49 protein-coding genes (2 of these 49 only partly in view) are annotated in these 57,671 nt (G+C 38.2%); 1 reads left to right on the top strand and 48 read right to left on the bottom strand.

Annotated features, from left to right (window positions below):
- From mutS to C7J88_RS01320, 9 genes are all read right to left on the bottom strand, one after another.
- On the bottom strand, positions 1 to 2,121 hold the 5' portion of the coding sequence (gene mutS, locus C7J88_RS01360) for a DNA mismatch repair protein MutS (protein WP_095116460.1). Its footprint begins 474 nt before the window's first position; 2,121 of the gene's 2,595 nt are visible here — the first part of the coding sequence; the start codon lies at positions 2,119 to 2,121; its stop codon lies beyond the left edge, outside the window.
- An 89-nt stretch (positions 2,122 to 2,210) separates the two neighbouring features.
- A complete protein-coding gene (gene thiW / locus C7J88_RS01355; protein WP_095116458.1) occupies positions 2,211 to 2,723 on the bottom strand; it encodes an energy coupling factor transporter S component ThiW in 513 nt (170 codons plus the stop codon).
- A gap of 35 nt (positions 2,724 to 2,758) precedes the next feature.
- A complete protein-coding gene (locus tag C7J88_RS01350) occupies positions 2,759 to 3,130 on the bottom strand; it encodes a YlbF family regulator (protein ID WP_095116456.1) in 372 nt (123 codons plus the stop codon).
- Positions 3,130 to 4,674, bottom strand: a complete 1,545-nt coding sequence (gene miaB, locus C7J88_RS01345; RefSeq protein WP_095116454.1) for a tRNA (N6-isopentenyl adenosine(37)-C2)-methylthiotransferase MiaB — start codon at positions 4,672 to 4,674, stop codon at positions 3,130 to 3,132. The genes C7J88_RS01350 and miaB overlap by 1 nt, the downstream gene beginning before the upstream one ends.
- Before the next feature lie 145 nt (positions 4,675 to 4,819).
- Positions 4,820 to 5,686 (bottom strand): 2-oxoacid:ferredoxin oxidoreductase subunit beta, encoded by an 867-nt coding sequence (locus C7J88_RS01340; protein ID WP_095116452.1) that lies wholly within the window; start codon positions 5,684 to 5,686, stop codon positions 4,820 to 4,822.
- The gene (locus C7J88_RS01335; protein ID WP_095116450.1) at positions 5,687 to 7,447 is read right to left on the bottom strand and encodes a 2-oxoacid:acceptor oxidoreductase subunit alpha; all 1,761 of its coding nucleotides are present in this window, start codon (positions 7,445 to 7,447) and stop codon (positions 5,687 to 5,689) included.
- A 121-nt stretch (positions 7,448 to 7,568) separates the two neighbouring features.
- Positions 7,569 to 8,363, bottom strand: coding sequence for a TIGR00282 family metallophosphoesterase (locus C7J88_RS01330; RefSeq protein WP_095116448.1), 795 nt, complete (start codon positions 8,361 to 8,363; stop codon positions 7,569 to 7,571).
- Positions 8,364 to 8,498: 135 nt separating this feature from the next.
- Positions 8,499 to 10,649 carry a heavy metal translocating P-type ATPase gene (locus tag C7J88_RS01325; RefSeq protein WP_095116446.1) on the bottom strand — a complete coding sequence of 717 codons (2,151 nt, stop codon included), beginning with the start codon at positions 10,647 to 10,649 and terminating at the stop codon, positions 8,499 to 8,501.
- On the bottom strand, positions 10,636 to 11,013 hold the full coding sequence (locus tag C7J88_RS01320; RefSeq protein ID WP_095116444.1) for an ArsR/SmtB family transcription factor: 378 nt from the start codon (positions 11,011 to 11,013) through the stop codon (positions 10,636 to 10,638). The genes C7J88_RS01325 and C7J88_RS01320 overlap by 14 nt, the downstream gene beginning before the upstream one ends.
- Positions 11,014 to 11,159: 146 nt before the next feature.
- Between C7J88_RS01320 and pcp the strand changes: the two genes are divergently transcribed.
- Positions 11,160 to 11,801, top strand: a complete 642-nt coding sequence (gene pcp, locus C7J88_RS01315) for a pyroglutamyl-peptidase I (RefSeq protein WP_095116442.1) — start codon at positions 11,160 to 11,162, stop codon at positions 11,799 to 11,801.
- A 42-nt stretch (positions 11,802 to 11,843) separates the two neighbouring features.
- Here the strand turns inward: pcp and rny are convergent, their stop codons facing one another.
- The 39 genes from rny to topA form a co-directional block, all read right to left on the bottom strand.
- Positions 11,844 to 13,403, bottom strand: a complete 1,560-nt coding sequence (gene rny, locus C7J88_RS01310) for a ribonuclease Y (protein ID WP_095116440.1) — start codon at positions 13,401 to 13,403, stop codon at positions 11,844 to 11,846.
- Between the two features lie 280 nt (positions 13,404 to 13,683).
- Positions 13,684 to 14,739 carry a recombinase RecA gene (gene recA / locus C7J88_RS01305; protein ID WP_095116438.1) on the bottom strand — a complete coding sequence of 352 codons (1,056 nt, stop codon included), beginning with the start codon at positions 14,737 to 14,739 and terminating at the stop codon, positions 13,684 to 13,686.
- Between the two features lie 207 nt (positions 14,740 to 14,946).
- Positions 14,947 to 16,098 (bottom strand): CinA family nicotinamide mononucleotide deamidase-related protein, encoded by a 1,152-nt coding sequence (locus C7J88_RS01300; RefSeq protein WP_095116436.1) that lies wholly within the window; start codon positions 16,096 to 16,098, stop codon positions 14,947 to 14,949.
- Positions 16,099 to 16,465: 367 nt separating this feature from the next.
- Entirely contained in the window at positions 16,466 to 17,050 is a 585-nt protein-coding gene (gene pgsA, locus C7J88_RS01295; RefSeq protein WP_095116434.1) for a CDP-diacylglycerol--glycerol-3-phosphate 3-phosphatidyltransferase, read from the bottom strand.
- Between the two features lie 39 nt (positions 17,051 to 17,089).
- Positions 17,090 to 17,485, bottom strand: coding sequence for a helix-turn-helix domain-containing protein (locus C7J88_RS10680; protein ID WP_095116432.1), 396 nt, complete (start codon positions 17,483 to 17,485; stop codon positions 17,090 to 17,092).
- A gap of 16 nt (positions 17,486 to 17,501) precedes the next feature.
- A complete protein-coding gene (locus tag C7J88_RS01285; RefSeq protein WP_095116430.1) occupies positions 17,502 to 18,335 on the bottom strand; it encodes a YmfK family protein in 834 nt (277 codons plus the stop codon).
- 48 nt (positions 18,336 to 18,383) lie between these two features.
- Positions 18,384 to 19,085: an elongation factor P 5-aminopentanone reductase gene (gene ymfI / locus C7J88_RS01280; protein WP_095116428.1), complete on the bottom strand. Its 702-nt coding sequence runs from the start codon at positions 19,083 to 19,085 to the stop codon at positions 18,384 to 18,386.
- The gene (yfmH, locus tag C7J88_RS01275) at positions 19,082 to 20,371 is read right to left on the bottom strand and encodes an EF-P 5-aminopentanol modification-associated protein YfmH (RefSeq protein ID WP_095116426.1); all 1,290 of its coding nucleotides are present in this window, start codon (positions 20,369 to 20,371) and stop codon (positions 19,082 to 19,084) included. The genes ymfI and yfmH overlap by 4 nt, the downstream gene beginning before the upstream one ends.
- Entirely contained in the window at positions 20,364 to 21,629 is a 1,266-nt protein-coding gene (yfmF, locus tag C7J88_RS01270) for an EF-P 5-aminopentanol modification-associated protein YfmF (RefSeq protein WP_095116424.1), read from the bottom strand. Before yfmF ends, yfmH begins: the two co-directional genes overlap by 8 nt.
- Positions 21,630 to 21,653: 24 nt before the next feature.
- Positions 21,654 to 22,370 (bottom strand): GntR family transcriptional regulator, encoded by a 717-nt coding sequence (locus tag C7J88_RS01265; protein WP_095116422.1) that lies wholly within the window; start codon positions 22,368 to 22,370, stop codon positions 21,654 to 21,656.
- Between the two features lie 3 nt (positions 22,371 to 22,373).
- On the bottom strand, positions 22,374 to 24,716 hold the full coding sequence (locus tag C7J88_RS01260) for a DNA translocase FtsK (RefSeq protein ID WP_095116420.1): 2,343 nt from the start codon (positions 24,714 to 24,716) through the stop codon (positions 22,374 to 22,376).
- 135 nt (positions 24,717 to 24,851) lie between these two features.
- Complete coding sequence (gene rnjB, locus C7J88_RS01255; RefSeq protein WP_095116418.1) at positions 24,852 to 26,525, bottom strand: ribonuclease J2; 1,674 nt, start codon at positions 26,523 to 26,525, stop codon at positions 24,852 to 24,854.
- Positions 26,526 to 26,844: 319 nt separating this feature from the next.
- Positions 26,845 to 28,938, bottom strand: a complete 2,094-nt coding sequence (gene pnp, locus C7J88_RS01250) for a polyribonucleotide nucleotidyltransferase (protein ID WP_095116416.1) — start codon at positions 28,936 to 28,938, stop codon at positions 26,845 to 26,847.
- A 159-nt stretch (positions 28,939 to 29,097) separates the two neighbouring features.
- On the bottom strand, positions 29,098 to 29,367 hold the full coding sequence (gene rpsO / locus C7J88_RS01245; RefSeq protein WP_095116414.1) for a 30S ribosomal protein S15: 270 nt from the start codon (positions 29,365 to 29,367) through the stop codon (positions 29,098 to 29,100).
- A gap of 105 nt (positions 29,368 to 29,472) precedes the next feature.
- A complete protein-coding gene (locus C7J88_RS01240; protein ID WP_095116412.1) occupies positions 29,473 to 30,444 on the bottom strand; it encodes a bifunctional riboflavin kinase/FAD synthetase in 972 nt (323 codons plus the stop codon).
- Positions 30,445 to 30,462: 18 nt separating this feature from the next.
- Positions 30,463 to 31,380: a tRNA pseudouridine(55) synthase TruB gene (gene truB, locus C7J88_RS01235; RefSeq protein WP_095116410.1), complete on the bottom strand. Its 918-nt coding sequence runs from the start codon at positions 31,378 to 31,380 to the stop codon at positions 30,463 to 30,465.
- Positions 31,381 to 31,487: 107 nt separating this feature from the next.
- Complete coding sequence (rbfA, locus tag C7J88_RS01230) at positions 31,488 to 31,832, bottom strand: 30S ribosome-binding factor RbfA (protein ID WP_095116408.1); 345 nt, start codon at positions 31,830 to 31,832, stop codon at positions 31,488 to 31,490.
- A 117-nt stretch (positions 31,833 to 31,949) separates the two neighbouring features.
- A complete protein-coding gene (locus C7J88_RS10385) occupies positions 31,950 to 32,105 on the bottom strand; it encodes a hypothetical protein (protein ID WP_157728681.1) in 156 nt (51 codons plus the stop codon).
- 604 nt (positions 32,106 to 32,709) lie between these two features.
- Positions 32,710 to 34,821: a translation initiation factor IF-2 gene (gene infB / locus C7J88_RS01225; protein WP_095116406.1), complete on the bottom strand. Its 2,112-nt coding sequence runs from the start codon at positions 34,819 to 34,821 to the stop codon at positions 32,710 to 32,712.
- Positions 34,822 to 34,832: 11 nt separating this feature from the next.
- On the bottom strand, positions 34,833 to 35,144 hold the full coding sequence (locus C7J88_RS01220) for a YlxQ family RNA-binding protein (RefSeq protein ID WP_095116404.1): 312 nt from the start codon (positions 35,142 to 35,144) through the stop codon (positions 34,833 to 34,835).
- Complete coding sequence (gene rnpM, locus C7J88_RS01215) at positions 35,141 to 35,428, bottom strand: RNase P modulator RnpM (protein ID WP_095116402.1); 288 nt, start codon at positions 35,426 to 35,428, stop codon at positions 35,141 to 35,143. The genes C7J88_RS01220 and rnpM overlap by 4 nt, the downstream gene beginning before the upstream one ends.
- 11 nt (positions 35,429 to 35,439) lie before the next feature.
- Positions 35,440 to 36,621 carry a transcription termination factor NusA gene (nusA, locus tag C7J88_RS01210; protein ID WP_095116399.1) on the bottom strand — a complete coding sequence of 394 codons (1,182 nt, stop codon included), beginning with the start codon at positions 36,619 to 36,621 and terminating at the stop codon, positions 35,440 to 35,442.
- Between the two features lie 20 nt (positions 36,622 to 36,641).
- Entirely contained in the window at positions 36,642 to 37,109 is a 468-nt protein-coding gene (rimP, locus tag C7J88_RS01205) for a ribosome maturation factor RimP (RefSeq protein ID WP_095116397.1), read from the bottom strand.
- Between the two features lie 123 nt (positions 37,110 to 37,232).
- Positions 37,233 to 41,543 (bottom strand): PolC-type DNA polymerase III, encoded by a 4,311-nt coding sequence (locus C7J88_RS01200; protein ID WP_095116395.1) that lies wholly within the window; start codon positions 41,541 to 41,543, stop codon positions 37,233 to 37,235.
- Positions 41,544 to 41,763: 220 nt separating this feature from the next.
- Positions 41,764 to 43,467 (bottom strand): proline--tRNA ligase, encoded by a 1,704-nt coding sequence (locus C7J88_RS01195; protein WP_095116393.1) that lies wholly within the window; start codon positions 43,465 to 43,467, stop codon positions 41,764 to 41,766.
- A 27-nt stretch (positions 43,468 to 43,494) separates the two neighbouring features.
- On the bottom strand, positions 43,495 to 44,775 hold the full coding sequence (gene rseP / locus C7J88_RS01190; RefSeq protein ID WP_095116392.1) for an RIP metalloprotease RseP: 1,281 nt from the start codon (positions 44,773 to 44,775) through the stop codon (positions 43,495 to 43,497).
- A 6-nt stretch (positions 44,776 to 44,781) separates the two neighbouring features.
- Positions 44,782 to 45,912 (bottom strand): 1-deoxy-D-xylulose-5-phosphate reductoisomerase, encoded by a 1,131-nt coding sequence (locus C7J88_RS01185; protein ID WP_095116390.1) that lies wholly within the window; start codon positions 45,910 to 45,912, stop codon positions 44,782 to 44,784.
- Between the two features lie 15 nt (positions 45,913 to 45,927).
- On the bottom strand, positions 45,928 to 46,710 hold the full coding sequence (locus C7J88_RS01180) for a phosphatidate cytidylyltransferase (RefSeq protein ID WP_095116388.1): 783 nt from the start codon (positions 46,708 to 46,710) through the stop codon (positions 45,928 to 45,930).
- A 14-nt stretch (positions 46,711 to 46,724) separates the two neighbouring features.
- On the bottom strand, positions 46,725 to 47,486 hold the full coding sequence (gene uppS, locus C7J88_RS01175) for an undecaprenyl pyrophosphate synthase (protein ID WP_095116386.1): 762 nt from the start codon (positions 47,484 to 47,486) through the stop codon (positions 46,725 to 46,727).
- A 289-nt stretch (positions 47,487 to 47,775) separates the two neighbouring features.
- Complete coding sequence (frr, locus tag C7J88_RS01170) at positions 47,776 to 48,330, bottom strand: ribosome recycling factor (RefSeq protein ID WP_095116384.1); 555 nt, start codon at positions 48,328 to 48,330, stop codon at positions 47,776 to 47,778.
- Between the two features lie 18 nt (positions 48,331 to 48,348).
- Positions 48,349 to 49,071, bottom strand: coding sequence for a UMP kinase (gene pyrH / locus C7J88_RS01165; RefSeq protein WP_095116382.1), 723 nt, complete (start codon positions 49,069 to 49,071; stop codon positions 48,349 to 48,351).
- A 155-nt stretch (positions 49,072 to 49,226) separates the two neighbouring features.
- Positions 49,227 to 50,105, bottom strand: a complete 879-nt coding sequence (gene tsf / locus C7J88_RS01160; protein WP_095116380.1) for a translation elongation factor Ts — start codon at positions 50,103 to 50,105, stop codon at positions 49,227 to 49,229.
- 87 nt (positions 50,106 to 50,192) lie between these two features.
- Entirely contained in the window at positions 50,193 to 50,981 is a 789-nt protein-coding gene (gene rpsB / locus C7J88_RS01155) for a 30S ribosomal protein S2 (protein WP_095116378.1), read from the bottom strand.
- Between the two features lie 164 nt (positions 50,982 to 51,145).
- Complete coding sequence (gene codY, locus C7J88_RS01150) at positions 51,146 to 51,919, bottom strand: GTP-sensing pleiotropic transcriptional regulator CodY (RefSeq protein WP_095116376.1); 774 nt, start codon at positions 51,917 to 51,919, stop codon at positions 51,146 to 51,148.
- A 14-nt stretch (positions 51,920 to 51,933) separates the two neighbouring features.
- The gene (hslU, locus tag C7J88_RS01145; RefSeq protein ID WP_095116374.1) at positions 51,934 to 53,343 is read right to left on the bottom strand and encodes an ATP-dependent protease ATPase subunit HslU; all 1,410 of its coding nucleotides are present in this window, start codon (positions 53,341 to 53,343) and stop codon (positions 51,934 to 51,936) included.
- Positions 53,344 to 53,359: 16 nt separating this feature from the next.
- On the bottom strand, positions 53,360 to 53,902 hold the full coding sequence (hslV, locus tag C7J88_RS01140; protein WP_095116373.1) for an ATP-dependent protease subunit HslV: 543 nt from the start codon (positions 53,900 to 53,902) through the stop codon (positions 53,360 to 53,362).
- A 3-nt stretch (positions 53,903 to 53,905) separates the two neighbouring features.
- Positions 53,906 to 54,799, bottom strand: a complete 894-nt coding sequence (locus C7J88_RS01135) for a tyrosine recombinase XerC (RefSeq protein WP_169712256.1) — start codon at positions 54,797 to 54,799, stop codon at positions 53,906 to 53,908.
- Positions 54,800 to 55,044: 245 nt separating this feature from the next.
- Complete coding sequence (gene trmFO, locus C7J88_RS01130; RefSeq protein WP_095116369.1) at positions 55,045 to 56,352, bottom strand: FADH(2)-oxidizing methylenetetrahydrofolate--tRNA-(uracil(54)-C(5))-methyltransferase TrmFO; 1,308 nt, start codon at positions 56,350 to 56,352, stop codon at positions 55,045 to 55,047.
- A gap of 22 nt (positions 56,353 to 56,374) precedes the next feature.
- A protein-coding gene (gene topA / locus C7J88_RS01125) for a type I DNA topoisomerase (protein WP_095116367.1) crosses the window boundary here: on the bottom strand, positions 56,375 to 57,671 show its 3' portion. It continues 773 nt past the right edge of the window; 1,297 of the gene's 2,070 nt are visible here — the last part of the coding sequence; the start codon falls outside the window, past its right edge; its stop codon occupies positions 56,375 to 56,377.

The raw sequence follows: 57,671 nt of genomic DNA, 5'->3' as shown, positions 1-57,671 counted from the left end.
CTGTGATGTTTGTGCGACATATTCAATCATCGCTTGTGCGAGTGACAAACCATCATAAGTAGATGTGCCACGTCCAATCTCATCAAAAATAATCAAACTGTCTTTCGTCGCATAACGCAAAGCTTTTTGCGCTTCCAACATCTCAACCATAAAGGTACTCTTACCAGACACTAGATCGTCTGCTGCGCCAATTCGTGTGAAAATCTGATCGAAAATTGGCAATTGCGCCGACTTACAAGGAACAAACGCTCCCATCTGTGCCATAATACTAATAATCGCTACTTGTCTCATATACGTGGACTTACCTGACATATTGGGTCCAGTAATCAGATAAATATATGTGTCATCATCTAAATGGCAGTCATTCGGTACATAGTCATTGTAATCCATCACACGTTCTACCACTGGGTGACGAGAATCCACTAAAGATAATGTACGATCATCACTAAAAGTTGGGCGGACATAGTTATATTGTTGCGCAATCTCTGCAAAGCTTTGTAAACAATCTAATTCCGAAATGATCTTCGCTTGTTGTTGCAAACGCTCAGTAAATTGTTTCACATATTGGCGGAGTTCAGTAAACAGGCGATACTCTAACTCGATTGCTTTGTCTTGCGCACCAAGAATCATACTTTCTTTCTCTTTTAATTCATCTGTAATAAAACGTTCTGCATTAGAAAGTGTTTGTTTACGTTCATATCCATATGCCTCTGGATCAAATTGCGTAAGATTTGCACGAGTGATTTCGATATAGTAACCGAACACTTTGTTGAAACTAATCTTCAATGACTTGATGCCTGTACGCTCACGTTCACGTGCTTGCAGTTCTGCGAGCCATTGTTTTCCATTTCGAGAAGCATCTAAATAACTATCTAATTCTTCATTGTAACCTGTCTTGAAAAGCCCACCTTCTTTTACTGATAATGGTGGTTCATCAACTAAACTTTTTTCTAACACAGCTAATAAGTCTTCCAACGGTTCTAACGCATTAAAATGTGCGATTGCTTCATGATCAATCGTCTGTAATAAGTCTTTAATTGCTGGTATTTGAGCGATAGAATGTTTCAATTGAACAAGGTCTTTCGCATTGACATTTCCGAAGCTAACACGCCCGACTAAGCGCTCAATGTCATACACTTCTGTTAAATAATCTCTTAGCGTTGAACGTTCAATGAAATAATTTAAAAATTGGGTCACTGCTTCATGACGTTTTTCAATTTCTGATTGCTGAATCAACGGGCGATCAATCCACTGTTTCAGACGTCTTGCACCCATCGGCGTTTTTGTTTTATCCATCAACCACAACAATGTTCCCTTTTTCGACTTGAGACGAATACTCTCCGTCAACTCAAGGTTACGTTTCGCGTAAAAATCCATTTTCATGTAGTCTAGTGCACGATAAACAGCTGCCGGTTCAATATGAGACATATCACGTTTTTGCGTATCATAGACATAATCCAATAATATTTGAACAGCCTTATACATCAAAGAATGATCCAACTGATTCACCTGATACGTCGTGTCCGATACTGATTCACATACCGTGATTGTCTCTGTAATCATGCTGAATTGGCGTTTCAATTGGTCTGGAAGCGGTTGTGTCACAACAATTTCATTCGGCTTGATAGTTGTCACTTCATTGATCAATGTACTCTCATCTTCAAAATGTGTCACTTTGAGTTCGCCAGTTGAGATATCACAATAACTCAATGCATAATCGCCTTCATGCACAAAACTTAATATATAGTTATTCTGTGTTTCATCTACGCCACCTTGTTCCATCACTGTACCCGGCGTTACGATTCGAACAACTTCTCGTTTTACCATCCCTTTCACTTGTCTCGGGTCTTCCATTTGTTCACAAATTGCAACCTTATAGCCATTTTGAATCAATGTTTCGATATAACCATCTGCAGAATGAAACGGCACTCCTGCCATCGGAATAGGATTTGCCTTTTTCGCATCACGCTTCGTTAATGTTATCTCGAGAACACGTGCTGCTGTTACAGCATCTTCATAAAACAATTCATAAAAATCACCTAATCTAAAAAACAGTAATGCATCTTGATGTTGTGCTTTGATTGAGAGATACTGTTTCATCATCGGTGTAACATTTGTCATTTATATCACAATCCTTTAACTCTCTATTTAACTTCTAATATGTATAAAGGCTAGACGATACGCAACATTCGATTCGTCTAGCCTATTCGTCATTTTAACTTGTGTTTCGTATATTTTTCCATCTTCGTTAATAGACCACGTCGTTTCAACACGATAAGTAAGGCGTAGCTAACCGCTGCACCGATCATGCTAGAAACGATAAATGCCGCCATCAATGGCTTAATAAGGAAGCCATCCATGTGTAAAATCCATGCTAGCGGAATACAAATGAGACTTCCGATAATACCCGTCCCGATCACTTCTCCAATTGCCGCAACGAACAAGTGGCGGTTCACATAATAGAACAAGCTTGCCAGTAGCACACCAATCATGCTACCTGGAAAAGCAAAAGCTGTACCTGTTCCAAACATCACACGAATACATGATGACAAGAATGCTTGGGCTAACCCATACCATGGTCCTAACAATACAGCGCTCAACACATTGACAAAGTGTTGTACAGGTGCCGCTTTGATAGGTCCGACAGGTATGACTATCATTGTACTTAATACGACATTGAGCGCGATTAATAACGCAGTTAACGTCAACTTTTTATGGTTCATCGTGTATCCCCTTTTCATGAATTTTACAGACAGCGCTATACATCATCTTGTTGCGAATCAAGTTGATTGATATCAATCCCGTCTGCTAAGGTCTCAACAATAAATTGAATCGTATCATTCGCTTCTCGTTGCGCTTGGCGAAATTCTGAGACGATTGGCATATCATCAATTTCTGTTTGAATGGCTTGAATCGTTGCTTCAGATCGTTGATACGCAATAGGTTTATCATAGTTTTGTAAGTTTACAGATTGCTTTTGTTGCTGTTTCAATATTTTCATTTGTTCAGCAATATGCTCATTTTGATGAATTTGTGCTTCTACTTGCTTGTAGTATTGGATTGTTTCCAAACCTTGAATCGACTGTTGCAATTCACGTGCTTTTCGCAACACATCTTCTTTATTGGTCATTATTGATTCACCAAAGAAGCATCGCTCACACCAACAAATTCACCATTTAATGAGTATTGCTTTGCTTCCACAATCTTCACATCAACAATTTTACCGATCATTGATTGCGGTGCATGGAAGTTCACAAGTTTGTTACGCTCTGTATATCCTGCTAATACTTGATCATCTTTTTTACTTGCACCTTCACACAATACTTTGACCGTTTTTCCTTCATAAGCTTTCAATGCTTCAGATGAGTATTTGCCAACGAGTTGATTCAAACGTTGTAAGCGTGCTTTTTTAACATCTGTCGGTACGTTATCTTTCATTTTTGCTGCTGGTGTACCGTCACGTTGTGAATAGAGATACGTATATGCATGTTCAAAGCCAACTTCTTCATATAGAGTAAGCGTTTCTTCAAACTGTTCTTCCGTTTCATTTGGATATCCAACAATTATATCTGTCGTCAATGCAACATTTGGAATCGCTGCTTTAATACGACTCACAAGATCTAAATATGCTTCTCTCGTGTACTTACGCCCCATAATTTTAAGTACTTGGTTATTCCCAGATTGAACTGGCAAATGAATATGTGGCACAATATTTCCACCTTGTGCTATCACTTCTATCATACGATCTGTGAAGTCCCAAGGGTGGCTGGTCGTAAAGCGTACACGTGGAATATCAATTTTTGCGATGTCTTCTAACAAATCACCGAGACCATATTCTATGTCATCTAAGTCTTTTCCGTATGAATTGACGTTTTGACCGAGTAAAGTAATCTCTTGATAACCTTGGCGTGCAAGATCTCGCACTTCGTCGATAATATCTTGTGGGCGACGACTACGTTCTTTACCACGTGTAAATGGTACAATACAGTACGTACAGAACTTGTCACAACCGTACATGATATTCACCCAAGCTTTAATACGTCCTTCACGTACTTTTGGTAAGTTCTCAATAACATCGCCTTCTTTAGACCAAACTTCGACTACCATCGCCTTAGAAAGATATGCTTCTTCTAAAATTTGTGGTAAACGATGAATATTATGTGTTCCAAAAATCATATCGACATTTTGGTATGATTTTAAGATTTTATTGACAACGGATTCTTCTTGTGACATACAACCACATACGCCGATTAAACAATCCGGGCGCTCTTGTTTAATATGCTTTAAGTTCCCAATCTCACCGAATACTTTGTTTTCGGCGTTTTCACGAATTGCACACGTATTCAGTAAGATAACATCCGCTACATTGACATCTTCCGTCGGCGTATAGCCAAGCGCTGACAAAACACCTGCCATGACTTCTGTATCATGTGCATTCATTTGGCAACCGTACGTTTTAATTAAAAATGTGCGCCCTTTCCCCATACCACGATATTTTTCATCGATTTGGAAATCACGATTATAAACTGTTTCTTCTTTGCCACGCTTTTTCGCCTCTTTCAAACTTGGCGGTTGGTATACGTGATCAAAATATTTACTGTAATCTTTTTCTTCTTTATCTTTACGATTCGCTAGAACATCTAACGTCCCAGCTTTTCTTTGTTCTTCATTCACATGCAAAACCCTTTCTGCCCTTATATCATCTCTTCATTATATTAAAAAAAATGTCAAAGTGCAATTTGTCATCGGTTATAATCTCACTCCAAATATATGAAAAGCTGAAACCCTGCGTTAGGACTTCAGCTTTTGTTTCTTGAATTTATACAAATTGTTTTGTTAATGATTCAAATTGTTCAGATGTCAATTGAATATCTTTATGCGCTAATGGCGTCTCACCTAAAGATTCAATTTGAGATTCATATGATGGTGTTTCTGTATCTTGATACACAATACCTTTTATGAGTGAGTTGTGCTCAACAACCGTTTGAATCGCTCGTTGTTTATCAGAAGTATCGTAGTCTTCGATATCATTCAAGTCAGTTAAATGTTCCTTGAACCAGTCATACGTATTCACTTTGTTATATGTGACACATGGTGAGAAGACGTTCACGAATGAGAAACCATCGTGGTTAATCGCATCTTCAATCATTTTTGTTAATGCTTTAATGTCACTTGAGAATCCTTGTGCCACGAATGTTGCACCTGATGATAATGCCAATTCTAAAGGCGCAACATTTTGTTCAATGTTCCCTTTTGGCGTAGTTTTTGTAATAAAGCCTGGTGCTGATGAAGGTGATGTTTGACCTTTTGTTAAACCATAAATTTGGTTATCCATAACGATATATGTGATGTTCATGTTACGTCTCAACGCATGAATTGTATGTCCCATACCAATCGCATAACCATCTCCATCTCCACCTGAAGCAATAACAGTTAAATCACGGTTTGCCATTTTTACCCCTTGTGCAAGTGGCAATGCACGCCCATGAATTGAGTGAACACCATATGAATTCACATAACCTGATAGACGTCCAGAACAACCAATCCCTGTAATTAATGCCACTTCATCTGGTTCTAAACCAACATTTGCAGCCGCTTTTTGAATGGCAGCTTGTACTGAGAAGTCACCACATCCTGGGCACCAGTTCGGTTTGACGTTATTTCTAAAATCTTTGAATGTAGCCAATTAGATTCTCTCCTTTTGTGAATTTAAAAGTGATAAACCTTTCGTGTCGATTTCATGCGGTAAGAATGGTGTGCCGTCATATTTTGTTTGGTTTACTAATTTGTCACCTAAATTCACATTCATTTTGATGATGTTTGCAAGTTGTCCTTGATAGTTGTGTTCTACCACGACTACTTTTTTCGCACGATCAACTGCTTCTTGAATGATATCTGTTGGGAACGGGTGTAATTGACGAATTTGCAAATGTTCCACTTTGTGTCCAGCAGCTTCTAAACGTTCTGTACCTTCTTGAATGGCACCTTTTGTTGAGATAAAACCAAGATAAAGTATATCTGATTCTTCATATTTTAAAGAGCCTTCAACTGGTTTTTCAATGCGTAAGTTTGCTGTTTTACGCATACGTTTATCCATTTGGTCTTGACGGTTTTGTGCCGCTTCACTTGGTTTACCTTGTTCATTATGTTCAACACCTGTGACATGGTGAATACCACCTTTGACACCTGGAATTGGTCTTGGAGATACACCTGATTCTGTCACTGCATAGCGTTTGTAGTAATCTTTATCTTCAGGATCACGTTCGATATCTTCTGTAACTGTTGCACCACGGTTGATTTGAACTTTATTGAAGTCTAAATTTTTAACCGTTTGTTTACCAAGTGATAATTGTAAGTCACTTAACAAAATAACTGGGCATTGATACATTTCAGCTAAGTTAAATGCCTCAACTGTTAAGTAAAATGCATCTTCTGCATCAGTTGGTGCTAAGACAATTTTCGGAATATCACCATGTGTTCCGTAAATCATTTGCATTAAGTCTGACTGTTCTTGTTTTGTTGGAAGACCTGTTGATGGACCTCCACGTTGTGTATTCATAATCACAAGTGGTGTTTCTGTCATACCTGATAAACCGATTGCTTCCATCATCAATGATAGACCGGGACCTGCCGATGCTGTGAATGCTCTGACACCACCATAGTTTGCACCAATCGCCATCGTCGCAGCGGCAATCTCATCTTCTGTTTGAATGACTGTGCCTCCTACTTCTGGTAAATGATCAATCATGTATTCCATAATTTCAGATGCTGGCGTAATTGGATAAGCTGCCATAAAGCGTGAGCCACCTGCAATCGCACCTAAACCAATGGCTTCGTTGCCAATCATATATAAATGCGGCACGTTTTCACTTTCAGCTAGGTCAAAGTCTCCTTCAATATTGCCGAGTTCTTCATTCATCAAGCGATGGCCTTCGTGCAATGCTTGAATATTGAGGTCAACAACTTTGTCACCTTTTTTCTCAAACATACCTGTAATAAGTGCTTCAAATGGCTTAATATCTAATGACATTAACGCAGCTGTTGCACCGATTGCTACCATGTTTTTCATCAATGTTGTACCTAATTCTTTCGCTGTTTCTGTAAAAGGCATCACAATTAATTGCGCTTTACAATCTTCTGGCTTTTCTGGTTTTGCTTTTGCATCTGCTAAAATCACACTATCTTTACGCATTTCATGATGGTTCAATTCAATTGTTTCTTGATCGAACGCAATTAATATATCTAAATCGTCACTAATCGCATGTACAGGTGTTGTCGATACACGAATTTTATTATTCGTATGACCGCCCTTGATGCGGCTAGAGAAGTGACGGTATCCGTATAAATAATAGCCTTTGCGGTTCATCGCAGTCGCAAAGATTTCACCCGTAGATTCAATCCCTTCACCTTGCTGACCTCCGACTTTCCACGATACTTGAGATTTCATTCATTTAGCCTCCTAGACGTTTATCTTCTTTGTTTATCATATCAAAAGAACCCACTATATGTGCAGAAAAATAGTGGGTTTTATCAAAATTCATACTAATGGACGATACATCCATCATCGTTTAATACTTCATCGGATGATCGTCATTGATAAGCACACGTTCAATATGTTTTGCTGACCCATCTGAGTTCAGTTCAATAAAGACACCGGATAACACACTGCGACCTTCATCAGGTACGACATGGCGTTGTGGCAAGCTCGTAATAAAACGCTCAATCACTTCATCACGATTAATACCTAAAATACCATCATAATAACCTGTCATACCGACATCTGTAATATACGCTGTGCCTTTCGGTAATATACGCTCATCTGATGTTTGAATATGTGTATGCGTACCTACAACTGCACCTACACGTCCATCTAAATACCAGCCCATCGCATTTTTCTCCGATGTTGTTTCAGCGTGAAAGTCGACGAAAATATAATCTGTTTCTTGACGTGCTTCCGCAATAAGTTGATCTGCTTTTTTGAATGGATCATCAATGTCTTGCATAAATGCACGCCCTTGTAAGTTGATGATTGCCAGCTTTTTATCATTCAATTTTATTGTACGCATACCGATACCTGGCGCTTCATCTGGAAAGTTCGCAGGTCTCACCATGCGTGTTGCATCTTCAATAAATTCGTATATTTGACGTTGACCATATGTATGGTTTCCCATCGTCATAAAATCGACACCTTCACGTAAAAGTTCTTTGTATATTTTTTCAGTAATACCTTTTCCGTGCGCCGCATTTTCTGCGTTGACAATCGTAACAGTGGGACGATAATGTTGCTTCAATTGTGATAAATAATCACTGATTGCTTGTCGGCCAATTTTGCCAACGATATCTCCTATAAACAAAATTCTCATTCGATACGTCCTCTCTTCATTAATACAAAGAATCATCATACTGATTCATCTACAAAGCAATACTTTGAAAATCAATGTGACAATAACCTTGATTAAAATACTCACTTATCTATTTTAACGTCCCACTATCCGATGTCAATGCGATGTTACATCTTTCACATATAAAAGTCGCATCGCATTCAATGTAACGAGAAGTGTTGCACCCATATCAGACATAATTGCAATCCATAATGTTAGCCAACCAGGAATAACTAACAATAACGCTAAGAACTTCAATCCAAGTGCAATACCAACATTCCACTTAATCGTGCGCATCGTGAGACGACTTAAACGCACCGCATAAGGTAATTTCGACATATCATCACTCAACAGTGCAATATCTGCCGTCTCAAGTGCTGTATCTGCACTCGCACCGCCCATTGCAATACCAACATTTGCATATGCCAGTGCAGGCGCATCATTGACACCATCTCCAACCATTCCAACAGGTTGTACTTCGGCTAATTGTTCAATATACTTCAGCTTATCTTCTGGCATTAAGTTGGCATATATATCTGTAATCCCAACTTCATCACCGATAGTTTTCGCTGTAAACGCGTGATCTCCTGTTAACATGACACGTTTTGTGATACCAAGTTTTGATAATTGCGCAATCACCTTTTTGGATTGTGGACGAACTTGATCTTGCAATGCTATCAACAAGCATAATGTATCATCTTGCTTTACTAACACAACAGTTCTTCCTAGCTGTTGTTGCATTTCTATTTGTTTATGAACATCTTGTGTCAGTTCGGATTCAAACAATTGAGGCTGTCCAATCGTCATCTTATGTTGTCTGAATATACCATGGATGCCTTGACCAGTGAGTGTTTGAACTTGCTCAACAGTTTGGTTCATTGTGATACCAGCATCTTCTACATATGCAACAATTGCACGTGCAAGTGGATGTTGCGTCGTTTGTTCCAATGCCGCAACACGTGCCATCACTGACTCAAAGTCAGAACGCTCTGTTAGCGGGACAACATTGACGACATTCGGCGAACCTTGCGTCAACGTCCCCGTTTTATCGAATGCCATTGTTTTAATCTTGCTCAACGTTTCTAAATGGATGCCCCCTTTGATAAGCACACCATTTTTAGCTGCTGTACTAATTCCAGACACGATGGAAACAGGGGTTGAAATAATCAACGCACACGGGCAACCAACAACGAGTACAGAAAGCCCTTGATAGATCCAATCATACCAGTTCATCCCCGTCACAAGTGGCGGTATAATAGCAACGCCTAACGCAATCAACATAATCAATGGGGTATAATAACGTGCAAAACGCTCGATAAACGCTTGCGCAGGCGCTTTATTAATCTGCGCCTCTTCTACTAAAGCAATGACCTTAGCAATAGTCGTCTCGTCAGAAGCTTTTGTCACTTCTATTTCTAAGTGTCCATCTTGATTTAAAGTCCCCGCAAACACTTCATCACCTGTCGTTTTTTCAACAGGGATGGATTCTCCAGTAATCGCTGCTTGATTGATTGTCGCTTGACCTGAACGTACAATACCATCCAACGCAATCTTTTGTCCTGCTTTTACGAATAAAAGATCGCCAACATTCACATCTTCCACAGGTATGTCGATGAGTTGTTCTTGACGTAAGATTGTAGCAGTGTCAGGTGCCATTTTCATTAATGACGCCATTGATTCTCTTGCTTTATCCATTGAAAAGCGTTCTAAAGATTCACTTAATGCAAATAAAATAACAACAACTGCCACTTCTCCCCATTCACCGATTAGCACTCCACCAATTGCTGCTATTGTCATCAGAGTTCGCATATCAAAATCGAAATGCAAGAGGTTACGAAGACCTTCTTTTATGAGCGACCAGCCACTGATCACAACCGCTGTCACGAATAATAAAGGGCTCATTAATGTATCTGCAGGATGTAGCCATTGTGACAAGTAACCGAATAATATGAGTATTGTTGAAAACCATAATGTCTGATTATTTATGAAAAATTGTTTCACCTTTTCAAATAAAGTCAGATTTTTAGGTGTTTCATACTGTTGTGTTTTTTGGTGCGACTGATCATCATAAACCGCAATATTTTCAAATGCACCAGCATTTTCAAGTTCTTCAATCGTCGGCGTCCCTTGTACATAAATTTTTGACGCACCAAAATTCACTGTCGCAGATGTTACGGAAGGGAGTGCTGCCACATTCCGCTCAAACTTCGCCGCACAATTGGCACATGTCATTCCCTCTACACGATATGTTTTGTCATTCGTTGTCATCAGTCATCACTTCTTCCTTATGTGCGATTGAAATCATCATAATTTGTCGAATATGTTCATCATATATACGATAAAACGCCCGTTTGCCTTCCTTACGATAAGTCACAACACCATTTTTATACAATAAACGTAAATGATGTGACGTATTCGCCACTGTTAAATTTAATACTTCAGCTAAATCACAGACGCATAACTCATCATGTACACACAAAAGATACGTTATCTTTGCACGGTTGATATCAGCAATACTTTTAAACATAAGACTTACACTCTCGATGTTCGTTTTCGATAACGTATTCTTCGCTTCTTGGACATGTAGCTCATCTATGATAAATGCATCGCATCCCATTTTATTCTCAGCCATTTGACATTCCACCTTTATTCAAATACTTACTTGAATATAATATATCGAATTGTAATTTTTTATTCAAGTATTCGCTTGAATGTTGATTTTAAGTTTATTTGGTAGAATACATTCATAACACTATTCAGAAGGAGATAGTCTATTAGATGAAAATTCTTGTCACAGCTTTCGATCCGTTCAATCATGAAAAGATCAATCCCGCTTTAGAAGCCGTTCAACGGTTACCAGACATTGTCGGTGAACATACCATTACTAAAATGGGTATCCCAACTGTTTTTCATGAATGTCTCACCGTAATAAAACAGCAACTGAAACTTGAAACATATGATGCCATTTTAGCAATCGGACAAGCTGGTGGTAGATATGAAATATCACCTGAACGTATTGGCATTAATGTGGATGATGCTAGAATTCCTGATAATCAAGGGAATCAACCTATCGATCAAGTGATTCAAGAGAATGGTGCACCTGCTTATTTTTCAAATATGCCAGTCAAGCGTCTCACACAGGCGATGAAAGACGCAGGTATTCCTGCTTCACTGTCAAACTCTGCTGGTACTTTTGTATGTAATCATCTGTTGTATCAGCTTGGTTATTTACACGCCACATCCTATCCAAATATCCAGTTCGGTTTTATACACGTCCCATTTATCCCTGAACAAGTAATAAATAAGCCGGATACACCTTCTATGTCATTAGATACAATTGTAAAAGGATTAACAGTAGCAATTGCTGCCATATCAACTAATTCTCATGACGATTCGATCGCATTAGGCCAAACGCATTAAAGCCCAAAATAAAACAACCCTACGCTATGTAGGGTTGCTTCTTTATTTTGCATATTCGACCGCTCTCGTCTCACGAACAACTGTCACTTTGATATGACCTGGATATTGAAGTTCTCCCTCAATTTGGTCTTTAATATCTCTTGCTAAGCGATGTGATTGTAAATCATCAATTTCTTCTGGAGATACGATTACGCGTATTTCACGACCAGCTTGAATAGCAAATGCCTTCTCAACGCCATCGTAATTCTCTGAAATTGCTTCTAAACGTTCTAATCGCTTGATATAGTTTTCTAATGTCTCTTTTCTAGCACCTGGACGTGCGGCTGACAATGCATCAGCTGCCGCTACTAGTATTGAAATAATCGAAGTTGGCTCTACATCACCATGATGTGAATGAATCGCATTAATAACGGTTGAAGATTCGCCATATTTCTTCGCAAGTTCTACACCAATTTCAACATGACTACCTTCGACTTCATGATCAATAGCTTTACCAATATCATGTAAAAGCCCTGCACGTTTTGCAATTGTCACATCTTCATTCAACTCTGCTGCTAACATACCTGAAAGGTGTGCAACCTCAATGGAATGTTTCAAGACGTTTTGACCATAACTTGTACGATAGTGCATGCGACCTAATATTTTAACAAGATCTGGATGCATATTATGTACATTCAGTTCGAAAGTCGCTTGTTCACCCGCTTCACGAATAATTTCATCGACTTCACGACGTGCTTTATCAACCATGTCTTCAATACGTCCTGGATGAATGCGACCATCTGATACTAAGTTAATCAATGCTGTTTTAGCAATTTCACGACGTATCGGATCGAAACCTGATAAGATAACTGCTTCAGGTGTATCATCGATGATTAAATCGATACCTGTTAACGTCTCAAGTGTGCGAATATTACGTCCTTCACGTCCAATGATACGTCCTTTCATCTCATCATTTGGCAAGTTGACAACGGAAACTGTTGACTCTGATGTGTGTTCAGCTGCAAATCTTTGCACCGTTGTCGCTAGCAATTCTTTCGCAGTTTGGTTCACTTTTTCTTTTGCTTCACGTTCTTTTTCTTTAACAAGCACTGCAATATCTTGTGACAATTCATTTTCAACACGTTGTAATTGCTCATTACGTGCTTCTTCTTGTGTGAGACCGGAGATGCGTTCTAATTCTTGTTCGTGTTTCATTATTATTGATTGAACACTACTCTCTTTTGCATCTACTTGTTGTTGTCTTTCTTCAAGTTTAGATTCTTTTTGCTCTAAAATCTCATCCTTCTTATCGAGTAAATCAGATTTTCGCTCCAAGTTTTCCTCTTTTTGAAGAAGTCGGGATTCTTGTCGTTGAAGTTCACCACGACGTTCTCTAAGTTCGCTTTCAACTTGCTCACGAATTTTTTGATTCTCTTCTTTCGCTTCAAGCAACTTCTCTTTTTTGAGATTTTCAGCGTCTTTTTTCCCCTGTTGAACAATATCTTCAGCAGTATTTTTCGCTTGTATCTGCTTCTGATATATTAAATTTTGAGCGATAAAATACCCCGCAACAACTCCTAGAATAATACCCAGCAAAATGAGTAAGAGGGTTAATAAATTCACACAAACACCTCCTTTTTCTAGGATTTGATTCTGTATATAAACACTTCTATATGATTATATGAATATCACTAAAAATCATACATACATAATTGTACGTTTTAAAATCGGAAAAATCAAGACTTGAGTCCGTATAACCTATGCAATTATTCAGTTATTAGATAGGTGATATTATCAATTATTCAATTTTCATTAAAAATGAGTAAGGCCCGATATTTTGTTTAATTAAGACAGTAAAAGATGGAGTAGCCAAAGCCACTCCATCTTTTAGTTCTATATCATATTATGCATCAAACAATGTATCTGCATCTTCTGAATGTTCTTCAGCTTCAGCTTCAGCATCAACATCACCAGCAATGCCAAGTTTTTCACGCAATTTTTGATTGATTTCTGCTTCTAATTGTGGGTTCTCTTTCAAGAAAAGTTTAACATTTTCTTTACCTTGACCCATGCGTTCACCATTGTAAGAATACCATGCACCTGACTTATCAACGATATCATGTGCGACACCTAAGTCGATTAATTCACCTTGTCGAGAGATACCTTGACCGTACATAATATCAACTTCTGCCACTTTGAACGGTGGTGCTACTTTGTTTTTTACAACTTTTATCTTTGTTCGGTTACCAACAATATCTTGACCTTGTTTCAACTGCTCAGCACGTCTTACTTCTAAACGAACAGAGCTATAAAACTTTAATGCACGACCGCCCGGTGTTGTTTCAGGGTTGCCGAACATAACGCCAACTTTTTCACGAATTTGGTTGATAAAGATAGCAGTCGTTTTTGACTTTGAAATCGCAGCTGAAAGTTTGCGCAATGCTTGTGACATCAAACGTGCTTGTAAACCAACATGCGTGTCACCCATTTCCCCTTCAATCTCTGCCTTTGGTGTTAATGCTGCAACGGAGTCAACGACCACGATATCCACAGCACCACTGCGAACAAATGCTTCAGCAATCTCTAGGCCTTGCTCCCCATGATCCGGTTGAGAAAGATATAGATTATTAATATCTACGCCTAGTGCTTCTGCATACACTGGGTCTAGCGCATGTTCAGCATCAATAAATGCAGCTACACCACCATTTTTTTGCACTTCTGCAATCGCATGTAGTGCAACAGTTGTTTTACCAGAACTCTCAGGTCCGTATACTTCGATAATACGTCCTTTCGGGTAACCACCTACCCCTAATGCGTTATCTAATGTCACAGATCCTGTTGAGATTGTTGAAACATTGCGGTCTTTGTTATCACCAAGCTTCATTACCGCACCTTTACCGAATGATTTCTCCATATTTTTGATTACTGTATCTAATGCTTTCTGACGTTCATTATCCAATGATTGTACCTCCTAGAATGAGTTGATTTATACGCATGCGTTATCTTCATATGTGTTTTATCTTTTTAGTAGATTGTTTGTGCTTTTTCGATTTATATATACTATACAAGCTTCAACATAAAATTACAAGTGGTTTAGCGAATATTTGTTCGCTTTTTTACAGTTTTATAACACCTATACGAACAAACGTACTTTCTATTTTTTTACTTACTTCTGTTTCTCTAACCATCGCAACCATTCAATCAGTACATAATTTTGACTGCGATCACGTATCAAGTTACGATATGTAGCCATTTTAAAACTTTTCATTTCAAACGACTGCCCATCTAAAAATCCTATATAGACTGTTTCGTCTTCTGAAAATAGACTCACCGCTTGTGTCGTGTCAAATAACGATTGGACGAACAGTGCGCTTGTGCGTACCTTGTCTTCATTAGATGCATTCATATCTATATACGTCGGATGATGTAACATATAACCTTGTATACAATTCTGCTGATCCGCTTGTTTTAATCGTACATTCAAATAACCATCTGTCACTGCATCGTACACGGCTACTGTTTCATGTTGCGCGTTCATTACTGCTTCTTCGGGTTTAATATCATCTGAACCATAATAATATGCGCCAATTCTAGACAGAATTTCTGTTTTAATAGGTGCAATAAGCTGTTGACAAATTTCTTTATTTTCACCGCTTGCTGTTAAGCGAATCGTCACTTCATGTTTCCCAGCTAAAGGCGCAATGGTAGGATTTGTTTGTGCATCGATTAAGTCCAATAGTTCTGTTTCAGCTTGTGATTCACCAATTCCACAAAAACGGAGCACTTCTGAGAATATTGTTTGATCCGATTGGGTGAAGAATGGCATCATTTCATTGTCTACCATCGGCTTCATCTCACTTGGTGGTCCGGGTAACATAACAATATGTGTATTGTCATAAACAATATACATGCCTGGTGCCATACCAACACGATTCACCAACACATCTGATCCTTCAATGACGAGTGCTTGTTGTTTATTGTTCGGTGTCATTACTTTATCTTGTGAAGCAAAATAAGATTCGATAAATGCCAAGGCTTCTTTATCCATGACTAATTGTTTATTCATTACTTCTGCCACAGTTTGTTTCGTTAAGTCATCTTTTGTCGGTCCGAGACCACCAGTGTAAATCACTGCATCATATTGTGCAATTGCACGTTCTGTAACACGTCTTAACCGATCTGGATTATCCCCTACTACGATATGTTCTAATACGTGATGACCCGCTTCGTTTAATACACGTGATATATACTGTGCGTTCGTGTTTGCAATCTGACCGAGTAACAGCTCAGATCCAACACCAATAATACAAACCTTCATTCCCATTTCCTCCTTGTTCAAATACAAATCCCTCTCTATGATAAAGTTGTGCTCTGAGAGTCTGACAATCAGTTCCCAATAACTTGGCTTGTTTATTATACCTTACACTGGGATTGTACGACTCATATCTGCTTGCATATAACACTTGTTATTTCCCAAATGAAAAACGGGCTGAGACATAGTGCTCACCCCGTTCCTTTTGAATATAGAAATCAGTATATTGGCAGTAGGTGTCTGAAGTGAAACTACGTTTTTAAAAACTTTTTCACTTCTATTCACCCTTGCCGGGGTGGGACGACGAAATCTTTTATAGTGATAAAGATTTCTGTCCCACTCCCAAACACGGTATATCGTTTTTAAGACGCAATTATTGTTTATCTTGTAAAAAAACATCTCGGCCTTTATAGAAATATTCTACACCAGATAAAATTGTGAAAAATACACCGATATACAATAGCACTTGACCAAGTGAGAAACCAATCCATTGACTCAATGGTTCGCCTAATAAAATGAAAACAAGTGCAACCATTGTTACTGCTGTTTTAATCTTACCTAATTGTCCTGCTGCACTCACAAAACCTTGTTCAATTTGAAGTAAACGTAAGCCTGTTACTGCAAATTCACGTGCAATAATAATAATCGCAACGACTGAATTTGTTAATCCAAGCTCAACGAGAACAATAAGTGCAGCAGAAACGAGCAATTTGTCAGCAAGTGGATCTAAAAATTTACCCATATTCGTCACAAGTTGCCATTTACGTGCTAAGTATCCATCTACAAAGTCACTGATTGATGCCACAATAAAAATCAATCCACTGATTAAAAATTCAATTCGTACCTCTTGTCCACCTAAAAATGTCATCTGTCCCATGCCAAAATCAACAAGCGCAAACAACATAAAGAGAGGAATTAATATCACTCGAAATAATGTGATCTGATTCGGTATGTTCATGATTCATCCTCTTTTCAATAATCTATTTATATCGCTACATTATAACACAAGTGCTAAAACAGCCCAAAAAACTGCAGATACTGCCATAAAACTTGCAATAATCATCGCAACTTGCTTTGTTTCTCGATCCCGGTTTGGAACTGTACCAAGATGAGTAGAAGTAGAAAGTTGTCGCAGTGCTTTCGTTGCAAATCGGTTTGTTTCAGGCAGTTCATCTTGATGTCTCTCAAGGAGTTGAACACTGTCGATATTTACCGCTTGTGCGTACTTGCGAATAAATCCAGCTACATATGCAGGTTGTTGTAAAGCATCAAATTGATTTTTTTCTATTGCAATCAATGTTTCACGTTGGATGTGTGTGCGTGTTTCTAACTCAGATAAAGTCATCCCTAAACGCTCTCTCTTACTCTGTAACACCTCACCAATCAATTTCAATCATTCAACCTCCTACTTAAAAACCACCGAAACCATCTCCGAATCCACCGAATGGATCGCCAAAGTCTAGATTGTTTTTACTTTTCACTGTTTTTTTCTTCATTTCTTCATATGCAATTTTTTGATTTTCTTCTGCACGTAACTCGATGATATAGTCAAAATCATCCATTTGATAGTCACTCGCTTCAACGAACAAGTCTGGATGTTCAACCACTTTGACGGATGGCAATGTCATCACTTCTCTCACTAACTCTTGATGCTTAGGGTTTTGCTCTCTTGCTGTAACTGCACCATCGATAATATAAACATGATCTTTATCATATTCCCCTTTGATCAATGAACTGCGCACGGTTTGTTTGATCAATGTTGAACTGATGAACAACCAGCGCTTATGTGCAGATACACTTCCTGCTACAATTGACTCAGTTTTACCAACACGTGGCATTCCACGAATACCAATCAACTTGTGTCCTTCTTCTTTGAACAATTCTGCCATAAAGTCTACAAGTAAACCAAGATCATCTCGTTCAAAGCGAAATATCTTTTTATCCTGTTCATCTTGTTTTAAATAACGTCCGTGTCGAACCGCTAATCTATCTTTCAATTCAGGTGGTCGCAACACATTTAAAGAAATATCATCGATTTCTTTTAACAAAGTTTCAAAACGCTTCACTTTTTCTTCACTATCCGACTTGATAATGAATGCACGTGTTGACGTCTGAATCCCATTGATCGAACCGATGTTAATTCCCATCATACCGAGCAAACTTGAAACATCCCCAAGCAAACCCGCACGGTTCTTATTGATATCATATTCCAAGTACCATTCTTTTTTTTCAGTCATCGACATCCCTGCTCACCCCTTTAAGCAATCATCTCTTTTCTCATATTATAGCAATTATGTGTACCAGCCACCATTAATACGTTGAACCGTTCCTGTCACACTTTGTGCACGTGGAGATAACAAATAATTAACCGCATGTGCTACTTCTTCTGCTGTAACGAAACGATTCTGTGGCAATTCTTCTAACAACGCTGTGCGTGTCTCATCATCAAGCTGATTGGTCATATCTCCTGACACAACACCCGGCGCAATCGCATTGACTGTAACAGATGTCAGTGCTAACTCTTGACTCAATGCCTTTACAAAACCAATCTGCGCCGCTTTCATCGCTGAGTAGATTGTTTCAAAGCTTGCTCCTGCCTCACCCCATATCGATGACACGACGATAATACGTCCATGTGGCTGCGTCATCAGTTGACTCACAAAGTGCTGGCAGAGCTTAATAAAGTTAAAGACATGCATGCGATAGGTTTCGTCTATTTGTTCGTCCGACATATCTTGTAACATACCAAATAGACTACGGCCACTCACGTAAACGAGTGCATCTAAGTTGTGAATAAATGCCAATTGTTCAAAATCAATCATTTGAGACACATCAAGTTGAACGAGTTGAACGGGTTGCCCTTCATATTGTTCTTGCAAATGTGCATAGGAAGCCGAATAATACGTAAGAATGACTTCATAACCTTGTGATAATAGATCTTGTACAATCGCTGTACCAATCGTACCGGAGCCACCTACAACGAGTGCCTTCATGACGGTTTAATCTCCAAACGACTGTCCACAACGTTCTCTATATCAAGACGTTCTCGCACTGTTTCATTCATTGAATCCAATGTAATCTCATCAATGATATCTAACAGTTCAAACAATGCGACACCGTCAAAATAGTATTTCGTTGCTTGATTGGCTATGTGTTCTGGCGAATTCAGACTTGAGATATACTCACCGATAAATTGACGTTTTAACAATTCGAAAGCGGTTTGATCGTCAACACATCCAAATTTATCATGTAACTCAGCTAATAATTTTGCTTTTAACTTGTCTGGTTCTTCGGTTGTAGATGTAACAAGTGAAAAACTATACGTTGGTTCAATAACAGTTTGATAACTAAACGTCGCATCAATCAAATGTTCATTCAATAATGTTTGATAAAATACTGTTTCTTCACCAAATACTAATTCAAAGAAAAATGACATCTCAATATCTTCTTGTACACGTCGTCTTTGTGACACGTCTAATTGTTTGTTTTTAAACCCTAACATCAGTCTTGGTGATTGTACTTGTAACGTTTCTCGCATTTCTCGTTCAAGTACATCATGCGTCTCATGTAATGGATCGCGTACAATCTCAGGTTGTGCTTCAATATGTCGTGCATCTTCATGTGTTTTCACAAGTTGATAAATATGTTCAGGGTCAACGTCTCCTACGACGAACAACACCATATTCGATGGATGGTAAAAAGTTTCATAGCATAAATATAAATCATCTTTTGTAATATCATAGATACTTTCAACACTACCTGCAATATCGACTTTTACAGGATGGTCATGATACATCCCACGCAACGTGTTAAACATGAGACGATATCCTGGTTGCTCTTGATACATTTTGATTTCTTCAGCGATGATTCCTTTTTCTTTTTCGACTGTTTCTTCTGTAAAATAAGGTGATTCTACCATTTTTAATAGACGAATAATATTTTCATCTATATAATTCGTCGCACTGAATAAATAACTTGTGCGGTCAAAACTTGTAAATGCATTGACTTGTGCATCATATTCTGCGAAGTCTGTAAACAAATCGCCATCTTCTTTTTCAAATAATTTATGTTCTAAAAAGTGTGCGACACCATCGGGCACTGTCACAAATTCATCTGACTGATGTGGCTTAAATCGTGAATCTAATGAACCAAAGTTTGTCGTATAAGTGACAAATGTTTTTTGGAATCCTCTTTTTGGAATGACAAATAACGTAAGACCATTATCCAACTGCGCTTGGTAAACTGTCTCATCAATCTGTTCATAATACGTTTTATTCACCTTGATCCACCGCCTTTGTCATAATATAAATCGTATCGAGTTGTGCTTTCTGACATAGCTGTTGAATATCTTCTTTCGTCACTGCTTGAATACGCTCAACAAAAGATGCTTCAGGTTCTGGCTTGTCTACTAATATTTTGTTATGTGTGAGTTCGATCATCTGTTTAGGACGATCTTTTAATTCTTTCCGATGTGATAAAATGATTTTCTTCGCAAGTGCCATCTTCTCTTCAGTAAAATCACCTTGTTTGAATTGTTCAAATGCTTCAATAATCGTATTTTTCGCATCTTGGAAGGCGTCACTAGAGACACCACTTAACACGAAAAGAAAACCATTCTTACCATCAATTTGTGAATGAATAGAATACGCTAAACTTTTCTTTTCACGCACTTCATTAAATAAGACAGACGATGGATCCCCACCGAACATCATATTAAAAACAACCAAAGCTGGATAATCTGACTCACCATATTGTGTCGGAAAACGGAACCCCATATTTAACTTCGCTTGATCAATATCAGCCGTTTCAATCACTTCATTAATCGTTTGTTGTGGATTCACAGATTGTAGTGAGTTATCCCGTTCATAAGTAAATGGCTTGAGCTCAAATGCTGCTTGAAGCTTATTCTTTGTTGCTGTTTCATCTACATGTCCTACAACATATACAGCACAACTATCCTGTTCAATCATTTGACGATATGTATCATAAAGTACTTCCGGTGTAATCTCTTCAATATGCTCTAGTTGACCAACTGCTGGATAACTATACGGATGATCTCCAAACATATTTTTCAGTAAATGCAAATAAGATAATTGCGTTTTATTATCTTCAATTGCAATTAATTTATTTTGTAAAAGACGTTTTTCTTGCTGTAAAAACGTCTCATCGAAAGCCCCTTCATTAACAAGTGGATTCAAAATAACTTCTTTAAGGAGTTGAATCCCTTCATCCAACAAAGGCAGTGAATCTTGTAAAAAACGTTCGTTAGTAATTTCCAAACTCATTGTAATAACATGATGATCTTTAAATTTTGATACGTGACTATTCAAATAAGCGCCGTACAAATAAGATAGATGCTGATTAAATGCTTTATCTGTTGGATATTTCTTCGTCGCACGTACGAGCATCTTGCTGAGTAACGATCTCGCTGTCATCGTCTCAACATCTAGTGGTGCCATAAATTTAAATGTTATCGTTGTTGTTTTAAATTTGTCTGTCGGTAACACTTTTATCGGTATACTTTCATATAAACTCATATTCTGCCTCCTTCTGTCATAACATTATTGTCGTTTTCTCACAGTTTTAAACTTCACCAAGCTACTTTTAAAGTAATTCAATGAATAGAGTATCGGTTTACCTGCCGCTGTATAATGCACTTGTTTTAAAAGCATCAAACCATCTTGTGGATGCGCATCAAGTGCTTCAGAGATATACGGTTCATAACTGATTGCTTCAATTTCCGTTTCAGCGTATGCGATTGTTTGTTGCGTTGCCTGTTCAATCGCTTTAAAAATAGAAGTTTGTTGATCGTGAGAGCCAAAATATTCCAAAACATTCTCCGCAACCTTGTCCAAACAATACACGACCGGTTGATCATCAGCAGTTCGGATGCGTTCGATAACTGTGACCGTTGCATCATCTTCCAAATTCATTACACGTCGATCATCACGAGAAGCAGGCTCTTCATCTAAACTAATAAAAACCGTTCCTTCTCGGTAGCCTTTATCCGTAATCATTCGACCAACACTCATCAATTCATCCAGCGGATAGAAGAAAGGCTGCGTCTTTTTAACGCGCGCGCCTTCTTCAAAGTTTTCGGTCACAATTTGTTCAGTGACGAGCTCATGTATCGCACCTTGAACATCATCTGTTTTGACATCACAAGTACGTGCCATTGTTAATAAACTTGGTAACATGTCACTCGGTTTCAACTGTCCGCTTTCTATTTCTGCTAAGATCCATTCTTTTACCCTATTCACGTTAGGATTAATAGACATGTATTACACCTCTTTATCATTTAAATCTACTAATATTTGTCTCGGTTTGCTTCCTTTTTGTGGTCCGATAACTTGATTACGCTCTAAATCATCCATAATACGAGATGCACGATTGTAGCCAATTCTAAATTGACGTTGTAAAAGAGACGTACTTGCTTTCTGCTGTTCAATCACAAACATGTACGCATCGTTATAAAGTGGATCGTCACTCTCTGATGCAGCTGATTCAGCCTGTGCATCCGGTGTCATTTCTTTTACATAGTTAGCACGCTGTTGTGCAACGACATAGTCAACTACTTTTTGAACTTCACCATCACTTAAAAATGCCCCTTGCACACGTGTTCTTGTTGAACCACCATTTTTAATAAATAACATATCTCCTTTTCCTAACAGCTTCTCCGCACCACCACTATCAATAATTGTACGTGAATCCGTTTGAGAACTTACTGCAAACGCAATACGTGACGGAATATTATTTTTGATAAGTCCTGTGATGACATCCACAGAAGGCCTTTGTGTCGCTATGATTAAGTGAATTCCCGCCGCACGTGCCATCTGCGTAATACGAGTAATCGCGGTTTCAACATCTTTGCCGGCTACCATCATCAAGTCTGCCAATTCATCGACAATGACTACGATATATGGAAGCAATGGGTGTTTTTCGCCCAACTCCTTATTTTGCCTTTCGATATATGTGTTGTAGCCTTTAATATTTCGAGTACCTGAATGTTGGAACAAGTCATAACGACGTTCCATTTCACCCACTACTTTTTCGAGTGCTTGCGCAGCTTTATGTGGATTGGTGACAACCGGTGTTAACAAATGTGGAATGCCATTATAAACATTCAACTCTACCATTTTTGGATCGATCATCATCAACTTCACTTCATGTGGCTTCGCATTTAGTAAAATACTTGTAATCATGCCATTAATACAGACAGACTTACCGCTACCCGTTGATCCCGCAACGAGCAAGTGCGGCATTTTGTCTAACTCAGCCGTAATCGGTTCACCTGAAATATCTCGACCGAGTGCAACTTCTAACTTATTTTTAGCCGGGAATTTCTCGTCTAAAACTTCTTTTAGCGTCACAAGTGAAATATGTTCGTTTGGCACCTCGATTCCGACTGCTGACTTACCAGGAATTGGTGCTTCTATTCGAATATCCTTCGCCGCAAGTGCAAGTGCCAAGTCACTGTGTAGGTTGACAATACGACTTACCTTAACACCTTGCGCAGGTTGGATTTCATATTGTGTGACAGCGGGTCCGATGCGAATCTGCGTTACCTTCGCATTAACGCCAAAGTTTTTCAATGTTGTTTCGAGCAACTTTCCTTTACGTTGAACTTCTGACTTTGCAACGGCCTGCTGTTTCGTCGGTGCATTGAGTAACGAAATCGGTGGTAATTTGTATGCCTGATTCTCAATTTCACCTGCTTCAGATATTGATCCTTCTGCTTCTTCGGTGTCAGATGGTTCAGCTTGTACTGCAGATTGTTTTGTAGGTTCTTCACGAGTTGGACGGGCTGGTGTTTTCTCTTCATCATTCATATGTTGTAATTGATTCGATGACTGATGTCTCAATATCGGAATAGAAGGTACATCCTCTTCTTCATCTTCTTGTACTTCTACAAAGTCAGAAACATCTTTCGGTGCATCTTTTCGTGCAGCTCGCTGCTGTTGCTTCTCAGCTCTTCGCTCAGAACGCTTCATACGCCCTTGTTCTATTTGTTTTGTCAATTTGAAATACACATTTACAACAAACTGCTTTGTATTTTCAAACCATACTTTCAATACATCACGGTGACGTTTTTTCATCATCAAGATACCCGTCGATACTAAAAGCATCAAAGTTAATAAAACGACGCCAGCCATAGAAATCAATGGTGCAAATAACTCTATTAAATAATACCCGAACACACCACCACCAAAGTTAGGAAATACATCTGTTTCATATTGTTGAAAAACATGTGACAGCACAGGTTCACGTCTTGCCTTCATACCCTCGGCGATGCGATAGCTAATTTGTGCAACTAATAACAATCCGACTTGTCCTGTGATAGAACCAGATAAACGTCTCGTTTTTGGTAACTTCCCATTATAAGCTAAAAAACCGGTAGCTAAGAGCATTAAGATATAAGTTAAATATCGTGTCCAACCAAATAAGTAATTAAAAAAACTGTCTATTCCTACACCGATAATACCGAGTTGAAAAACCCCTAACATGATAATTACAACAGCTACTATTGCGAGGACAAAGCGAATGGGCGAATCTTTTTGTTTTTTCTTTGGTGTTCGTTTCTTACTGCGCGACGTTTGTGTTTTACGCTTCTTTGTTTGCGCCATACATCGTCACCTACTACTTTCTTTCAAATTATGTATTATGCAAAAAAGCGAACCTGCTCTTTAAAACGGGTGAACGTTTCAAAGAGTAAGATTCGTTTTTTGAGTCGTTTCCATCGTATTTAACCCATGGTTACTTTAAATTTCAGAAATAACCGGAATAATCATTGGACGTCTGCGAGTACTTTCAAAAAGTAACTTACTAATTTGATCACGCATATTTTGTTTCATTTCTGACCATTCAATACGTTTTTCTTGTAATCCTGCTTCAACAATTTCACGTACTTTTTCTTCAGCTTCTTTTAGTAGTGCTTCACTTTCACGAACATAAACGAAACCACGTGATTGAATTTCAGGACCTGCCACAATACGACGGTTTTTCGGGTCTAATGTGACAACTGCAATAAAAATACCATCTTCGGCTAATAAATGACGATCACGTAGCACAATATTTCCTACGTCACCAACACCAATACCGTCAATCAATACATTGCCTGCATTCACTTTTTCATTTAACGTCATATCGTTACCATCAAAGTTGATGACATCACCTGACTCGACTAAGAAAATCTTTTCCGCATCTACACCCGCTTCGCTAGCTAACTTCGCATGGGCAATTTGCATTTTAAATTCACCTTGTACTGGAATAAAATATTCAGGTTTCATCATATTCAACATTAATTTAAGTTCTTCCATACAACCATGACTAGATGCATGAATCTTTTTATTGTTCGGAATGACAATCGCACCTGCACGCGCAAGTTCGTTTAATGTGTCTCCGATAATCACTTCCATATTTGCTGATGCTGTAATTGCTAAGAATACAGAATCGCCGCGTTGGATATTCATAATTTTATGTTTGTTTTGTGCCATTTGACTCAATGCTTCTACGGGTTCACCTTGCATGCCTGTCGCAATAATAATGACTTCGTTCTTTGGATAATTTTCAACTTCATTAATTGGAATAAGCAAATCTTTCGGAATATCGAAATAGCCCATTTTACGTGCAATACTAAATGAACTTTCAAGTGATCGTCCCAAGAATGATACTTTGCGGTTCAGTCGACTTGCGATGTTTAACACTTGTTGAATACGAATAAAGTTAGACGCATAACAAGATACGATAATGCGACCTTGTGCCTTCGTAAAAGCATCAAACATATGACTTTCGATCACATTCTCAGGTGTATTATAACCTGGCTTTTCCGCTTCCGTTGAATCACTCAACAATGCGAAGACGCCTTCGTCACCAATTTCAGCCATTTTCTTCAAGTCAGGCGCATAATGACCGTGTAAACTTTGGTCAAACTTGAACTCACCTGTGTACACAATTGCACCATATGATGTGTGAATGCATACACCTAAACTATCAGGGATACTGTGTGTTGTGTTGAAGAACGTAATATTCACACTCTTGAAGCGCATAACAGATTCATTATTGACAACATAATAGCGCACTTTTTTATCAACTTGACGTGCACGCATATTTTCTTTAATCAAGCCAATTGTTAATTTAGAACCATATACGGGTGCATCTACTTGCTCTAACACGTATGAAACCGCACCAATCGCATGTTCATGACCGTGTGTTAAAAAGATCCCTTTTAATTTGTGCTTATTTTCAATCACATATTGGATGTCTGGGATAACGATATCAATACCGAGCATCTCATCTTCTGGGAACTTTAACCCCGCATCCAACATAAACATTTCATCGTCTACTTCTACGATATACATATTTTTGGCAATTTCACCGACACCACCAAGTGGAATAATACGTATATTTTTATTTTTCTTTTTTACTAAATTCAAAATGTTACCTCCTAATAAATATAACCCGTCCATATTACAGTCATACTTCATTATAGTAGATATTCAGCATCGTGTACACTGTTTAAGGAATATATAGATGATAAAACTTTTTGTGCAAGTCAACAGACTGAATGACTTATTACATCAACCTCATCAAATGTTACGCTTTCTTTATATTTTATTAATTCAAATATAATAAGTCACTTTTACTCATTCAATAACAAAATTCTCTTCATACAAATATATCCAATGTAAAAAAGCAGATGATTAAGGTCTGTCCCTTAATACATCTGCTTCTTTTATAATTTATTAATTGTGGTTAAAGTAAAACTTTATGAGATGCGTTGACACGCCCTTGTTTGTCAATTTCTGTAACTTTAACTTTAATCGTGTCACCCATCGCTAATTTATCTTCTACTTTATCGATGCGTTCTTTTGAAATTTGTGAGATGTGCACTAAGGCATCTTTACCTGGGAACAACTCGACAAATGCACCGAATTTTTCAATGCGTTTCACTTTGGCATCATATACTTGACCTACTTCTGCTTCACGAACGATACTTTCAATCCAAGCACGTGCTTGATTAATCATCGCTTGATCCACTGAACCAATATATACTGTACCGTCTTGTTCGATGTCTAATTTGACACCAGTCGCATCAATAATTTCATTGATTTGTTTACCACCCGGTCCAATGACATCACGAATTTTTTCAGGTTTGATCGTCATGATTTCAACTTTTGGCGCATATGCACTTAATTCAGCACGTGGTTGATCAATAGTTGAAAGCATATGGTCTAAAATAGCAAGACGGCCTTTACGTGCTTGTTCTAAAGCTTCTTCAATGACTTCTTTTGTTAAGCCATCGATTTTGATATCCATTTGAATTGCTGTAATACCATCTTTTGTACCAGCAACTTTGAAGTCCATGTCACCTAAAGCATCTTCCATACCTTGAATATCCGTTAAGATTGTATAGCTTTCTTCACGTGTCACTAATCCCATCGCAATCCCAGCGACAGGTGCTTTGATTGGTACACCAGCATCCATTAACGCAAGTGTTGATCCACAGATTGATGCTTGTGATGAAGAACCATTTGATTCTAATACTTCACTTACAATACGCACTGTGTATGGGAAATTTTTCTCATCTGGAATAATATATTTCAATGCACGTTCACCTAATGCACCGTGACCAATTTCACGACGACCTGGCGCACGAACTGGTCCCGTTTCACCGACTGAGAAGTTCGGGAAGTTGTAGTGATGCATAAAGCGTTTTTGCTCTTCTTCACCTAAACCATCAATCAATTGATATTCTGAAATTGAGCCAAGTGTTAATACTGATAACGCTTGTGTTTGTCCACGTGTAAATAAACCTGAACCGTGTGCACGTGGTAATAAACCAACTTCAGATGATAATGGACGAATTTCATCCGGTTTACGGCCATCTGGACGAATCTTTTCATCCGCAATAAGACGACGTACTTCTTCTTTGATTAATTTATTAATTGTCGAGTTAACTTCTTTAAGAACCGCTTCGTTTTCAGGATCATTTTCATCTTCAAATTGACCAAGTACGCGTTCTTTGATTGCATCTAAGTTTGCTTCTCTCTCTTGTTTGTCGAAAGTCAAGATTGCTTGATTCAATCCTTCTTGTTGCGTTAATTCAACAACACGATCAATAAGTGCTTGATCTTTTTCTTCTGGTACAAATTCACGCTTCTCAGGTTGTAACGTATCAATGATTTGTTGTTGGAAATCACATAAACGTTTGATTTCTTCATGTCCGAATAAAATTGCTTCAAGCATTTCTGCTTCAGTGATTTCACTTGCACCCGCTTCTACCATGTTCACTGCATCTTTATGACCAGCTACCTCTAAGTCTAAGCGTGATACTTCTTTTTGCTCAAGGTTCGGATTGATTACATATGCCCCATCAACATAACCTACATTAACTCCAGCAATCGGACCTTGGAACGGGATATCTGAAACACTTAAAGCCATTGATGATCCGATCATCGCTGCCATTTCAGGTGAGCAGTTTGGATCTGCACTTAATACCGTATTGATAATTTGCACATCGTGTCGATAACCGTCTGGGAATAATGGACGAATTGGTCGGTCAATGAGACGTGCTGTTAATGTTGCTTCGTCCCCAGGACGTCCTTCACGTTTTTTGAAACCTCCTGGAATTTTCCCTGCAGCATACATTTTTTCTTCATAATTCACTGTTAATGGGAAAAAGTCACCGTCACGTGGTTCTTTCGATGCTGTTGCTGTTGATAAAACAACCGTGTCACCATAGCGAACAAGTACAGCACCATTCGCTTGTTTTGCGAGTTGTCCCGTTTCTATTGTTAACGGTCGGTTTGCCCATTCCGTTTTAAAAACCTTTTTTTCTTGAGACATGATGAATCTCCTCTCCTACTGTTTAAACATTACGTACATTTTTTATACATATAAACATTATAGCTTACATTTTCTCTATTTAATAGTTAAAAAAAGAAAGAAACCAAATCATTGGTCTCTTTCGATTTAACTTTATCTCTAAAGATATTTTGCGTAAAATTAACGACGAATACCTAAAGACTTAATAAGTTCACGGTAACGTTGAACATCTTTGTCACGTAAGTAGTTTAATAAGTGACGACGACGTCCTACCATTTTTAATAAACCACGACGTGAATGGTGGTCTTTTTTGTGAGTACGTAAGTGCTCGTTTAATGCAGTAATTTCTGCAGTTAAAACAGCGATTTGTACTTCAGGTGAACCTGTGTCTGTTTCGTGTGTGCGGTATTCTTTGATTAATTCGTTTTTGCGTTCTTGTGAAATTGCCATGTGTCAATTTCCTCCTTTAAATTTGTAATATGCCTTAATCTGAGTAAGGCGTCGGAGTCTCAACCTACCAAGACTAAGGTCTCTATCGAATTCATTCAATAGACTTTATATAGTATATGATACATCATCTTCAAAATCAACTGATAATAAGTATTTTGCACGTTCTTTATCTTGATTCATTTGTGCAACAAGTGGATCTATGCCGTCAAATTTCATTTCTGGGCGAATATAATGATGCCAGTTTAATGTCACACGTTCTCCGTAAATATTTTCTTCAAAATCAAAAATATTCACTTCAATAACAACTTGTGGTAAGTCATCATGGAAAGTCGGTTTAACACCCACATTACAAACGCCTCTATATACCTTATCACTTGTACCAATTTTTAAGCTTACAGCATAAACACCTTTTGCAGGTAATACATAGTCATCACTCAGATGTATATTAGCTGTTGGGAATCCAATGGTGCGACCTCGTTTTTCACCTTGTACAACAGTTCCTTTCACTTGATAACGATAACCGAGTGCTTCGTTAACCTCTGCCAAATTACCTTGTGTTAAATCACGACGAATGGCTGTTGTTGAAATTTTTTCATCATTTAGATCTTGTTTGCTGACAGTGATACATTCAATCTGATTCGCATATTCTTGTAGCATACTCATATTGCCCTTCCCGTACTTACCAAACGTAAAGTCAAATCCTGCAACAGCAACTTTTACATGGTTATTGACGAGATAGTCTTGAATAAATGCTTCAGGAGACACTTCTGCAAAACGACTTGAAAAATTAACCACGATACAGTAGTCAATACCCTTACAACGCAATAATTCAAGTTTATCGTCTAACGGTGTTAAATAAGTCGTACGCTTTTGCTTCGGATTCAAAACCACTGACGGGTGTGGATCAAATGTCATCACAGCTTTTTTCAAACCACGTTCTGTTGCCACTTCATCCAGTCGCTCAAATAATGCTTGGTGTCCTCGGTGTAAGCCATCAAAAAAGCCAAGTGCGATGGCAATATCTTCTTGAATGTATTGATTATTTTGAATAGGATGTGTAATTTCGATAACTTCCATTTTTACGTCATACTCCTTCTAGTTAAATACCTTTTTCGGTTTGATTTCATTTGCTCGTGATGGATGCACTTCATATATTGCTAAAACTTGATCTGTTGTTGCATCAACCATAATAAGTGTTTGATCAAAATCAATATCAAATTGCGCGCGTTCAAACTTCTGACCATTCTTAATTCTTTGAATCAGATTTGCATCATGTACTTTATATTGCGGGAATGCCTTTAAGCCATATATGAGCGGTAATAGCGCATCCGTTAACGTCTCTTCGTCATGACGTTCTTGAATGGTGTCTAATGTGAGTGCTTGTGCGACATCAAAACCACCACTATTTGTTCGTGTTAAGCGTGACATGTGTGCTGGATAGCCAAGTGCTTTCCCAATATCTGTTGCAAGTGTTCGAATATATGTCCCTTTACCACAAGTCACGTCCATTTCAAACGTTGCTTTACCATTAGTAGTGATAACGTCAGATACTCTTTGAATGTTTTCAATATACACCTGACGTTCAGGGCGTTCTACTTCAAGCCCCTGACGTGCGTATTCATAAAGTTTTTTACCATTTACTTTGACTGACGAATACATCGGGGGAATCTGTGTAATCCATCCCGTAAATTCTTTCAATATGTCATCCACAACTTGATTAGTAATCACATTCGCATCCACTTGCTTCTGATCAACCACGTCCCCTGTTTGATCTTCAGTTGTTGTAGAAACACCTATTGTCACTTCGGCGTGATAAGTCTTCCCCATATCCATGACATAGTCACTCACCTTAGTAGCTTGTCCAATACAAATAGGCAACACACCATCTACTTCTGGATCCAAGGTACCTGTATGTCCTACTTTCTTTGTTTTGAGAATTTTACGCAGTTTAAATACAACATCATGACTTGTCAAACCACGTGGCTTAAAAACCGGTAATATACCATGATACATATGTATGGCTCCTTATCCGTATAAATTTCAAACATAACTATAAAACAAAAGCTAGGATATATGATTCATCGGTTTAGACCGCATGACATATCCTAGCCTTATCACTGTTAATCCTGTTTGTGTAAACCTTGAATTAATTGTTCGATACGATTACCGTATTCAATCGATTCGTCATATTCAAATTGTAATTCTGGAATAATTCGGAGGCGCATACGTTGCCCAAGTTCTGATTTTAAGAAACCAGTTGCTTTTTCTAGTCCTTTGAATGTATCTTGACGTTCTTTGTCATTACCAAGCACTGTGAAATACACCTTTGCTAATGACAAGTCATTCGTAGGTTGTACATCTGTAATTGTTAAAAATCCAACGCGTGGATCTTTTAATTTATTGTTGATGATATCCATTAATTCTTTTTTCATTTGTTCACCAACACGTTCAGCTCTCATGTTCATCTTTTTCACCTCTTTATGTGTTGTTTCGCCGTTCACTTCAATATCTCATTATATATGACGAGTGAAGTGAACGTCAATCATTGGCGCTTGTCTTAAAACTTGTTATATTGTTCTCAATTATTCAACTTTATTTCTAATGCCACATATCAGAAAGACAAGTCCCATTAACAAAATAATTAAAGTACCACCCCAAAGGTCAGGTGATAATATGAGCATGATCAATGCCATTAAAACCCCTGCAATTCCTAATAATAAATCAAGCTTTCCGTTCATTTTCTTACCCCACTTAAATCAATGTATCTTTATACATTAATTATATCACTAAGCCTTATTTTCTAATAGCGACATAAGATTGATATTTAATTCCGCAATAATTCAAAAGAGATCTTGCAGTCGATTATATTTGTCAGTTTTGGAGTGATATATCTTAAATTTTACTCTTTAAATCGAGTAGGAGAATAGCCATTAGTTTAATATTCGTTCTCTCACACCACCAAGCGTAAGAATTCTATAAACGAATATGATTATTATCCAACTAAATTTCTTTTTCGATATCCTATATATCCTAAAACGATAAATAGAATACTCATTATAGTTAAGATTATAAAAGTGCTCACATCAAAATTGTCTTTTGGCATTTGTTGAAGCCAATTCAATATAGCTGTTTTTGAAAACCATTCTGGTAAGTCTAAAATATTGCCGAAGTAGGAGATGACAAAATTGTATCCAATATATGCATAAGCAATTTTTCCAAATTTTCGTGCCCATCCAAGTGTTAAAGCTGCAAGACTCGCGAATAATAATACAGCAGGTTAAAAAAAGAAAAACACGCTTCACCTGATACCTATCAAATGAAACGTGTTTCTCTTTGAACTATTTATCTTTCAATTTCAACCATAATGAATGCTTCGATTACGTCGCCTTCCTTAAGGTCATTGAATTTCTCAATTGTGATACCACATTCGTAACCTTGTGCCACTTCTTTCGCATCATCTTTGAAACGTTTTAATGAATCAAGTTCACCTTCAAAGATAACGATACCGTCACGGATGACACGTACGCCAGCATCTCTTGTGATTTTACCGTCAGTAACATAGCTACCTGCGATTGTACCCACTTTAGAGACTTTGAATGTTTGACGAACTTCTGCTTGTCCGATTACTTTTTCTTCATACTCAGGATCAAGCATACCTTTCATTGCTGATTCGATTTCTTCAATAACATTATAGATAACACGGTGTAAACGCATATCTACGTTTTCAGCTTCAGCAGCACGTTTCGCACCAGCATCTGGACGAACGTTGAAACCAATGATGATACCATTAGATGCGTTTGCTAACGTGACGTCAGATTCGTTGATGGCACCTGTCGCTGTATGAATAATACGGACATTAACACCTTCAACATCAATTTTCATTAATGATGCTGCTAATGCTTCAACAGAACCTTGAACGTCACCTTTAATAATGACATTTAAGTCTTTCATTTCACCTTGTTTCATTTGTTCAAACAAGTTATCAAGGGAAACGTTTTTGCTTTCTTGACGTTGTTGGATAATGCTTTCTTGTTCACGTGCTTCACCAATACGGCGTGCTTTTTTCTCATCTTTAAAGACTACGAAACGGTCACCGGCTTGTGGTACAGCACTTAAACCAGTGATTTCAACTGGTGTTGATGGACCTGCTGTTTTAATACGTTTACCAAGGTCATTCACCATCGCACGTACTTTACCGTGTGTATTACCAACTACGATCGCATCTCCTACATGTAATGTACCATTTTGAACAAGTAATGATGCTGCTGGTCCACGTGATTTATCTAATTCAGCTTCGATAACTGTTCCGACTGCTGCTTTATCCGCATTCGCTTTTAATTCTTGTACTTCAGAAACCAATACAAGCATTTCTAATAAATCATCGATACCTTCACCGCTTAATGCTGAAAGTGGAACGAAGATTGTGTCGCCACCCCAGTCTTCTGGGATTAAGTTGTATTCAGCAAGCTCTTGCATCACACGATCTGGGTTTGCTGTTGGTTTATCAATTTTGTTTACAGCAACAATAATTGGCACCTCTGCTGCTTTGGCATGGTTAATCGCTTCAATTGTTTGTGGCATAACACCATCATCCGCAGCAACAACAAGAATCGTAATGTCAGTCACTTGCGCACCACGTGCACGCATTGTTGTAAACGCAGCATGTCCAGGTGTATCTAAGAATGTAATTTTGTTGCCATTGTTTTCGATTTGGTATGCACCGATATGTTGTGTGATACCACCGGCTTCTCCTTCAGTAACGTGTGTGTTACGGATAGAGTCAAGCAATGTTGTTTTACCATGGTCAACGTGACCCATGATTGTAACGACAGCAGGACGTACTGTTGCATCTTCGTCATCTTCAACATCTTCAAAATATACATCTAAATCATTGGCGTCGATAACAATCTCTTCTTCAATTTCAACACCATAGTCTGATGCAATAAGTTCTAATGCTTCTACATCTAATGCTTGGTTGATGTTTGCCATAATACCAAGTAAGAAAAGCTTTTTGATGATTTCAGATGCATCTACACCCAACTTACCAGCAAGTTCACCTACTGTAATGCCTTCAGTGTATGTGATTTTAGATGGCATTTCTTTTGGTTCCGCTGGTTTTGGTTGTTGCTGTTGTTGTTTTTTCTGTTGGTTATTTTTGTTATTGCGTTTGTTTTTCTTGTTGTTTTGTTGATTGCCTTTATTGTTTTTAGGCTGTTGTTTGTTTTTACCTTGTTGGTTGTTGTTAGTTGGTTTGTTATTCTTCTTAGGTGCCGCTTCTTTTTTATCACTTTCAGCTTTTTTGTTGAAAGCTTTGTCCAAAATTTTCACATGATCCGCTTCTAACGTTTGCATGTGGTTTGATACGTCAACACCATTTTTCTTTAACTCATCAATGGCATCTTTACTTTTGATGTTTAATGATTTTGCATATTCATAAATTCTTTGTTTACTCATTCAACCACTCCTTACTCTTCTTCATCGATCATTGCTATTAACTTCTTAGCAAAACCGTTATCTGTTATACCGATATTCACACGTGATTCTTTACCGATCGCCACACCTAGTTCATGACGACTACTCACAACGCGATAAGGTATTTTATAGGTTGTACATTTATTCATTAATATTTTCTTCGTATTTGCCGATGCATCTTCAGCAATCAACACGAGTTTCAAACGCTGTTTTTTAATTTCTGCTAACAGAACAGATTCGCCAGTCTTGACTTTACCTGCACGCATCGCAAGTCCTAAAAAGTTTAAAAATTGTTGTTGGTTCATTTCGTAGGTATCTCTTCCCGATAAATTAATCGAATAATCTCTTTATACACAGGTTCTAATGTTTCTTGAGATGCTTTAAAAAACTGTTCAAGTTTTTGTGCTTGTTGTGCTTGCTCTACTAATGCAACATCTTTGCTGACATACGCGCCACGACCTGCTAGTTTACCTGTCGCATCTGCAGCAATGTCACCTTCTTTATTTTGTACGACACGAATCATGTCTTTTTTCGGTTTCATCTCGTTGGACAAAATACATTTTCTCATAGGAATTTTACGTTTTTTCATGAAAATCCCTCCTACTTTTCTTCTGTTTCATCCTCTAATTCTATGATGTCTTCATTTACATTCTCTGCCACTGTTGTCTCGTTTACTTCTTCATCAACGATCTCTTCATCTTCTACCACTTCTTCAACTTTAGGTTGTGGTTGATCAAGACCTAGTGCTTTCGCATCAGATTCAGACTTAATGTCGATCTTCCATCCCGTTAATTTCGCAGCTAAACGTGCATTTTGTCCACGTTTACCAATTGCAAGTGATAATTGATAATCTGGTACGATAACAGTCGTTGATTGATTTTCTTCATCAACAATAACATCCACTACTTGTGAAGGGCTTAACGCATTGCGTACAAAGACTTTAGGATCTGCATCCCATTGTACGATATCAATTTTTTCGCCGCCTAGTTCTTCAACAACTGCTTCAACACGTGCCCCTTTTGCACCAACACATGCGCCAACAGCATCGACATCATTATTTTCAGCGTACACACTGATTTTAGAACGGTCTCCTGCTTCACGTGCAACAGACTTCACTTCAACTGTGCCTTCAAAAATTTCAGGTACTTCTTGCTCAAATAAGCGCTTCAACAGACCTGGATGACTACGTGATACAAAGATTTGTGGTCCTTTTGTTGTTTGTTCTACTTTGTTTACATACACTTTAATGCGTTCGTTTGGCAAGTATGTTTCGTTCGGACTGCGTTCTGCTTCAGATAAGACTGCTTCTGTTCTACCTAAGTTGACATATACATAACGGTGATCGACACGGTCAATGACACCTGTAACGATATCATTCTCTTTATCGATGAACTCTTCATATAAAATTTCACGTTCTGCATCTCTTAAGCGTTGCATGACAGCTTGTTTTGCTGCTTGTGCACCCACACGTCCGAAGTCTTTAGGCGTTACATCTTCTTCATAAATGTCACCAATTTCATATGCAGGGTTTTTAACTAATGCTGTTGATAAATCAATCTCTTCACGATCATCGAAAACTTCTTCAACTACTTCTTTACGCGCGATGACGTGGAATGTACCACTGTCCAAGTTCAATTCAACGCGTACGTTACGCGCACTTTCATAATTCTTTTTGTAAGCTGTGATCAATGCGGCTTCAATCGCATCAACTAATACTTCTCTCGGAATTCTTTTTTCCTTTTCTAAATACTCAGTTGCTAATAATAGTTCGTTACTTTTCACGAATCTTCCTCCTTACATCATTAAAGCATGACTGCATGACGTGCTTTCGCTATTTTATCTCGTGGGATTGTGATGACTTTCGTTCTAGCTTTAATCTTCACGGTCATTTCAATTGTGTCTTCCGCTACTGCTGATAATGTGCCAAGCCATTCTTTATCACCGTCAATAGGTGCATATAGCGATACAAAAACAGGTTTCCCAATTGCTTTTTGGAAATCTGCTTCTTTCTTAATAGGTCTTTCTGCACCGGGTGATGCAACATCTAAATAATAAGCTTGAGAAATCGGGTCATGTTCATCCATGACTTCACTTATATGTTCAGATGCACGTGTACAATCATTGAGATCAATGCCACCTGGTTTATCAATTGAAATACGCAAATAATGATCGCGTCCTTCTTTTACAAACTCTACATCTACTAATTCATACCCTAAGTCGTCAAGGACAGGTTGTATCAACACTTCTACTTGCTCTGTAATTTTACTCATACGTGCCCCCTATCAGTGACATACAAACAGAAAAGAGCGGGTAACACCCACTCTTTCTGCTTGAGTCCATTTTTATAAGCAATATTATTATAGCACATATCCAACATGACGACAAATGAGAATCTACATGTCAAAGATAGACAGTTGTGCTTTGTCTGGCATATTTGGCAATGAACCAAGTTCGTCCAGATATTCAATAATCTTTGCTGAAACACCCGCTTTTTTATTTAAATCTTCTTTTGACAAGAACGGTCCTTCTTCACGTGCTTCAACAATACGACGTGCTACGTTTTCACCTAGACCTGGTACTGCAATGAATGGTGGAATAAGCGTGTCATCTTCAATAATAAATTCGAAGGCTTGGCTTTTCTCTAGACTTACTGGTTGCATTTTATAACCACGGTGTGCCATTTCATTCATAATTTCTAAGACGACTAAAACATCTTTTTCTTTTTTTCCTAGGTCCATAAAGCGACTGTACATATCTTTGACTGTATTTCGAATGCTATCTTTATCTTTAATCATTGTTAATAGATCAAAGTCTGATGCACGGACTGTGAAGTAACTAGCGTAATAGTATAAAGGATGATGTACTTTGAAATATGCAATACGCACAGCCATTAATACATATGCTGCTGCATGGGCTTTCGGGAACATGTATTTAATTTTTTTACATGAGTCCAAATACCATTCTGGCACGTCATTATCACGCATCGCTTGTTCGAACTCATCCGTTAACCCTTTCCCTTTACGTACAGATTCCATGATTTTAAAGGCAAGGGCAGGTTCGAGTCCAGCGTACATTAAAAATACCATAATGTCATCACGACAACCGATACAGCTAGATAATGTACATGTTCCACTTCGCACTAAGTCTTGAGCGTTACCAAGCCATACATCCGTGCCATGTGATAATCCTGAGATTTGAACGAGTTCTGAGAAAGTGGTTGGTTTCGTATCTTCTAACATTTGACGTACGAATCCTGTCCCGAACTCTGGTACGCCAAACGTTCCTGTTTTCGCCAATATCTCATCTTCAGTCACACCAAGTGTTTCAGGAGAACTGAAGATGCCCATTGTTTCTTTGTCATCTACTGGAATTGTTTTTGGGTCAATACCAGAGAGATCTTGTAACATACGAATCATAGTTGGATCATCATGTCCAAGGATATCGAGTTTCAAGACGTTATCATGAATAGAATGGAAGTCAAAGTGTGTTGTCATCCATGCTGAGTTTTGTGCATCGGCAGGATATTGAATGGGTGTAAAGTCGTATATATCCATATAGTCTGGTACAACGATAATACCCCCTGGATGCTGACCTGTTGTACGTTTCACACCGGTACATCCTTTCACCAATCGATCTACTTCTGCGCCACGCTTATGCATACCTTGATCGTTTAAATACCCTTTTACGAAACCAAATGCTGTTTTTTCAGCGACTGTACCAATTGTCCCTGCACGAAACACATAGTCTTCACCGAAAAGCACTTTGGTATAGTTATGCGCATGCGGTTGATATTCCCCACTAAAGTTCAAGTCAATATCCGGTACCTTGTCCCCTTTAAATCCTAAGAACGTTTCGAACGGAATATCTTGTCCTTCTTTAATCAATGGTGTCCCACACTCACATGTTTTATCAGGTAAGTCGAATCCAGAACCGACCGAACCATCATTAAAGAATTCACTCTTCTTACATTTTGGACAAATATAATGTGGTGGTAACGGGTTCACTTCCGTAATTTCAGTCATTGTCGCAACAAAACTTGAACCGACCGAACCACGTGAACCTACTAAATAGCCATCTTCTAACGACTTTTTAACCAATCGCTGTGAAATTAAATAAATAACCGCAAAACCATTACCGATAATACTATCTAACTCTTTTTCTAAACGATCGATAACAATTTGTGGAAGGTCTTCCCCATACAACGCTTTGGCATTGCGATAACTCATTTCACGAATTTCTTCATTTGCACCATCCATATTCGGTGTATATAACTTATCTTTAATCGGCACTACTTCTTCTATGCGATCTGCAAGCGCACGCGTATTCGTCACAACGAGTTCCTTAGCACGTTCTTCCCCTAAGAAATGAAAATCAGCTAACATTTCATCTGTTGTACGGAAGTGTGCTTCAGGTAATGTCGAACGATTCAGTGGATTCCCAGGTTGTGATGCAATTAAAATCTTACGTGCAATGCCATCATGTTCGTGTAAATAATGGACATTCCCTGTTGCAATGACAGGAATTTTATTGGTTTCTCCTACCGCTAGAATACGCTCGTAAATTTCAACGAGTGTTTCACGATCTCGGATCAGCTCTCGATCTAATAAGTCTTGATACAAGGCAGGTGGTTGAATCTCTATATAATCATAATACTTCGCAATTTTTTCAACTTCTGCTTGATCACGTTGCATCACTGCTGTAAATACTTCCCCTTCATCACACGCTGTTCCGACAAGAATCCCTTCACGATGTTCATCTAATACTGATCGTGGAATACGTGGTGTACGGTAGAAATACTTCACTAATGATTGGCTGACAATCTTAAATAAGTTCTTTAAGCCTGTTTGGTTTTGCACAATTAACGTCACGTGTTGCGGACGCGCACGCTTATAAGCATCCTCATTTGATAACTTTTGATTGATCTCCTGATGATTATGGACGTCTAATTCTTTCAACTGAGCTAACATTTTTACAAAAATATAGGCAGTTGCTTCTGTATCATAGATCGCTCTATGGTGTTGTGTGAGTTCCACACCATATTTTTTAGCTAAGAAATTCAAACCATGTTTTCCGTAACTCGTATTAATCGTACGAGAAAGCTCTAGCGTATCGATAACACCATTTGTTGATGGACCAAATCCTAATCGTTCATATCCTGTATCAATAAAGCCCATATCGAATGATGCGTTGTGTGCAACAAATATCGCATCGCCAACCCATTCTTTGAATTCTGTAAGCACTTCTTCAATTTCAGGCGCATCTTTCAACATATCGTCATTAATATGTGTCAGGTTTTTAATCGTCTCAGACAACTTCTCATGTGGATTACTAAAACGTTCAAACTTATCGATAATTTCGCCATCTTTTACTTTTACGGCAGCAAGTTCAATGATTTTATCATACTGGTTTGACAGACCTGTTGTCTCAACGTCAAACACAACATAAGTGGCTGATTGAAGCGGTATATCTGTTGGTTTATAAGCAATAGGCACCCCGTCATCAACAAGCATCCCTTCCATACCATAAATCATCTTAATGCCATGTTTTTTCGCTGCAGCATATGCATCTGGATAGGCTTGAACAACATTATGGTCAGTCACTGCAATGGCATCGTGTCCCCATTTTGCAGCTTGCGCCACATAGTCGCCGATATTCGTTACACCGTCCATTTGACTCATCGCTGTGTGCAAATGGAATTCGACACGTTTTTCTTCGGCTTTATCTTGTTTTTCAGTATGCTTTACTTCTTCAATATCAGACATCATCATTACAAGATCACGGATGTACATATCCTCTTCAATGCGACCTTGCGCACGAATCCACTTACCTTCTGATAATGCTTTGAAATGCTCTAAGTCATCTTTGTTTTTACGTGTGAACATTTTTAATACAAGTGAATCGGTGTAATCCGTTACTTTCAATTCTACAATATGGCGCCCACTCTTCAATTCTTTCAAGTTAATGTCAAAAATAACCCCTTCAATTGCCACTTTGAATTCTTCTTCAATAATGTCAGAAATTGGACGAACATTTTCAACTTGAATCGGTTTACCAATTTGGCATTTATCGACTGTTGCACCACTTTCTTCTTGTTTTGCACGTTGTTCTTTCATTTTTTCAATTTTCTCTGTTGCTTCACGTGCACTTTGTTCATCTTCTTGCTGAATGTGAGCTTCTAATGAAGCAAGATCATCGTTTTGACCCGTTGTATCCGTTTCAAACACAACTTTATCAACATCAAAGCCACACTGTTTCAACGCCTTTACGAGGCTACCATTACATACCTTATCAAAATGATCACGCTCGATATCGTTCTGAACGAGTACTTTGACAACAGTACCCGAAATGATAATACGTTTCTGACGCAATTGTCCTTTTACTTTTGGTGACAATCTCGTTTGATCGATACAGTCAGCAAAATATTTTAATAAATGCTCATCTTGGTTCTCAGAAGATTGTACACGAATTTGCCAATTGACTTTCGCAATATCCTTGAAAGTTTCTTTCATTGCGTGCGTAAATACTGCATAATCCTCATAACGCATCACATATGGGAGTGTGATATGAAATGTCCACTCACGCGTTTTTTCAGATACATCTACACGTGTTAATGCACTTTGTGCAACTATCGCTTCATCAAAATGTTCAAGCATATTGAGTTGTTTGAGCAAAATTTTAAATTTTTCTTGGTTCTGTATGTCCATATTTCAATCCACCTTATTGATCGAATAGATAATACTACTTTATGTATAAAAATATGAATAGGAGTGGGACAGAAATCTTCATATGAACAAGAGTTCGTGACCCACCCCAACTCGGATGCTTTCGTCTATGACGTCATAATTAATACGATGAAGCACACCCAACTATGACATCTTACGTTACAATTATATTCTATTATAGCAAACTCAAATCTTTGAAAGCTTACAATTGCTCATAAAGGTCTGCGATGTAGTCAGTGAGTGTATCAACATTGATTTCTTCACTTTCACCCGTGTCACGACGTTTTACTTCAACAATACCATCTTCAGCATTTTTACCAACAACGATACGAATTGGTAAGCCAATTAAGTCAGCATCATTGAATTTAACACCTGCACGTTCTTGACGATCATCATATAACACATCATATTTTTCTTGAAGTGTTGCATAAAGTTTATCTGATAACTCACTTTGTGCTTCTTTTTTAGGATTCACAGTAATTAAATGTAAATCATATGGAGTCACTGACTTCGGCCAGATAATACCGTTATCGTCATGGTGTTGTTCGATAACAGCACTCAATGTTCTTGAAACACCGATACCATAGCAACCCATTGTTAAGTTTTGTTCACGTCCTTGATTGTTTAATACTGTCGCATTCATTGCTTCAGAGTATTTTTCACCAAGTACAAATACTTGTCCAACTTCAATACCTTCAGCAAACTTCGCTGGTCCAGAGCCATCAGCAAGGGGTTCCCCTTCAAGGATGAATCGGAAGTCTCCAAAGCCATCTACTGTAAAGTCACGATCAATCACTGCATTGACAAAGTGATAGCCGTCTTCATTCGCACCTACTGGGATGTTAACTAAGTCTTGAACAGAATAATCTGCGTACACTTTAATATCACGGTCTGTGACAGGACCTAATGATCCCGGAGCAGCCCCTAGTAAATTGCGGATCTCATCTTCCGTTGCCATTTCAATGTTATCTGTTTGGAAGTAATCTTTTAACTTCACGTCATTGATTTCATGATGCCCTCTAATTAAAATCAACGCAAAGTCGCCATCCACTTTGAATACCATTGATTTCGTTGTGTGTTCTAATGGCAATTCTAATAATTCTGCAAGGTCTTTCGCCGTCTTAATGTTTGGTGTTGCGATTTTTTCTAATGCTTTTGGTGCTTTTTTTTCTGTATCAGGTGGTGTATAAACAACTTCTGCTTTTTCAATGTTTGCAGCGTAATCACTATTTTCACTGTATACAATGGTATCTTCACCAATCGCACTCAATGCATGGAATTCATGTGTATAATTCCCACCAATTGCGCCTGAATCGGCAACAACCGGACGTACATTTAAACCGACACGTTTGAAAATGCGTTTATAAGCATCATACATATCTTGATACGTCTTCATCAGTGATTCTTCATCCGTGTGGAAAGAATATGCATCTTTCATGATAAATTCACGACCGCGTAATAAACCAAAACGTGGGCGCTTTTCATCACGGAACTTTGTTTGAATTTGGAAAAGTGTTAATGGTAATTGTTTATATGAACGCAATTCATCACGAACTAATGAAGTGATGACTTCTTCATGCGTTGGTCCTAATGCAAATTCACGTTGGTTACGATCGCGTAAACGCATCAATTCTGCTCCATACGCTTCCCAACGGCCTGATTCTTGCCATAATTCTGCATGTTGTAATACTGGCATAACAACTTCTACTGCATCAATGCGTTCCATTTCTTCACGAATGATGTCTGAAATTTTATGAATTGCTTTCGTTGCAAGTGGTAAATAGCTATATACTCCTGCTGTATTTTGTTTAATCATTCCTGCTTTCAAAAGAAGTTGATGGCTAATTGCCTCTGCCTCTGCAGGAACTTCACGTAATGTCGGTATAAAGACTTTCGATTGCTTCATTCTTAAAAATGCCTCCCTTTATATGAATTATAAGAAATATCTTTGTATATCGTTCCAAGTAACTAAAATCATGATAATCATGACAAATACAGCCCCTGCTGCAATAATAACTGTTTCCGCTTTTTTATTAGCTGGTTTTCTAAAAATAGCTTCATATAAAACGAATAAAATACGACCACCGTCTAACGCTGGAATTGGCAATAAGTTCATAATCCCTAAGTTGACACTTAGTGCAGCTGTCCAACCAATCAAGTTAATAATTCCTGTTTTTACGACTGTGTCGACATTTTTATAGATACCTACTGGGCCATTGAGCATATCAAAGCTAAAATCACCCGTAAAAATACTACCAATCATGCTCACAACTGCAACAAAGATATACTTACCGTATCGTAATGTTTCTTCACCTGCATAAATAATTGGATCAACTAAAGAGTGTTCCTTTTTAGGTAGTATGCCGAGTTTGAATTCTGTATGCTTTTTATTTTTAGATACAGCGACTTCATATTTTTCTGGTTTAAATGTTTTTGTAATCGTCTTACCATTACGAGTCACTTTCACTTCTGTTTCCTGTCCATCTGTTGCTTTTAAAGCAGACTGCACGTCACGAAAACGGTTAACTTTTTTGTCGCCTATTTCAGTGATTGTATCTCCCTTTTTCAGGCCGATTTGTTCTGCAGCCATTCCTTCTGCAACTTGATCAATTGTTGTTGTGGGCGTGCCTTGATAGTAGGCTAAACCAAGCAGTAACACAAACGCTAATATAAAGTTAAACAGTGGCCCTGCAAATAATGTCAAAAACTTTTGCAATGGTTTTTTATGTGTAAATTGACGATCACGAGGTGCAATTTGAATCAAGCTCCCATGCTCAACATAGAAAGCTTTTTCAGCAATTGTATAACGATGACGTAACTCATCATATGCTGCGATTCCTTCGATGTACATATCTTCTTCCAAATCGACTTTTTTTACTTCGAGTGCTTCAATTTGTTGAAACTTATGTTGATCGTCAAGAATGACATGCGTAATCTCATCTTGGTCATTCAACTTAATGCGAATATGCATACCGGGTTGAACAGGTGCGTCTTCTAGACCATCTCCTGCCATACGGACATACCCACCAACAGGTAAAAGACGTATTGTGTACAATGTTTCATCTTTACGAAAAGATAGTATTTTCGGCCCCATACCAATCGCAAATTCTGGACACATAATACCTGCACGTTTTGCGAAAAACATATGTCCATATTCGTGTACTGTTACGAGCAAACCGAAAACAATAATAAATGCAATAATGGTTATTAACACAGATTGCTACACCTCATATTCTTTAGTTTTATAGTGATGATCCACTGCTAATATTTGTTCCAGTGTCGGCTGTTGAATCACTTCGTGTGCGTTCATTTCTTCTTCTATGAGGCGTTCAATGTCTAGAAAGCCAATTTCATTATTTAAGAACTTCGCAACAGCCACTTCATTGACCGCATTCAACACGACTGGCATTGTACCACCTATTTTCAATGCATCATATGCGTATTTTAAACATTTATAGCGTTCTAAGTCCATTTTTTTGAAATTTAATTGTGCCACTTCTGCTAAGTTAAGCGCAGGCGCATCATGTTCGATACGGTTAGGATATGTAAATGCGTATTGAATCGGCATGCGCATATCTGGTGTACCTAGTTGTGCCATGACACTCGTATCAACAAACTCTACCATCGAATGGATGATGCTCTCTTTGTGCAAAATCGTATCGATTTGTTCGATTTCTAAGTCAAATAACCATTTCGCTTCAATCACTTCAAAACCTTTATTCATCATCGTTGCGGAATCAATCGTGATCTTCTGCCCCATTGACCAGTTCGGATGATTCAATGCATCTTCAACCGTCACATGTTCGAGTTGATCACGTGTGAGATCTCTAAATGAACCGCCACTCGCTGTAATCGTAATTTTTTTTATTTGACGCTGATCTTCACCGTTTAAACATTGAAAAATTGCAGCATGCTCAGAATCAACAGGTAAGATATTCACACCATATTTTTTTGCATGTGCCATTACAAGCTCACCCGCAACAACGAGTGTTTCTTTGTTCGCAAGTGCAATATCAATGCCGTTCTCAATTGCAGCTATCGTCGGAGATAGTCCCACACTTCCAACTAGTGCATTCAAGGCAAGATCGTTGTGTGCGGCAGTTGCAACTTCTTTCAATCCTTCATCGCCATAAACCACTTTCACATCTAAATGAGAGAAACGCGCAACATCTTCTTCATATTGGACAGATACAATTTTAGGGTTGAGTCGTGTCGCAATTGCAACAGCATCATCAACACGTCTACCAACTGTTAGCCCGACTAAGTTAAAATGTTCTGGATGACGCTCAATCACATCAATCGCTTGTTGACCAATCGATCCAGATGCACCGAGAATCGCTATATTTTTCATTGATTTCACTTCACTTTACATTTGAATTAAAAGAATATTCATTAACGGCAATACGAACATAAAACTGTCAAATCGATCAAGAATACCACCGTGTCCCGGCAATAATCGACCTGAGTCTTTGACACCGAAGTGACGTTTAAAACCAGATTCCACAAGGTCTCCAAGTTGTCCAAACGCACTTAAAATCACCGTTAGAACAAGAATCCATACCATGTGTAAGTCGAATGGCACGAAGAACATAAAAGTCAATGGAACGAGTAGACTGCAAAAGAGTCCACCAATAAAGCCTTCGACAGTTTTATTCGGGCTGATAACTGGCCATAACTTGTGTTTCCCAAAAGAACGGCCAAATATGTATGCGCCTGTGTCTGTTAACCAGACGATTAAGAGACCGAATAAAATGAAATGCAGTCCTGCTTCGCGTGTTTCATAAAAATACATGAACCCGATGCCTACATATGCAACAGACATCAGACAAAACGCAGAGTCTATGAAGCTGAATCGGTTTTTTGACATGACCGTATAGCTTAAAATAACAAAACTTAAAATAATGAGCCCTTTTTGTTGTAGAACAGGAACCCATGCGCCAAATTCTTCAGGGAGCATAATAATGCTTAACCCTACCGCACTAATCAATCCAGGAATTGATAAAAAGCGAATTCGATTCATATTTAACAATTCTTTCAAGGCGATTAATGAGAGTACGAACGTGAAATACATCAACGTTCTACCACCTAATAACAAAATAGGCAAAAACACAATAAGTGCAATTATTGTTGTAATCGTTCTAATCTTCATCTCAATGCTCCTATCTACAATCCCCCAAATCGTCTTTGGCGCGATTGATATGTTTTTATACATGCTTGCAAATCTTCTGCATCAAATTCTGGCCACATCTTTTCATTAAAAATAAATTCACTGTATGAAAGTTGCCAAATCAAAAAGTTACTAATACGTTGTTCACCGGATGTACGAATAAGCAGGTCTGGATCTGGAAAATCAGCTGTCATCAAAAAGCGTGAAAAATCTTTTTCAGTCAACTGCTCAATCTCACTCTCTGAGGCATGTTTAAAATGTTTGATTGCATTTTGAATGCCGTGCATGATCTCTGCACGTCCACCATAGTTAATCGCAAAAATGAGCGTCAGACCTGTATTATCTGCTGTTTTCAACTTTGCTTCTTCAATGGCTTGTATTGTTTTCGTTGGCAATTCATCCACAAAACCAATTGTTTCTACTTTGACATTCTTCTCAATGAGTTCTGGTAAAAATGTATTTAAAAAGTTAACAGGGAGCCCCATAATATAATTGATTTCTTCTTGTGGACGCGACCAATTTTCTGTTGAGAAAGCATAGAGCGTCAAATATTTCACACCTAATGTACTCACTTCTCTCGTGATTGCTTTGATTGTTTCCATACCTTGAAAATGACCTTTTATTCTTGGCATTTTACGCTGTTTTGCCCAACGTCCATTTCCATCCATAATAATCGCAATATGCTCTGGTATATGTTGTAAATCTAATGTATCACACTGCGGTTGTCTGTTGTCATTCTTTCTAAATTTCTTAAACATGCGTGTTCCTCCGAGCCTTTAGTGTCTCTTAAATATATCATCTTACAAGTAAACATTCATCTATCATTCTACCACACTCATATAGCTCGTTAAATAAACATTAAAAAAACTGTACCAAAGTCTGATTCGGTACAGTTTAAGCATTTTCATTCCTATTGTTGATCTGTACAACCGTGTTGAAAACCATTCATATCTTACATCTTGAATAGTCTCTCACATCGTTGAACACCTTTGTCACCATTAAGATGGTTAAAGGTAATGACAGATCAATAAACACAATACATCTTATCTATACAGACATAATATCTTTTTCTTTATCTGCAACGAGTTGATCGATTTCTTTGATTGCCTCATTTGTAACGTCTTGAACTTCATCTGAAGAAACACGTAATTCATCTTCTGAGATTTCACCATTTTTCTCTTGCTTTTTCAATGAGTCATTGGCATCACGACGAATGTTACGAACAGAGACTTTCGCATTTTCTCCTGCTTTTTTCACATCTTTAACAAGCTCTTTACGACGCTCTTCTGTTAAAGCTGGAACCGTGATACGAATCACTTCACCATCACTTGTAGGGTTGACACCTAAGTTTGCAGCAATAATAGCACGTTCGATTTCTTTCAATGACGTTTTATCATATGGAGAAATCACTAATAAACGTGCTTCTGGTACATTAATGCTAGCCAATTGTTGAACAGGTGTTGGCGCACCATAGTAATCTGCATTCACACCTGATAACAAGTTAGAGTTTGCTCGACCTGCATTGATTTGCGCTAATTCGCGTGATAAGTTCTCAGCAGATTTTTTCATACGATCTTTTGCATCTTTAATAATTGCATTCATTAATAATTCACCTCTATATTATTTCGTAATAATTGTTCCGATATCTTCACCTAATACAGCACGTTTGATATTTCCTTCTTCCATGATAGAGAAGACTTTTAATGGAATATCGTTGTCCATACAGAATGAAGAGGCTGTCGAATCCATTACTTGTAATCCTTCTTGTAGTAATTGAATATAAGTTAAACGCTCATATTTTTGTGCGTTAGGATCTACCTTTGGATCCGCAGAATAAACACCATCTACGTTATTTTTACCCATTAAAATTACTTCAGCTTCTACTTCAGCTGCACGCAATGCTGCAGTGGTATCTGTTGAGAAATATGGGTTACCGATGCCGGCAGCAAAAATAACGACACGTTTCTTCTCTAAATGACGAATTGCACGACGACGGATATATGGTTCTGCGACTTGTTTCATCTCGATTGATGTTAATACACGTGTATCACAATCAAGTTGCTCTAAGCTATCTTGCAAGGCTAATGCGTTCATTACAGTTGCAAGCATTCCCATATAGTCCGCTGTTCCTCGGTCCATACCTAAGTCACTGCCTGTTTTACCACGCCAAATATTTCCGCCACCCACAATTACAGCGACTTCCGTATCTAGTTTAGCAACTTCTGCAACTTGTTGTGCAATACTTTTAATAATGATTGGATTAATACCAAATCCTTTTTCTCCTGCCAATGCTTCTCCACTAAGTTTTAATACTACACGCTTATATTTTGAAGTTTCAGTCATTATTCATTAACCTCTCTATTCGTATTATATGGAACAATACAAGTAAAGAAGACACAATAGGTATCTTCCTTACACACGGCTTCAATATCAATGCATTGAAGTCATGCAAAGGAGGACACAACAGGTGCCTTCTTTCTTATACAAAACCGTGTTGATTATTTCATTTGTCCTTTTACTTCGTCAGCGAAGTTTTCTTCACGTTTTTCTAAACCTTCACCCACTTCGTAACGAACGAAGTCAACTAATTTACCACCTTTAGCTTTAAGGAACTGTTCAACAGTTTGGTCTGGATCTTTAACGAAATCTTGGTTAACTGCACAGATTTCTTGTAAGTATTTACGTAAACGACCTTCAACCATTTTTTCTACGATGTTTTCTGGTTTACCTTCGTTTAATGCTTGTTGTTTTAATACTTCTCTTTCGTGTGCGATTTCTTCTTCGCTTACTTGATCAGAAGAAACATATTTAGGGTTGATTGCTGCGATATGCATTGCAACATCTTTTGCAGCTTCTTCGTCAGTTGAACCTTCAACAACTGAAAGTACACCGATACGTCCACCCATGTGTAAGTATGCACCGAATGCATCGTTGTCAGTTTTAGTTTTCACTTCAAAACGACGTAAGCTTAATTTTTCACCAATTGTTGAGATTGCTTCAGTCATGTGTTCAGATACTTTTTTACCGTTTGGTAATGTTGTATCGTTTAACGCTTCAACTGTTTCTACTTTTGTGTCTAAGATTTGGTTAGCGATTTCTTTAACAAGTTCTTGGAAACCTTCGTTACGTGCAACGAAGTCTGTTTCTGAGTTGATTTCAACTACAACAGCGTCGTTACCTTTAACTTCTACATGTGTAATACCTTCTGCTGCGATACGGTCTGCTTTCTTAGCAGCTTTTGCAATACCTTTTTCACGTAGGTAGTCAATCGCTTTATCGATGTCACCTTCAGTTGCTTCAAGCGCTTTTTTACAGTCCATCATGCCAGCGCCAGTTCTTTCACGTAATTCTTTTACAAGTTTAGCTGAAATTGCCATTCAGTATTCCTCCAATATCGATTGATTGTTTATTTTAAAAAAAGGGAGATAAGCATCAATATCTTATCACCCATTTTAAGATTCTACTTACTTAGATTCAACAGATGCTTCAGTTGATTCTGCTTCAGTTGTTTCTGCTTTTTCATCTTCGTTTAAGTCGATGTTTTGTTCAGCAGCTACTTCGTCGTTAGATACGCCTTGTTGACCTTCTAAGACAGCGTCTGCCATTTTACCAGTTAATAATTTAACCGCACGAATCGCATCATCGTTCGCTGGGATTACGTAGTCGATTTCATCTGGGTCACAGTTTGTATCAACAATACCAACGATTGGGATGTTTAATTTACGAGCTTCTGCAATTGCGTTACGCTCTTTACGTGGGTCAACTACGAACAATGCTTGTGGCATTGATTTCATATCACGAATACCGCCTAAGAATTTGATTAAACGGTCGTATTCTTTTTTAAGTTCAACAACTTCTTTTTTAGGAAGTACATCGAATGTACCATCTTCTTCCATTTTTTCAATTTCTGAAATGCGGTGTACACGTTTAGAAATTGTTTTGAAGTTTGTTAAGATTCCACCTAACCATCTTTGGTTAACGTAAAATTGTCCAGCACGTTCTGCTTCAGCTTTCACTGATTCTTGTGCTTGCTTTTTAGTACCAACGAATAAGACTTTACCGCCTTCTTCAGATACTTGTTTCACAAAGTTGTAAGCTTCTTCAACTTTTTTCACTGTTTTTTGTAAGTCGATAATGTAAATACCGTTACGCTCAGTGAAGATGTACTTTTTCATTTTTGGGTTCCAACGGCGTGTTTGATGACCGAAGTGAACACCAGCTTCTAACAATTGTTTCATTGAAATAACTGCCATAATAAAATTCCTCCTATTGGTTATCTTCCTCCACGTTAACTCATATAAAAACGATCTTGAGAATCGCACCCATTTATATGCTCGTTAAACGTGTGTGTTTTGGCTTTTAATAGCCGCATATAAATATACCATAATGATTCTTTATATGCAATAGTTAAAATTGACTATTCTATACGTTCTAATTCATCAAGAAATGCATGCTTTTTCACTTTGATGAATGTTCCTTTCATACCGAGTGAACGTGATTCGATAACGCCTGCACTTTCCAATTTACGCAAAGCATTTACGATAACTGAACGTGTTATACCTACACGGTCTGCTACTTTCGATGCAATTAATAATCCTTCTGTGCCACCAAGCTCTTCAAAGATATGATCAATCGCTTCTTTTTCTGAATATGATAAAGAGTTAATCGCCATAGAGATTGCTGCTTTATCACGCGCTTCTGCTTCAATTTCAGAATGTTTTTCACGTAAGATTTCCATACCGATAACCGTAGCTGCGTATTCACCTAATACAAGATCGTTTTCCTCAAATGGATCAGACAAACGACCTAATACTAATGTACCTAAACGTTCTCCACCACCGATAATTGGAAAAATTGTTGTTTTTGAATCTTCAAATAAGCTTCTACTCTCTAATGGGAACACAGATAATGGGTCTTCAATATCAATATTAGATGTTGTTTCATAAACATGCATCAATTTTTCAGTATAAGCATCTGGAATATGTTTATCGTCTAACATTTTAATAATACGGTCATTTTTTAATAATTCGTTTAAGCACGATCCTAAAATTTTCCCTCTTCGGGAGACAATAAATACATTTGTAACTGTTACTTTACTAATTGTTTGTGCAACATCTTTAAAGTTAACTGAAATTCCTTTATGTTTTTGTAATAAGCTACTGAGTTCTCTAGTCTTTATTAATAAGCTCATATTTCTACTCCTTTTTATAATATAAATTCGCTAAGATCTTTATTCGTTGAAATTGTCTTCAATTTATCATCTACATATTGAGGTGTAATATCGACATGTGCATGTGGCATATTGGCCGCTTCAAATGATAAATCTTCAAGCATTTTTTCTAATATTGTATGCAAGCGTCTCGCACCAATGTTGTCCGTTTCTTGGTTCACATGGTACGCCATTTCAGCAAGACGTTGAATTGCTTCATCTGTGAAATTAACAGTAACCTCCTCCGTCTTCAGCAACAATTCGTATTGCTTAATGAGTGATAATTTCGGTTCTGTTAAAATCCTTACAAAATCATCTACCGTTAAGCTTTCTAATTCAACACGAATTGGAAAACGCCCTTGTAATTCTGGAATGAGATCACTCGGTTTTGATACGTGGAAAGCACCCGCACCAATGAATAGTACGTGTTCTGTACTTACCGTACCATATTTCGTTTTGACAACGCTACCTTCCAGAATAGGTAAGATATCTCTCTGAACACCTTGTCGTGACACGTCTTGTCCACCACCGTGACTGCTTGACGTTGCCACTTTATCAATCTCATCGATAAAAATAATTCCCATTTGTTCTGCTAGTTCAAGTGCTTCTTGGTTTGCAGTTTCATGGTCAATCATTTGATCTGCAAATTCATCCGTTAAAATTTTACGTGCTGTTTTTACAGGCACTTCTTTTTCAACCTTTTTCTTAGGCATGAGTTGATTCATCATTTCTTGCATTTGCTCATTTTGTTGCGTTCCTAACATACCGAGTGCACCGGGGTCTTGCTCAACCTTTACACGTACCTTTTCTTCTTCCAACTGACCAGCCAACAACTGTCGTCGAATTTCAGAACGTTTCGTTTTGATTTCCTCTGTTGGCGGCTCTTCCTCTTCTTCTTGCTGCTGACCGAAATTTGGAAGTGAACCACCAAACAATGATTCCAATGGATTGTTCATATTTTGTGCTGCTTTTTTCTTCATGCTGGGAACAAGTAACTTTACAAGCTTGTCATTCGCCTTTTCAGATGCTTCGTCTTGAACCGCTGCTTTCTTCTGGTCTTTAACGAGACGAACAGCAACATCTACAAGATCACGCACCATACTTTCAACATCACGACCAACATAGCCTACTTCTGTAAACTTTGTTGCTTCTACTTTGATAAATGGTGCGCCGACAATTTTAGCCATACGTCTTGCAATTTCAGTTTTACCCACACCTGTCGGCCCCATCATCAAAATATTTTTTGGGGCAATCTCTTGCTTTGTCTCATCATCTAATAAGCTGCGACGATATCTGTTACGCAATGCGATTGCAACCTTCTTCTTCGCTTCATCTTGTCCAACAATATACGTATTTAGTTCTGAGACAATATCTTTCGGCGTTAACTTAATACCGTTTGTATCCATCAAATAAAAACCTCCATTATAATTCTTCAACGATGATATGATCATTTGTAAATACACAAATCTCAGATGCAACTTTTAAACTTTCGTAAGCCATTTCACGTGCAGAAAGATGTGACGCATGTCGTTTTAACGCACGACCTGCACTGAGTGCAAAGTTACCACCTGAACCAATCGCAATCAGGTCGTCATCAGGTGCAATGACTTCTCCAGTCCCACTGACAACTAGTAGATTTGAGTCGTCCATTACGATTAACATCGCTTCTAATTGACGTAATTGTTTGTCGCCACGCCACTCTTTTGCAAGTTCTACTGCTGCTCTTTCAAGTTTGCCACTGTATTGTTGTAGTTTCATTTCGAATTTTTCAAACAATGTGAAAGCGTCTGCCACACTACCAGCAAACCCAGCGACAACTTTACCATTATAAAGCTTTCTCACCTTTTTAGCTGTATTTTTCATGATGACCTGTTGACCTAAAGTCACTTGACCATCACCAGCCATTGCAGCTTGTCCGTTATGTCTTACTGCGTAAATTGTTGTTGCATGAATTGATGAACTCATAAATCATTTCTCTCCTTTTGTTGCACGTGGATGTGCTTGTAAATAAACATGTCGTAGTTGTTGATTTGTTACATGTGTATACCGTCCTGTCGTCGACAAGTTCACATGCCCTAACAAGTTCTGTACAGTTCTTAGGTCAGCACCTGCATCTAATAAATGTGTAGCAAACGTATGGCGCAACTTATGTGGGTGAATTGACGTAACACCTGTTGTCCGTTTTACAATATCATTCAATAGATAGCGGATACCCCTTTCTGTAATGGGCTTCCCTTGCATATTCACGATGAGATAATCGTGTGTGGCGTGCTGTATCGGACCGAAAGAAGAAAAATAGTCAATGATACTTTGACGACAAAACTCTCCAAACGGTATGATGCGTTCTTTCTGTCCTTTCCCCATTACTTTGAGTAAAGACATTGATAAATCAACATTTGACTTTTTAAGCCCTACGAGCTCAGATACACGTATGCCTGTCGCATAAAGTAGCTCAAGAACAACGCGATCTCTCAAACCTTTTTTTGAATCTTGAATGACTGTTTGAAACAGCGCTTCCATTTCTTCCGCATAAAAAAATGATGGTAAGTAGCGTTCTTTCTTCGGGTGAACTAATTGTACAAATGGATTTGTGATATGCTCGTCTATCGTCATCCAATACGCATAGAAGCTGCGCAACGTTGAAATCTTACGTGAGACCGTTGTACGCTGCAACCCCATGTCATATAACAATTGTAAAAATCCCCTTGCCTCTTGGTAACTGAAGGATTGCAATGTGAGTTGCTCTTGTGCCAAGAAGCGATTAAATTGAACGATATCATCATGATATGCTTTTAAAGTATGTTCTGAGAATAGGCGCTCATATTTGAGCATATTAAGAAATTGTTGTTGGATTTGTTCCAATATAAAAACCCCTCCATCATTTGCATTGTAGCACAATGATAAGGGGTCCTGCATAGATAAACCATAAAATATTCACATTTATCTAAATTTTAGTATTTTTTAAGAGTAACGACACTATTAATTTTGAAATAGCTACGTTTATCCACTCCTAACAAGTGATTCAGAAGTGAAAATCTTGTTTCACTTCTGTCACTTTCTGACCTCTCTATGACTGCGCTTCATCTGTTATAAATTATCAGTTTCATTTAATTCAATGTCTTTTTAAAGCTATCAAGATAAGTCAATGCGCGATCTGCAAGTGCTTCATAACGTTCTTTCTTATCTTTAATTCGTTCAGGCAATGCTGGTACTAATCCAAAGTTTGCATTCATCGGCTGAAAGTTTTTGTTGTTCTCCGCATGAGAAATATAATAAGCCATACTACCTAACATCGTTTCTCTCGGGAAGATCACATCACCTTTACCTAACATACGGTGTGCCATATTAATACCCGCAATCATTCCACTTGCTGCACTCTCAACGTAGCCTTCAACACCTGTCATCTGACCAGCAAAGAATAAGTTTGGACGCGCCTTGAACTCATATGTTTCTGATAAGACTCCCGGTGAGTTGATGAAAGTATTTCGATGCATCACACCATAACGAACGATATCAACATTCTCGAGTCCAGGGATAAGTCGCAACACTTCTTTTTGTTCGCCCCACTTCAGACGTGTTTGAAATCCTACAATGTTATATAGTGTGCCTGCTGCGTCATCTTGTCGCAACTGTACCACTGCATACGGACGTTTTCCTGTCTTTGGATCTTCAAGTCCGACTGGTTTCATCGGTCCAAACAACAATGTTTTCGGTCCACGACTTGCCATTACTTCAAATGGCATACAACCTTCGAAATACTTTTCTTTTTCAAAGTCTTTCATCGGTGCTGCTTCCGCTGCCAATGTTGCTTCATAGAAACGTTCGAACTCTTCTTTTGTCATTGGACAGTTAAGGTAAGCTGCTTCTCCCTTGTCATAGCGAGACTTCAAGTACACTTTATCCATATCTATTGAATCTTTTTCGATAATTGGTGCTGCTGCATCATAGAAATATAATTGATCCGCGCCTGTCAATGAGACAATCTCTTCCGCAAGCCCTTCTGTTGTTAAAGGACCAGTCGCTATAATCGTAGGTCCTTCTGGAATTTGAGTAATCTCTTCATTTTTAACAGTTACATTCGGATGGTTTTTTAATGTATCTGTGATGTAGCCCGCAAAGTCATGGCGGTCAACCGCAAGTGCACCACCCGCTGGCACACGTGCCTTATCTGCTGCGACAATGATGAGTGAATCCAAGCGACGCATTTCTTCTTTTAAAACACCGACTGCATTTGTAAGTGCGTTCCCTCTTAAAGAGTTTGAACATACAAGTTCCGCAAATTTATCAGTATGATGCGCTGGTGTTTGCTTCACAGGACGCATCTCATATAAGTTCACTTTTACGCCACGTTGCGCAAGTTGATAGGCTGCTTCTGACCCTGCCAGTCCAGCTCCAATAATGTTGACTGTTGTCATTGAAATGCTCCTTTTCTCTACGTTATTTTACTGCTTCTTCTTTATAATCACAGTTCGAACAAACGACTTGCGTTGTGCGACCTTTTTTCTGTTCTACTAAATAGTGATTACATTTCGGACAATCACGCCCAACCGGTTTATCCCATGAAACAAAGTCACATTCTGGATAGTTTGAACAACCGTAGAACAGACGATTCTTCTTAGACTTACGTTCTACAACATCGCCGTCTTTACATGTTGGGCATTTCACACCGATTGGCTTAACTATTGCTTTCGTATTTCGACAATCCGGGAAATTTGAACAAGCCATGAATTTGCCATAACGTCCCATTTTAATCACCATCGGCGAACCACATTTCTCACAATCTTCGCCCGCTGGTTCATCTTTAATTTCAATCTTTTCCATCTCTGATTCAGCACGTGCAACATCTTGTTTGAAACTATTGTAAAAATCACCGACCACTTTTCGCCAAGCAATGTCGCCATCAGCAATTTTATCCAGCAATGTTTCCATGTTCACCGTGAAGTCGACATCAATAATTTCTGGGAAGTACTCTTTCACTTGTTCATGCACAATTTCACCAAGTTCAGTTGGTACGAAACGCTTGCTTTCACTTTTAACGTAGTTACGTTTTTGAATCGTATCAATCGTTGGTGCGTAAGTCGAAGGTCGTCCAATCTTCAACTCTTCTAAAGTTTTAACAAGTCGTGCTTCCGTATAACGTGGTGGTGGCTGCGTGAAGTGTTGCGCAGGATCAATATTCGTCGCAATCACTTCATTGCCTTCTTCTAATTTAGGAAGACGATTTTCTTTTTCTTTCGTCGCATCATCGTTGGCTTCCACATACAATGTCATAAAACCTTTAAACTTGATTGTTTGGCCATTTGCACGGAACTTGATATCACCTTGTTCTAAATCAACGGCAACCGTATCAAGAATAGCAGGTGCCATTTGACTTGCTACGAAGCGTTCCCAAATCAATTTGTACAAACGGAATTGATCACGTGTCAAATAGTTCTTTACGTCATCTGGTGTACGCAACGTGCTCGTTGGGCGAATCGCTTCATGGGCATCTTGGTCGCCTTGTTTCCCTTTGCTGACTGATTTAGAAATATATTCGTTTCCGTATTGATCTTCAATGTATGATTTTGCTTCAGCTTGAGCATCTTTAGAGATACGTGTTGAATCCGTTCTCATATACGTGATTAAACCGACTGTACCTCCACGTTTTAAGTCGATTCCTTCATACAACTGTTGTGCAATCATCATCGTTTTACGTGCTTTGAAGTTCAGTTTACGTGCAGCTTCTTGTTGCAAA

It is taken from the genome of Staphylococcus muscae, from assembly GCF_003019275.1.
GTDB classification, from domain to species: domain Bacteria; phylum Bacillota; class Bacilli; order Staphylococcales; family Staphylococcaceae; genus Staphylococcus; species Staphylococcus muscae.
This window is presented reverse-complemented; position numbering and strand designations above follow the sequence as displayed.

Excerpts from the sequence above, each read along its gene's own strand:
- thiW (WP_095116458.1), bottom strand. The coding sequence starts at position 2,723 with ATGAACCATAAAAAGTTGACGTTAACTGCGTTATTAATCGCGCTCAAT.
- C7J88_RS01350 (WP_095116456.1), bottom strand. The coding sequence starts at position 3,130 with ATGACCAATAAAGAAGATGTGTTGCGAAAAGCACGTGAATTGCAACAG.
- C7J88_RS01335 (WP_095116450.1), bottom strand. The coding sequence starts at position 7,447 with ATGAAATCTCAAGTATCGTGGAAAGTCGGAGGTCAGCAAGGTGAAGGG.
- C7J88_RS01330 (WP_095116448.1), bottom strand. The coding sequence starts at position 8,363 with ATGAGAATTTTGTTTATAGGAGATATCGTTGGCAAAATTGGCCGACAA.
- C7J88_RS01325 (WP_095116446.1), bottom strand. The coding sequence starts at position 10,649 with ATGACAACGAATGACAAAACATATCGTGTAGAGGGAATGACATGTGCC.
- C7J88_RS01320 (WP_095116444.1), bottom strand. The coding sequence starts at position 11,013 with ATGGCTGAGAATAAAATGGGATGCGATGCATTTATCATAGATGAGCTA.
- pcp (WP_095116442.1), top strand. The coding sequence starts at position 11,160 with ATGAAAATTCTTGTCACAGCTTTCGATCCGTTCAATCATGAAAAGATC.
- C7J88_RS01300 (WP_095116436.1), bottom strand. The coding sequence starts at position 16,098 with ATGAAGGTTTGTATTATTGGTGTTGGATCTGAGCTGTTACTCGGTCAG.
- pgsA (WP_095116434.1), bottom strand. The coding sequence starts at position 17,050 with ATGAACATACCGAATCAGATCACATTATTTCGAGTGATATTAATTCCT.
- C7J88_RS01285 (WP_095116430.1), bottom strand. The coding sequence starts at position 18,335 with ATGTCGATGACTGAAAAAAAAGAATGGTACTTGGAATATGATATCAAT.
- ymfI (WP_095116428.1), bottom strand. The coding sequence starts at position 19,085 with ATGAAGGCACTCGTTGTAGGTGGCTCCGGTACGATTGGTACAGCGATT.
- yfmF (WP_095116424.1), bottom strand. The coding sequence starts at position 21,629 with ATGAGTTTATATGAAAGTATACCGATAAAAGTGTTACCGACAGACAAA.
- C7J88_RS01265 (WP_095116422.1), bottom strand. The coding sequence starts at position 22,370 with ATGTCTATTAATCCTAACGTGAATAGGGTAAAAGAATGGATCTTAGCA.
- C7J88_RS01260 (WP_095116420.1), bottom strand. The coding sequence starts at position 24,716 with ATGGCGCAAACAAAGAAGCGTAAAACACAAACGTCGCGCAGTAAGAAA.
- pnp (WP_095116416.1), bottom strand. The coding sequence starts at position 28,938 with ATGTCTCAAGAAAAAAAGGTTTTTAAAACGGAATGGGCAAACCGACCG.
- rpsO (WP_095116414.1), bottom strand. The coding sequence starts at position 29,367 with ATGGCAATTTCACAAGAACGCAAAAACGAATTAATCAAAGAATACCGC.
- C7J88_RS01240 (WP_095116412.1), bottom strand. The coding sequence starts at position 30,444 with ATGGAAGTTATCGAAATTACACATCCTATTCAAAATAATCAATACATT.
- truB (WP_095116410.1), bottom strand. The coding sequence starts at position 31,380 with ATGTATCATGGTATATTACCGGTTTTTAAGCCACGTGGTTTGACAAGT.
- rbfA (WP_095116408.1), bottom strand. The coding sequence starts at position 31,832 with ATGAACATGAGAGCTGAACGTGTTGGTGAACAAATGAAAAAAGAATTA.
- C7J88_RS10385 (WP_157728681.1), bottom strand. The coding sequence starts at position 32,105 with ATGAACGGAAAGCTTGATTTATTATTAGGAATTGCAGGGGTTTTAATG.
- infB (WP_095116406.1), bottom strand. The coding sequence starts at position 34,821 with ATGAGTAAACAAAGAATTTATGAATATGCAAAATCATTAAACATCAAA.
- C7J88_RS01220 (WP_095116404.1), bottom strand. The coding sequence starts at position 35,144 with ATGAACCAACAACAATTTTTAAACTTTTTAGGACTTGCGATGCGTGCA.
- rnpM (WP_095116402.1), bottom strand. The coding sequence starts at position 35,428 with ATGAAAAAACGTAAAATTCCTATGAGAAAATGTATTTTGTCCAACGAG.
- rimP (WP_095116397.1), bottom strand. The coding sequence starts at position 37,109 with ATGAGTAAAATTACAGAGCAAGTAGAAGTGTTGATACAACCTGTCCTT.
- C7J88_RS01200 (WP_095116395.1), bottom strand. The coding sequence starts at position 41,543 with ATGGACATACAGAACCAAGAAAAATTTAAAATTTTGCTCAAACAACTC.
- C7J88_RS01195 (WP_095116393.1), bottom strand. The coding sequence starts at position 43,467 with ATGAAGCAATCGAAAGTCTTTATACCGACATTACGTGAAGTTCCTGCA.
- C7J88_RS01185 (WP_095116390.1), bottom strand. The coding sequence starts at position 45,912 with ATGAAAAATATAGCGATTCTCGGTGCATCTGGATCGATTGGTCAACAA.
- C7J88_RS01180 (WP_095116388.1), bottom strand. The coding sequence starts at position 46,710 with ATGAAGATTAGAACGATTACAACAATAATTGCACTTATTGTGTTTTTG.
- uppS (WP_095116386.1), bottom strand. The coding sequence starts at position 47,486 with ATGTTTAAGAAATTTAGAAAGAATGACAACAGACAACCGCAGTGTGAT.
- frr (WP_095116384.1), bottom strand. The coding sequence starts at position 48,330 with ATGAATGCAATTATTAAAGATGCAAAAGATCGTATGAAAAAATCTGCT.
- pyrH (WP_095116382.1), bottom strand. The coding sequence starts at position 49,071 with ATGACTGAAACTTCAAAATATAAGCGTGTAGTATTAAAACTTAGTGGA.
- tsf (WP_095116380.1), bottom strand. The coding sequence starts at position 50,105 with ATGGCAATTTCAGCTAAACTTGTAAAAGAATTACGTGAAAGAACTGGC.
- rpsB (WP_095116378.1), bottom strand. The coding sequence starts at position 50,981 with ATGGCAGTTATTTCAATGAAACAATTGTTAGAAGCTGGTGTTCACTTC.
- codY (WP_095116376.1), bottom strand. The coding sequence starts at position 51,919 with ATGAGCTTATTAATAAAGACTAGAGAACTCAGTAGCTTATTACAAAAA.
- hslU (WP_095116374.1), bottom strand. The coding sequence starts at position 53,343 with ATGGATACAAACGGTATTAAGTTAACGCCGAAAGATATTGTCTCAGAA.
- hslV (WP_095116373.1), bottom strand. The coding sequence starts at position 53,902 with ATGAGTTCATCAATTCATGCAACAACAATTTACGCAGTAAGACATAAC.
- trmFO (WP_095116369.1), bottom strand. The coding sequence starts at position 56,352 with ATGACAACAGTCAACATTATTGGAGCTGGACTGGCAGGGTCAGAAGCA.